49 protein-coding genes, 1 pseudogene and 1 riboswitch are annotated in these 46240 nt (G+C 41.8%); of the genes and pseudogenes, 37 read left to right on the forward strand and 13 right to left on the reverse strand.

All coding sequences use genetic code 11. The annotated features are described in order from the left end of the window. Positions 1 to 50: 50 nt before the first annotated feature. The 19 genes from RYO92_RS02425 to RYO92_RS02515 all read left to right on the forward strand — a co-directional run bounded on the left by RYO92_RS02425 (position 51) and on the right by RYO92_RS02515 (position 12539). A complete protein-coding gene (locus RYO92_RS02425) occupies positions 51 to 482 on the forward strand; it encodes a GNAT family N-acetyltransferase (protein ID WP_315369370.1) in 432 nt (143 codons plus the stop codon). Between the two features lie 59 nt (positions 483 to 541). After that, positions 542 to 619: riboswitch (Fluoride riboswitch) on the forward strand. 46 nt (positions 620 to 665) lie between these two features. Next, positions 666 to 1844 (forward strand): cation:proton antiporter, encoded by a 1179-nt coding sequence (locus tag RYO92_RS02430; RefSeq protein WP_314731837.1) that lies wholly within the window; start codon positions 666 to 668, stop codon positions 1842 to 1844. A 188-nt stretch (positions 1845 to 2032) separates the two neighbouring features. Then, positions 2033 to 2236, forward strand: a complete 204-nt coding sequence (locus tag RYO92_RS02435) for a CD1845 family protein (protein ID WP_442945609.1) — start codon at positions 2033 to 2035, stop codon at positions 2234 to 2236. A 27-nt stretch (positions 2237 to 2263) separates the two neighbouring features. Then, entirely contained in the window at positions 2264 to 2482 is a 219-nt protein-coding gene (locus RYO92_RS02440) for a primase-helicase zinc-binding domain-containing protein (protein WP_315369371.1), read from the forward strand. A 34-nt stretch (positions 2483 to 2516) separates the two neighbouring features. Next, positions 2517 to 3152 (forward strand): hypothetical protein, encoded by a 636-nt coding sequence (locus RYO92_RS02445; RefSeq protein WP_315369372.1) that lies wholly within the window; start codon positions 2517 to 2519, stop codon positions 3150 to 3152. Next, entirely contained in the window at positions 3139 to 3951 is an 813-nt protein-coding gene (locus RYO92_RS02450; protein WP_315369373.1) for a DUF6630 family protein, read from the forward strand. Before RYO92_RS02445 ends, RYO92_RS02450 begins: the two co-directional genes overlap by 14 nt. 33 nt (positions 3952 to 3984) lie before the next feature. Beyond that, positions 3985 to 4608 carry a DJ-1/PfpI family protein gene (locus RYO92_RS02455; RefSeq protein WP_315271664.1) on the forward strand — a complete coding sequence of 208 codons (624 nt, stop codon included), beginning with the start codon at positions 3985 to 3987 and terminating at the stop codon, positions 4606 to 4608. A 108-nt stretch (positions 4609 to 4716) separates the two neighbouring features. Next, positions 4717 to 5127, forward strand: a complete 411-nt coding sequence (locus tag RYO92_RS02460; protein ID WP_315271662.1) for a hypothetical protein — start codon at positions 4717 to 4719, stop codon at positions 5125 to 5127. A 98-nt stretch (positions 5128 to 5225) separates the two neighbouring features. Beyond that, positions 5226 to 6008 carry a CPBP family intramembrane glutamic endopeptidase gene (locus RYO92_RS02465; protein WP_315271661.1) on the forward strand — a complete coding sequence of 261 codons (783 nt, stop codon included), beginning with the start codon at positions 5226 to 5228 and terminating at the stop codon, positions 6006 to 6008. Between the two features lie 122 nt (positions 6009 to 6130). Beyond that, positions 6131 to 7129: a PDDEXK nuclease domain-containing protein gene (locus tag RYO92_RS02470; RefSeq protein ID WP_315369406.1), complete on the forward strand. Its 999-nt coding sequence runs from the start codon at positions 6131 to 6133 to the stop codon at positions 7127 to 7129. 17 nt (positions 7130 to 7146) lie between these two features. Beyond that, positions 7147 to 7560 (forward strand): DUF5301 domain-containing protein, encoded by a 414-nt coding sequence (locus tag RYO92_RS02475; RefSeq protein ID WP_315369374.1) that lies wholly within the window; start codon positions 7147 to 7149, stop codon positions 7558 to 7560. Between the two features lie 110 nt (positions 7561 to 7670). Beyond that, positions 7671 to 8054, forward strand: a complete 384-nt coding sequence (locus RYO92_RS02480; protein ID WP_315369375.1) for a hypothetical protein — start codon at positions 7671 to 7673, stop codon at positions 8052 to 8054. A gap of 18 nt (positions 8055 to 8072) precedes the next feature. Beyond that, complete coding sequence (locus RYO92_RS02485) at positions 8073 to 8618, forward strand: DUF1697 domain-containing protein (RefSeq protein WP_315369376.1); 546 nt, start codon at positions 8073 to 8075, stop codon at positions 8616 to 8618. A 259-nt stretch (positions 8619 to 8877) separates the two neighbouring features. Then, on the forward strand, positions 8878 to 9627 hold the full coding sequence (locus RYO92_RS02490; RefSeq protein WP_315369377.1) for a CPBP family intramembrane glutamic endopeptidase: 750 nt from the start codon (positions 8878 to 8880) through the stop codon (positions 9625 to 9627). 251 nt (positions 9628 to 9878) lie between these two features. Further along, positions 9879 to 10094 (forward strand): DUF3791 domain-containing protein, encoded by a 216-nt coding sequence (locus RYO92_RS02495; protein WP_314327771.1) that lies wholly within the window; start codon positions 9879 to 9881, stop codon positions 10092 to 10094. Then, a complete protein-coding gene (locus RYO92_RS02500; RefSeq protein WP_315369378.1) occupies positions 10091 to 10573 on the forward strand; it encodes a DUF3990 domain-containing protein in 483 nt (160 codons plus the stop codon). Before RYO92_RS02495 ends, RYO92_RS02500 begins: the two co-directional genes overlap by 4 nt. Continuing rightward, positions 10570 to 10785 (forward strand): hypothetical protein, encoded by a 216-nt coding sequence (locus RYO92_RS02505; protein ID WP_009429962.1) that lies wholly within the window; start codon positions 10570 to 10572, stop codon positions 10783 to 10785. The genes RYO92_RS02500 and RYO92_RS02505 overlap by 4 nt, the downstream gene beginning before the upstream one ends. Before the next feature lie 253 nt (positions 10786 to 11038). Next, positions 11039 to 11644, forward strand: a complete 606-nt coding sequence (locus RYO92_RS02510) for a type IV toxin-antitoxin system AbiEi family antitoxin domain-containing protein (protein ID WP_009427962.1) — start codon at positions 11039 to 11041, stop codon at positions 11642 to 11644. Then, positions 11637 to 12539 (forward strand): nucleotidyl transferase AbiEii/AbiGii toxin family protein, encoded by a 903-nt coding sequence (locus RYO92_RS02515; protein WP_315369379.1) that lies wholly within the window; start codon positions 11637 to 11639, stop codon positions 12537 to 12539. Before RYO92_RS02510 ends, RYO92_RS02515 begins: the two co-directional genes overlap by 8 nt. A 74-nt stretch (positions 12540 to 12613) precedes the next feature. Here RYO92_RS02515 and RYO92_RS02520 read toward each other — a convergent pair whose 3' ends face one another. Beyond that, the gene (locus RYO92_RS02520; protein WP_315369380.1) at positions 12614 to 12961 is read right to left on the reverse strand and encodes a winged helix-turn-helix transcriptional regulator; all 348 of its coding nucleotides are present in this window, start codon (positions 12959 to 12961) and stop codon (positions 12614 to 12616) included. A 242-nt stretch (positions 12962 to 13203) separates the two neighbouring features. Between RYO92_RS02520 and RYO92_RS02525 the strand changes: the two genes are divergently transcribed. Together RYO92_RS02525 and RYO92_RS02530 are read left to right on the forward strand one after the other, a co-directional pair. Beyond that, complete coding sequence (locus RYO92_RS02525; RefSeq protein ID WP_315369381.1) at positions 13204 to 13719, forward strand: nitroreductase family protein; 516 nt, start codon at positions 13204 to 13206, stop codon at positions 13717 to 13719. Between the two features lie 197 nt (positions 13720 to 13916). Next, entirely contained in the window at positions 13917 to 15149 is a 1233-nt protein-coding gene (locus RYO92_RS02530) for an ATP-binding protein (RefSeq protein WP_315369382.1), read from the forward strand. Positions 15150 to 15259: 110 nt separating this feature from the next. Here RYO92_RS02530 and RYO92_RS02535 read toward each other — a convergent pair whose 3' ends face one another. From RYO92_RS02535 to RYO92_RS02555, 5 genes are read right to left on the reverse strand one after another with little or no spacing between them, the layout of a single operon-like run. Then, complete coding sequence (locus RYO92_RS02535; RefSeq protein ID WP_315369383.1) at positions 15260 to 16969, reverse strand: ABC transporter ATP-binding protein; 1710 nt, start codon at positions 16967 to 16969, stop codon at positions 15260 to 15262. Beyond that, complete coding sequence (locus tag RYO92_RS02540) at positions 16966 to 18723, reverse strand: ABC transporter ATP-binding protein (RefSeq protein WP_315369407.1); 1758 nt, start codon at positions 18721 to 18723, stop codon at positions 16966 to 16968. The genes RYO92_RS02535 and RYO92_RS02540 overlap by 4 nt, the downstream gene beginning before the upstream one ends. Then, entirely contained in the window at positions 18716 to 20239 is a 1524-nt protein-coding gene (locus RYO92_RS02545) for an ABC transporter ATP-binding protein (RefSeq protein WP_315369384.1), read from the reverse strand. The genes RYO92_RS02540 and RYO92_RS02545 overlap by 8 nt, the downstream gene beginning before the upstream one ends. A gap of 3 nt (positions 20240 to 20242) precedes the next feature. After that, positions 20243 to 20971 carry an energy-coupling factor transporter transmembrane component T gene (locus RYO92_RS02550; protein WP_315369385.1) on the reverse strand — a complete coding sequence of 243 codons (729 nt, stop codon included), beginning with the start codon at positions 20969 to 20971 and terminating at the stop codon, positions 20243 to 20245. Further along, positions 20968 to 21579 (reverse strand): MptD family putative ECF transporter S component, encoded by a 612-nt coding sequence (locus tag RYO92_RS02555; protein WP_315369386.1) that lies wholly within the window; start codon positions 21577 to 21579, stop codon positions 20968 to 20970. The genes RYO92_RS02550 and RYO92_RS02555 overlap by 4 nt, the downstream gene beginning before the upstream one ends. A 184-nt stretch (positions 21580 to 21763) precedes the next feature. Between RYO92_RS02555 and RYO92_RS02560 the strand changes: the two genes are divergently transcribed. The 6 genes from RYO92_RS02560 (at position 21764) to RYO92_RS02585 (ending at position 26640) form a co-directional block, all read left to right on the forward strand. Further along, positions 21764 to 22726 carry a helix-turn-helix domain-containing protein gene (locus RYO92_RS02560; protein WP_315369387.1) on the forward strand — a complete coding sequence of 321 codons (963 nt, stop codon included), beginning with the start codon at positions 21764 to 21766 and terminating at the stop codon, positions 22724 to 22726. Positions 22727 to 23026: 300 nt separating this feature from the next. Continuing rightward, positions 23027 to 23542 carry a hypothetical protein gene (locus RYO92_RS02565; protein ID WP_315369388.1) on the forward strand — a complete coding sequence of 172 codons (516 nt, stop codon included), beginning with the start codon at positions 23027 to 23029 and terminating at the stop codon, positions 23540 to 23542. Positions 23543 to 23572: 30 nt separating this feature from the next. Beyond that, positions 23573 to 24571: a permease gene (locus RYO92_RS02570; protein ID WP_315369389.1), complete on the forward strand. Its 999-nt coding sequence runs from the start codon at positions 23573 to 23575 to the stop codon at positions 24569 to 24571. A 119-nt stretch (positions 24572 to 24690) separates the two neighbouring features. Then, positions 24691 to 25620: a CobW family GTP-binding protein gene (locus tag RYO92_RS02575; protein WP_315369390.1), complete on the forward strand. Its 930-nt coding sequence runs from the start codon at positions 24691 to 24693 to the stop codon at positions 25618 to 25620. A gap of 128 nt (positions 25621 to 25748) precedes the next feature. Then, a complete protein-coding gene (locus RYO92_RS02580) occupies positions 25749 to 25979 on the forward strand; it encodes a thioredoxin family protein (RefSeq protein ID WP_314828392.1) in 231 nt (76 codons plus the stop codon). A 211-nt stretch (positions 25980 to 26190) separates the two neighbouring features. Beyond that, the gene (locus RYO92_RS02585) at positions 26191 to 26640 is read left to right on the forward strand and encodes an Hsp20/alpha crystallin family protein (RefSeq protein WP_273155402.1); all 450 of its coding nucleotides are present in this window, start codon (positions 26191 to 26193) and stop codon (positions 26638 to 26640) included. 121 nt (positions 26641 to 26761) lie between these two features. Here the strand turns inward: RYO92_RS02585 and RYO92_RS02590 are convergent. Then, positions 26762 to 26995, reverse strand: a pseudogene (locus tag RYO92_RS02590) (methyl-accepting chemotaxis protein); the annotation flags it as partial. Between the two features lie 319 nt (positions 26996 to 27314). Here RYO92_RS02590 and RYO92_RS02595 point away from each other — a divergent pair. After that, positions 27315 to 29060, forward strand: a complete 1746-nt coding sequence (locus tag RYO92_RS02595; RefSeq protein ID WP_315369391.1) for a GGDEF domain-containing protein — start codon at positions 27315 to 27317, stop codon at positions 29058 to 29060. A 124-nt stretch (positions 29061 to 29184) separates the two neighbouring features. On the opposite strand, the gene RYO92_RS02600 is transcribed toward RYO92_RS02595, so the two are convergent. Then, a complete protein-coding gene (locus tag RYO92_RS02600) occupies positions 29185 to 30291 on the reverse strand; it encodes a peptidylprolyl isomerase (protein WP_007157217.1) in 1107 nt (368 codons plus the stop codon). A gap of 388 nt (positions 30292 to 30679) precedes the next feature. Here RYO92_RS02600 and RYO92_RS02605 point away from each other — a divergent pair, with 388 nt between their 5' ends. The 8 genes from RYO92_RS02605 to RYO92_RS02640 all read left to right on the forward strand — a co-directional run bounded on the left by RYO92_RS02605 (position 30680) and on the right by RYO92_RS02640 (position 38403). Next, positions 30680 to 33199, forward strand: a complete 2520-nt coding sequence (locus RYO92_RS02605) for a PEP/pyruvate-binding domain-containing protein (protein WP_315369392.1) — start codon at positions 30680 to 30682, stop codon at positions 33197 to 33199. Positions 33200 to 33269: 70 nt separating this feature from the next. Beyond that, the gene (locus RYO92_RS02610) at positions 33270 to 34352 is read left to right on the forward strand and encodes a hypothetical protein (RefSeq protein ID WP_315369393.1); all 1083 of its coding nucleotides are present in this window, start codon (positions 33270 to 33272) and stop codon (positions 34350 to 34352) included. Between the two features lie 6 nt (positions 34353 to 34358). Then, complete coding sequence (locus RYO92_RS02615) at positions 34359 to 34718, forward strand: diacylglycerol kinase (protein ID WP_315271632.1); 360 nt, start codon at positions 34359 to 34361, stop codon at positions 34716 to 34718. A gap of 9 nt (positions 34719 to 34727) precedes the next feature. Beyond that, on the forward strand, positions 34728 to 35318 hold the full coding sequence (locus RYO92_RS02620; protein ID WP_315369394.1) for a CDP-archaeol synthase: 591 nt from the start codon (positions 34728 to 34730) through the stop codon (positions 35316 to 35318). A gap of 63 nt (positions 35319 to 35381) precedes the next feature. After that, positions 35382 to 35984: a CDP-alcohol phosphatidyltransferase family protein gene (locus RYO92_RS02625; protein ID WP_315369395.1), complete on the forward strand. Its 603-nt coding sequence runs from the start codon at positions 35382 to 35384 to the stop codon at positions 35982 to 35984. 11 nt (positions 35985 to 35995) lie between these two features. Further along, positions 35996 to 37021 carry a phosphatidylserine decarboxylase gene (locus RYO92_RS02630; protein WP_315369396.1) on the forward strand — a complete coding sequence of 342 codons (1026 nt, stop codon included), beginning with the start codon at positions 35996 to 35998 and terminating at the stop codon, positions 37019 to 37021. After that, positions 37008 to 37973, forward strand: a complete 966-nt coding sequence (locus RYO92_RS02635; protein ID WP_315369397.1) for a UbiA family prenyltransferase — start codon at positions 37008 to 37010, stop codon at positions 37971 to 37973. Before RYO92_RS02630 ends, RYO92_RS02635 begins: the two co-directional genes overlap by 14 nt. Positions 37974 to 38091: 118 nt before the next feature. Further along, positions 38092 to 38403 (forward strand): hypothetical protein, encoded by a 312-nt coding sequence (locus RYO92_RS02640; protein WP_314967134.1) that lies wholly within the window; start codon positions 38092 to 38094, stop codon positions 38401 to 38403. A 110-nt stretch (positions 38404 to 38513) separates the two neighbouring features. Here RYO92_RS02640 and mprF read toward each other — a convergent pair whose 3' ends face one another. The 5 genes from mprF to citD form a co-directional block, all read right to left on the reverse strand. Then, positions 38514 to 41102: a bifunctional lysylphosphatidylglycerol flippase/synthetase MprF gene (mprF, locus tag RYO92_RS02645; RefSeq protein ID WP_315369398.1), complete on the reverse strand. Its 2589-nt coding sequence runs from the start codon at positions 41100 to 41102 to the stop codon at positions 38514 to 38516. Positions 41103 to 41248: 146 nt separating this feature from the next. After that, complete coding sequence (locus RYO92_RS02650; RefSeq protein ID WP_315369399.1) at positions 41249 to 41956, reverse strand: alpha/beta fold hydrolase; 708 nt, start codon at positions 41954 to 41956, stop codon at positions 41249 to 41251. Positions 41957 to 42021: 65 nt separating this feature from the next. Beyond that, the gene (citF, locus tag RYO92_RS02655; RefSeq protein WP_315369400.1) at positions 42022 to 43596 is read right to left on the reverse strand and encodes a citrate lyase subunit alpha; all 1575 of its coding nucleotides are present in this window, start codon (positions 43594 to 43596) and stop codon (positions 42022 to 42024) included. After that, the gene (locus tag RYO92_RS02660; protein WP_315369401.1) at positions 43589 to 44491 is read right to left on the reverse strand and encodes an aldolase/citrate lyase family protein; all 903 of its coding nucleotides are present in this window, start codon (positions 44489 to 44491) and stop codon (positions 43589 to 43591) included. Before RYO92_RS02660 ends, citF begins: the two co-directional genes overlap by 8 nt. After that, positions 44481 to 44786 (reverse strand): citrate lyase acyl carrier protein, encoded by a 306-nt coding sequence (gene citD / locus RYO92_RS02665; RefSeq protein ID WP_315369402.1) that lies wholly within the window; start codon positions 44784 to 44786, stop codon positions 44481 to 44483. The genes RYO92_RS02660 and citD overlap by 11 nt, the downstream gene beginning before the upstream one ends. Positions 44787 to 45035: 249 nt before the next feature. On the opposite strand from citD, the gene RYO92_RS02670 reads away from it, so the two are divergent. Further along, on the forward strand, positions 45036 to 46240 hold a 1205-nt coding region (locus tag RYO92_RS02670; protein ID WP_315369403.1), incomplete at its 3' end, for an enhanced serine sensitivity protein SseB C-terminal domain-containing protein.

A 46240-nucleotide genomic window follows, 5' to 3' on the forward strand; every position in this document is an offset into this window, starting at 1 on the left:
TACAAAATACAATATTAAAAAAAATGGGGGAAGAGGATGTCTCCGGGATTTTGAAACTGGAGAATAGCAATCCCCTGTACTTTGCGTATTGTCCACCAAAGCCATGTAGGGAAACGGTGTTGAATGATTTAAAGGCATTACCGGAGGGGAAAAGCCTTGAGGACAAATTCTATATCGGCTTTTTTGAAAATGACAGCTTAATTGCCATTATGGACTTTATTCTCTCCTTTCCGGAAGAAGATACGATTTTCATCGGCTTGTTTATGATGGACAGTAAAGAGTCCGGAAAAGGGAAAGGGAGCGCTATTATTGCAGAGGCTTTAACTACATGGAAAAGCGAAGGTTATACAAAAGTAAGGCTGGCCTATATGAAAGGAAATATGCAAAGCAGGAACTTTTGGAGAAAATGCGGTTTTACGGAGACGGGAGTGGAAAAAGAAAATGAGCATGGAATAGCGGTTATTATGGAAAAAATGTTGTGATGGATATGTTGTGATGGACATGTGCTCTTGTAATTTATGGTGAACTGTGGTATCATCCAAAAGTAAATGGGAATGAAGTTCTCCCAAAGTATTAAGTACTTAAACCGCTTATTAAAGCTGATGACTTCTGCGATTATCAACGCAGAAGCTGTCAGCTTTTTCTGCGTTTTAAGGAGGATTTTTATGTTATTCAGTATTTCACTTATTTTACTTCTGGGTATGTCTATGGGATGGATTTGCCAAAAGTGCAAGCTGCCTGGATTACTTGGTATGTTGGCCACAGGCATTGTATTAGGGCCATATGTCCTTAATCTTTTAGACGGTAGTATTCTTGGGGTATCAACAGAACTTAGAAAAATTGCACTCATTATTATTTTGACCAGAGCAGGACTTGGATTGGATTTATCCGGAATAAAGAAAATAGGAAGATCGGCAGTATTAATGTGTTTTGTCCCTGCTTCTTTTGAACTGCTGGGCATAGTTTTACTGGCGACAAAACTTATGGGCTTGAGTTTCTTGGAATCAGCAATTATGGGCTCTGTTCTTGCAGCTGTTTCGCCGGCAGTTGTTGTTCCCAGAATGGTTAAACTTATGGATGAGAGCTATGGAGTTAAGGAAGGAATCCCTCAGTTAATTCTGGCGGGGGCATCTGTGGATGATGTGTATGTGATTGTCTTGTTTTCAACTTTTGTTGGAATGATACAAGGAGAGGGAGTCTCTGCCTTAAGCTTTATAAAAATTCCCTTTTCTATACTTTTTGGCATTGTAATTGGATTATGTATAGGTTTTCTTTTAGCATATTTTTTTAAAAAGATTCATAGCAGAGATACTTCCAAAGTACTTGTTATCTTAAGTATTTCTTTTTTGCTTGTAGTAGTCGAGGATAAATTAAAATCAGCCATTCCCTTTTCTGCATTGATTGCCATAATGTTTATTGGCATTGGCTTACAGAGAAAAAGGGGAGAAGTAGCAAAAAGACTTTCCGCAAAATATGGGAAGCTCTGGGTTGTAGCAGAGGTTTTTCTGTTCGTACTTGTTGGAGCCACTGTCAACATAGGGTATCTGGGAAATGTAGGGATAAAAGCCTTTATTGTGATTATTGGCGCTTTGGCATTTAGAATGCTAGGTGTTTTTATTTGCCTGCTTGGAACGAGCATGAATAAAAGAGAAAAAATGTTTGTGATGATTGCATACACACCAAAGGCAACAGTTCAGGCGGCCATTGGTGGAGTACCTCTTGCATTAGGCTTAGCTTGTGGAAATGCAGTTCTTACTGTGGCAGTGCTGGCTATTGTTCTTACAGCTCCTCTTGGTGCATTCGCTATTGATTTATCCTATAAAAAGTTGTTAACTCAAAATTAATCCCATAAGGTAGGTGTCTTGGGACTATGAGGAGAAAATGCGGCTTTACGGAGACGGGAGTAGAAAAAGAAAATGAGCATGGAATAGCGGTCATTATGGAATGTAACTGCCTCCAATTCCCCGAGCTTCCTTTGAAGGAAAGAATCGAAGTCAGCTCATGACAATGTTAAAATGAAAATTAGTTATTTATGCTTGCAGAAGCGGCGTTGCTGTATATCGTTATGGTATTCTGCATATTTGGAGCATTAGCTTCTTTCGCTCAAGGAGAAATCGGAATAGGTATATCTGGATTGGTTATCGATTTCCTGTTTAGTCCTTATGGACTTCCTATGATAGGAGCAACAGTGATAGCGTTTATCGAATTGATAAATGATAGGATAAAAGAGGTGTAGACAAATTAGAATTTGAGGAACAGAATAATGATGAACATATATCAAGAACTTAATATGGCTAATAGGGATGAAGCAGTGATATTTTTGAAAAGTCTAATATGTGAAAAACCTCAACCATGTCCTAGATGTGGTGGAAAATTAGATTTTCTTCATAAAAAAGCGAAGAAAAGCAATTGTGATTGGATTTGTAAAGAATGCGGAAAAAGGTATGACACTATAAAAATACTTGAGCGAATAAACGAGTAATAACTTCCAGTTTGTAGGGAGGAGAGAAAACGGAATGGAATTATGGGAGCAGATTAAGAATAATACGGAACTTCATACTATGCTTATGCGAGAGTGTGACATTTGCTTTTACAAGCAGCTTCAGGAAATCCGGTTTATGGAGAATAATGAAAACTATTCTATGCAAGCTAAGGCGTTTGCACATGATGCAAGTGGCGGAGAATTTGTGTTGTTAGAGGATGAAAGTATTGGCTTTATCGGTAGTGAAGGAGAGGTGGGAAGAATTGCGGAAAGTCTTGCAGAGCTTCTGACCTTTTTAATTCACGCAGGAAATCTATTTGACTTTAACTGTAAGAAGATTTATCAAAGGGAAAGCTTGCTGAGAGACTTTTGCGAAGGCTATATGGCCAAAATTCGAGAAGATTATCATAAAGAACATAAGGACTGGGATAGGATTCGAGGGAAGTTAGCGGAAGAACTGTCACTTCCGTTTCATCCGGAGCATTTGCAGGATGTGGCAATGCAGTTTTATAAAGCAGCGATAAGAGAGCCTTCATTTTCCTGCAAATATATGGATGGTATGGAGGAATATACTTGTGATTCCATACTTTCCGATACGGTAGGGATGTGGGTGAAAGAGTTGACCGGAATGACGAAAGAGGAGATGGAAAACAATCATGAGCATCTATAATTGGATACAGAAAGTGTTCTTTGAGATTTATGAAGAATGGCACATGAAAGACCCGGCTTACGATAGAAATGGATTTCATATCAGCGGAATTGACAATGCACTAAAAGCGATGCATGACGGATATTATACTTATGCAGAGATAAGCCCGTCCTATGCCGTAAAAGGTTGTACGTTGATGAAAGCGGTAGTTGGGAAAAGCAAAGAGCTGGTCAATTTATATTTGAAAATAGAGGATAAAAAATATCTAATTTCCGACTTAAGCTACAGCGATGCCGTAAAGATTATGAGAGCGTTTGTAAAAAAGGAAGTTCTTCCCGATGAAAAGACTTATACGGAAGTGATAGGAAATGATGATGCAATTGTAAAATCCGCATTTGAAGACTTATCAAAGCTCCTGATGGCTGATCCTAAAACAGCGCAGCGTTTCCTGAAAAAGCACAAGCATGAAAGTATGGAAGATATGGATCATGCGTGGGAAGAGCTTTTTTTCGCGTTAGAGCGGAAAGGAAAGCTTATAGAACTGGATTGGAAAGTAAGGAAGGATAGCTTTATTCCTGCTGTGCGTAAATTAAGTGCCGGTCTAAATCTTGAGACGGATGAGAAAATACTGAATGATGAAGAGGATATTCCAAGGTGGGGAAAGATTCTGAATGCCCAGTGGACAGAATATGTTTTGTCTGCTATGGATATAGGAAGTGACAGCTATGCGATGATGGTTCTCAGCAAGGAAGACTTTGAAAAAGCAAGGGAGCTGGCGAAAGTGTTCTTGCATAGAATCGCAGTGATTGAAGAGATGTGAGAAGATTTTGAAAATGCACAAATAGGAGCGACTATGAAAAAAATATATATGTACGTATTGGATACAATGGCAGACTGGGAAAATGGATATCTGTTACAAGGACTAACATTACAAAAAATGGCAGGGAAATCTCAATATGAATTACAAACGGTTTCCGCTTCTAAAAAAGCGATTAAAACTTCCGGCGGGGTAACGATTGTGCCGGATATCACTATCGAGGAAATAGATGAAACAAAAGCCGGAGCTTTGTTGTTAATCGGAGCAGATACTTGGCAAGATCAATCTAATCAAAAAATCCTTGAACTGTCCAAGTCATTTCTTGAAAAGAATATATTGGTTGCTGCTATTTGCGGCGCTACTTTGGGATTAGCAAGTAAGGGTATTTTAAATTCATATCATCATACAAGTAATGCATTATTTTTCTTGAAAGAAAGTCCTAATTATCAGGGAGAAAAATATTATGAAGACAAAATAGCCGTTATGGATAGAAATTTAATTACGGCGAGCTCTGCAGGTTCACTACTTTGGGCAAGATATATACTTGAGAACTTAGAGTTATATTCCAAGGAAACAATCGAGGCATGGTATAATTATTTCTCGTTCGGAAAGGTCGATTATTTTGGAGAATTAATGAATTCATTTCATTTAAAGATGTAAAATGAGTAGACTTCGATATGTATAGAGCCTTGGTAGCTAATTTGATTATGGATATTGCGTAAGAAGTTAGAATAGAAAGTCTAAGAAAACCCTGAGGTGTAAAAAGATATGGAAACGCTAAACAGCATCATTCAAAAAATGGAAACCTGCATTCAAGATAATGACGATCTTGAAACCGTGATGATGGACTGCATGGAAGAAATTGAAGAAAACTATAATCAATTAGACTCCGTACAGCCCTTGCTCCGTCTGATGGAAAGGCATCCTTTGACAGATTTTGGAAGTCCCGGACCAATCGTCCATTTTGTGGAGAGATTTTATAAAAAAGGATATGAAGAAGAACTTCTTCTGTCAATAAAAAGAATGCCTACATTGCATACGGTTTGGATGCTAAATCGTCTTATCAATGGAACAGATCAGGCGGAAATCTATTTAGATATTCTGAACGGAATTTCTGAAAATGCATCCTGCGATAAGGAAATCAGAGAAGAGGCATTGCACTTCTTATCGATTCACTAAACTGTAATAGAAAAGGTGATAAATATTAACTTGGCAAAAATTTCAGCAAACGGTCAGATTACAGTGCCTGTAGAAGTGTGTTATGGAAGAAAGGTATAATGAATAATAAGTCGATAATGAAAGCATTTTTATTTCCAACATTGCTTCATATAACAGCAGTTGCAGTACTGGTTGGAATTCTAAAAGAAAAAGGATATGGATTAGGCTACCATTCTTTTTTGGGGATGGTTTTTATTATCATTGGAGGTGTGTCGTCTGCCTTTTGGGGCGTATTTTATCAAATTAAATACAATGGGAAAAAGCCTTTGCGTATAATAAAGGATTTTTTTAAGATAAAGCAGCCATTTAAAATCTATGCAATGGCAATTGTGTTTTTAATTATAGACTTTTGTTCTGTGGCAATAAGTAAGGGATTTAAAATTGAAAATGTATGGATTCCGATAGCTCTATTCTTTAAGGCCATTCTATTTGGTGGAATAGAAGAAATAGGATGGAGATATTCTTTTCAGTCCTGTTTAGAGAAAAAGCTTTCCTATATCGTTGCGACGATGATGACCTTTGTGTGCTGGGGAGTATGGCATTTTTTGTTCTTTTGTATTGATGGTAGCATTGTAACGGTTGATGTTCTTAATTTCTCGTTGGGACTATTCACAAACTGTTTCATACTATCGGCATTATTTGCCTATTCAAATAGTTTATGGATATGTGTAATGACACATGCACTAATGAATACATTATCTCAAATTACTTTCCAGGATAATGTAATTATAGGGAATGCATCCAAAGTAATATGTATAGTTGCTGCTATTTTGTTAGTTCATGCGACAAAGAAGGCAAAAAGTAGCTTAATGAAAGCTGACAATGCCTCTACAGTAGGCTGAGCGGTCCTGCTGCCAAAAGTTCAGCGATTTGATAAGGACTATATCAAGAGCAAGGATGCGAGAATCAACGCATTATTGTAAAAAACATGGATTATATTGAAAGTGAGGTGAAGCGAGTGTTAATGAATTCGTCGGAGTATATCTCCATTGTTGAGAAGATAAAGAGTGAAATTACGAGTGCGCAGTATCGGGCAGCTGTTCATGTAAACGAAGATATGTTGCTCCTATATTATGACATCGGTTGTGTCATTAATGAGCACAAAACTTGGGGAAACAAATTCATTGATAACCTTGCGTCCGATATTCGTATGGCGTTCCCGGAAAGCAAAGGTTACTCTGTTCGCAATCTAAAGTATATGGCAAAATTTGCTGCTCGTTTTTCAGATAGAGAATTTGTGCAAGAGGCACTTGCACAAATAACTTGGTATCATCATATTGCCTTGATGGATAAACTGAAGAGTGCAGATGAACATATATGGTATACGAAAGAAGCGGCAAAGAATGGCTGGTCTCGCAATGTGCTGGTGCATCAGATCGAAAGCGGACTATATCAGCGGCAGGTGCTGGTTGATAAGGTTTCTAATTTTGAGAGCCGCTTGCCATCACCGCAAAGTGAGTTGGCAGCGCAGACCATGAAAGATCCGTATGTGTTCGACTTTATCCCATTCCGTGAGGAGATGTTGGAAAGAGATATTGAGCAGGCGCTTGTTCGCGACGTTACTAAGCTTCTGCTGGAACTTGGAACAGGATTTGCATTTTTAGGCAATCAGTATCATCTTAATGTCGGGGGCGATGATTTTTATATTGACTTATTGTTTTATAATCTGAACCTGCGGTGTTATGTAGTTATCGAGTTGAAAGCAGGAGATTTCAAACCGGAATATGCCGGTCAGCTGAACTTTTACCTATCTGCAGTAGATGGAATCCTAAAGAAAGAGGAAGACAATCCGTCCATCGGCTTACTGCTCTGCAAAAGCAAGAATAATTTGGTTGCAGAATATTCCCTAAAGGACATTTCAAAGCCGATTGGTGTGAGTGAGTATAAAGTTACGAGCAGTCTTCCGAATGCCCTGGAAGAGCAGCTGCCGTCTGTTGAAGATATTCTAAAGAGAATTAAGTAAACTTGTGGAGAAAAAACATGAAAAAGTTTATGAGAATCACCTTAGCTGTTATTCTTATTTTTGCCTTAACAGCTTGCGGAGCGAAGAAGGAAATCAGCCTGCCGGAGGCAAAGGAAATAACAGAAATGGAAATTACGGAAAATCCTTCCGGAAATACTGTGAAAATCACGGAACAGGATGAAATAGCTAAAATCGTGAAGGACATCAAAGAAAATACTAAAGATACAGGAGGGGAAAGTTATCATGAACAGCCTGCAAACATTAAAAAATTTCTGGCTGTTAGCTTTTATTATAACAATACGGAAAGGAACTGGGAGGTCGTTTATCTATATGAAAATAGAAATAAGACCTATGCTGAACAACCCTATTCAGGGATTTGGAAGATCAAAAAAGAAGTATTTAAAGAGATTAGCGGTAAATTAAAGCAATAAAGGGACAATGTAAAAGGATTTTGACACACGCTATAAGTGATGTAAAAGCCATTTGCTGGACGACAGGGGGCATTTTCCCTACAATAAAAATGCCAGGGAGGTGCAGTAGCATGGAGCATAATATTAGAAACAAAATCATTATCATACTTTCTTATCTTCTGATTTGGGCACTTGCCATGATTGTGTTTTGGTTTTTTACAAGTGGAAGTGACGCTATGGGCTACAGCTTGATGTTCCTTTGGATTATTCTACCGGTAACAACATTTGTTGAGTCCGTGCTGATTGGGAAAAATGACTTTTGGGGAAAAGGAAAATGGGGATATACCCTTTTCTTTGGCCTAATGTATATGCTTGCTGAATATGGTACATTTAAAATGGCAAACAACATTGCCGTTAACAAGATCAATGCCCCGGATGGGGGGATGATTGTAGCAGGAGCGATAATCTCTCTAATTGGTATCTTGCTGGGGGCGTTGTGGAAGAAGAAACACTAAATTTAAGGAGGTAGCTTCTTGAGATATATCCTTTTCCTTCGAGGCATCAATGTGGGTGGGAAAAATAAAGTTTCTATGACGGATTTAAAAGCCTTATTGGATAATGCAGGTTTTGAAAATCTTGATTCCTATATCAACAGTGGCAATCTGTTTTTCAGTAGTGCTGAAAGTCGTGAGGCTTGTATCTTAAAGATAAGAAAAGTCTTAGAAACAAACTACGATTTTTCGATTCCCTTTGCTTTACTTACGAAAGAGGAGTATCTGGAAGAACAAGCGGAATTACCGGATTGGTGGGAAGAGGAGCTGGCAAGAAGAGATGTTTTGTTTTATTCCTGTGGTATGGATAAATCCGGAATTCTCCACTTTATAGAGAACTCTACATTTTACAATGAGAAAGTATTTGTCGGGAAACAGGCAGTATTTTGGGGGAAAATGGATGAGGCGGAATATCTAAAAACCACCTACCATAAAAAACTCATGAAGCAGGATTTCTACAAGCAAATTACGATTCGAAACGGAAATACCTTTGATAAGATTGCTGAAATTTTGAGGAGCTCAGAATGAAAACAATAAGAATGAGACTTTTCGGAAAACTTGAAAATGTCGTACCGGATTAGAGGTATTTGGAAATCAATATTTTGGGTTTTAGGGCCGGATATTATCCCGAATTTTCTTTATAGAAAGGCAATAAAATATGCTTAAAACTACACACTCCTCCGAGATACTTTCAGAGGATACTATATTACATAAACCAATTAAGAGTTGTGTGTTTATATTCCTTATCCTTCTTTTGGTACATGCTTTTGAAGCAATTGCACTTCGGATGGACCAAACGATTTTTGCAGAAAATTTTATTAACAAGATATTTGGTATCGTACTACTTTTCGTTCTTTTAAAACAATTACATTGGGATATAAGCACGATAGGATTTAAAAAGTACGGTTTAGTAAAAACAATTCTCAAAGGGTTCGCTCTTGCATTATTTTCTTTTTTTATTGCTTATACAATTGAATGTAGTATCTTGTACTTTCAGGAGAAAAAAATTTATTTAGGATTCTTTATTACGGGATTTTCCTTAACTGGAGTTGGTAGTATACAAACGGGTATTGGGTTTGTTTTTATAAATATTTTCTTTAATATCATTAATGTAATTATGGAAGAAGGTACCTTTCGTGGATTGTTTTATCAACTGATTAACACCAGATATTCATTGAAAACAGCTCTGTTTATTCAGGCTCTACTTTTTGGAATATGGCATATTGTAACGCCGCTCCACAATTGGATTGATGGAGAAATTAGTGGGATGGGATTCGTATCACTGAGTATAGGCTATATTATTCTGGCAGGAATGATGGGGGTAAAATGGGGATTATTATATCGGATGACAGGAAATCTCTATGCGGGCATGGCAGATCACTTTTTCAATAATTGCATTGCTACTAACTTGCTTCATGTTGTAAGCAATACAGGCATAGATGAGTATATGATTTTTCGTATTTTGATAGCTCAGATATTCTCTTTTGCTATTGTCGTATTTCTTTGGAAAGGACAGAAAATAGAAGGGCTGAAATAATTGTAATATTTTTTATCTTCCTTCAGTATTTAAAAAACATTGAACTTTAGGGAACTTCCTATTACTAATTAGTATAGAAAAGTTCCCTAAAGAAAAAGCTCTAAAAAAAGTTGTGGAAGTATTAAGAACAATGAAGTGAACAAAAAACGAAGTGTTCAAAACATCACTAAAGAATGTATACTAGATAGTATTATTCCGATAGTTTCTATGTTTTATTATCTTATTTTGTAAATTGATTTAAGGAGGGAATTTTGCGTTCGGAAATCTTTTCTTTTGTTATTTATATGATTCATGCTTGCGCAAACCGTTGGAGGAAGACGCCTGCACAGGTATATCTTGCTTTAAAACAGAGTGGCTGTCTTAATCATTACCTGGTTCCGAATTATGATATTTTACATACACAGAGTACTGATTTTGTTGTGAAAGATATTGAAGAATATCTTGCCCAAAAAGAGGTGATAGTATGATAGTATTTCATGGTTCAAATCAGCGTGTAGAAAATCCTGACGTAAAACATAGCCTTCGGAATTTGGATTTTGGTTCCGGATTTTATGTGACTACGGTAAAAGAACAGGCAGAGAAGTGGGCAAAACGTAGAGCGGACTTAGTGACAGGAAGTCCGATTATTAATAGCTATGAGCTTAGTTTGGATAAAACAGATTTTAATGTGAAAGATTTCGGAGAGGATTTGGACTCTTGGATTGATTTTGTGTGTAATTGTCGTGAGGGGAAAAAGGATTATTTGCAATTTGACATTATTATTGGAAAAGTTGCAAATGATAAAGTTTTTCGAGTGGTTGATATGTATCATCAAGGAATATGGGATAAAGAAAGAGCAATAAAGGAAATTCGTGTTTATCCCAATTATGATCAGATTGCTTTTATTTCTCAAAGATCAATTGATGAACTTTTAGAATTTGTTTTAGCAGAGGAGTTAACACCATGACAGAGGAAGCTTTAGAGCAGTTTTATCAAGAAAGTCTTGAAGAAAGATTGATACAAAATATTGCAAAAGAGTTGCATTTATCTTTAGAAGAGGCGATGGACTGTTATTATAAGAGTAGGCTGGCAGGCATGATTCAGGAGGGAAAGGAAGGAGTGCAGTATCTGGATTATAGGGCTTTAACTGCGCTTTTTATGGAAATGGAGAAGGTATAAATTTCATTTACAGTCCACAAATAAGCTATTTGCAGGCGGTAATTTTGGTGTGGAAGCAGCTCTTTCGGCGATTATTGGATATATTACGGTTGCTTTGATGATAGGGGTTTTAGTAAAGAAGGAATTTAAAAAATGCGCACACAGAATCTAAATATGTGCGTATTTTTTGATTATTTTGAGATTATGAGTATAATAAAAATCAGATACATAGAAGAATATTGTGTGTTTGATATTTTGCGAAGCAGGTATATTGATGGATATTCAAAATCAAGTTAAAAATATAATCATTCAACAAGGCGGAATAGCCAAATCGGTTGATTTTGTCGCTGCCGGTATTTCCGCTATTCAAGTAGTATCTTTGTGCAATGTGGGCTTTCTTGAACGTGTTCGTCATGGGTATTACAGTCTTGCCAACCATGATACCGTTTCAGAAGAGCAGATGCTTGCCAAACTTTTTCCAAAGGGAATTGTCTGTGTTGAATCGGCACTCTTTCATTACGGATACTGTGATTTTACTCCTCGTAGATGGTCGATTGCCGTTCCTCGCTCTATGTCACGAACAAAGCTCGGAGACAACATTCTTCGCTTGCAAGTATATTATGTTCAGCAGGACATTTATGAGCTTGGCAAAATATATGATACTTTTAACGGAGTAATGCTGGCAGTATATGACCGTGAACGAACGCTCTGTGACTGCTTCAAATATCGCGCAAGGCTTGATACGGAGACTTTTAACAAAGCACTCAATGCATATGCAAATGATCCGGGAAAAAATCTGCAGAATCTTTCGATATACGCAAAGAGCTTGCATGTGTATAAAAAAGTGACAGAATTAATGGAGGTGTTGCTGAATGGCTGATATTTCCACATCTGTGCTCGCACGACTCAAAAATAAAGCAGCTGAAAGCGGTAGAAGCTATCAGCTCTGCCTGCAACTCTTCTGTCAGGAGGAGTTTCTGCGCAGACTGGAAAAGTCCAAATATGCAGAAAACCTTGTATTAAAAGGTGGTCTGTTCATCTATTCCCTCACGGACTTTGATAGCCGCGTTACCGTTGATGTTGATTTCTTGCTCAGGAGGATACCAAACACACCGGAACAACTCAAGGCCATATTGGAAGAAATCATAGTGACAGACACCGGCAACGATTTCATTACCTTTGAAATCAAGAATGTGGCTCCCATTGCGGTGGCAAAGAAATATGCCGGAATCGGTGCTTCCCTTGTGGCGAAGATCAAGAATACGAAAACTCCTTTTAGTATAGACTTCGGTGTCGGTGATGTAATCGTTCCGAAGCAGGAAAAGAGAAAGATACCGACGCAACTTGACGATTTTAACGCCCCAATGGTCAACACATATTCTTTGGAAACCACGATTGCTGAAAAACTTGACGCTATCCTTTCTCTGATGGAATTCTCCAGCCGGATGAAGGACTATTATGATCTTTATTACCTCGCAAATAAGTTTGATTTCGATGGCGCAACGCTGACGAAAGCACTGAATAAGACCTTTAAAAATCGTGAGCATCACTTTACTGTGGAGCAGTTCGAGCAGATTATGACCTTCGGTAGAGACGACACTATGCAGAAAAAGTGGAAAGCCTTCTGTCGAAAGATTGATACAAAGACCGATGATTTTATTACGGTGCTGAAAACGATAAGAAAATTCTTGTCAGAGCCATACAATGCAGCCGTAGAGAATAAAGAATTTGTTGAAACTTGGACTGCTTCCAACGGAAAGTGGAATTCAAACTGACTTTTCGGGAATAGGAAAATGGGTGTTTACCCTTTTCTTTAGCGCAATGTATAAGGTGGTTGAATATAGCCGTTTTATTCTTCAAAGCTTCCGGCCATATACTTGCGTCCCCAGTCCCGCATGGAATGGATAATGTCTGTAAGGGTTTTTCCTCTTTCCGTAAGGGAATATTCGGTTTTGGGCGGAACCACAGGGTAGACTTTCCTATGGATTATTCCGTCATGTTCTAATTCCTTAAGCTGCTGTGTCAACATTTTGGCGGTGGCTTGAGGAATATATTTTTGTAGCTCATGATATCGCAAGGTTCCATCGTGGATGAGATGGCAGAGGATAATCATTTTGTACTTTCCGCCAATCTGAGAGAGCGTTGCCTCTACAGGACAATGAAACAATTTTTCTGAATTTGAATTTTTTTTTGTCATTTTTTTGCTCCAAATTCTTCCGGAAATTCGCAGAAAAAGTCAATAAAATCAAGACTTTATTATGGTTTACCAAAAGTAAGTATATTACTAAAAAGTGAGTATCTTACTAAAAAGTGCATTCTTGCTGGAAGTATACTAACTGTTTAAGATGGCAACGTCAAGTTGGTAAGAAAAAATGATATCCAACAGAGATGAACTCATAGAACAGAACAAAATATAGTAGGAAGAAAAGGGAGAAAATCATGGATTTTATAACACTGGCAAAGAGTCGTTACTCTGTTCGCAATTATAGCGAGAGGCAGATAGAAAAAGATAAGCTGGATAAGATTTTAGAGGCGGCGCATATCGCACCCAGTGCCAGAAACAAGCAGTCCGCCAGAATTTATGTTGTGCAAAGTACGGAAGGAATTGAAAAGCTTCGTTCTCTTACCAGATGTGTGTACAATGCGCCAACGATTCTGATGATTGGCTATGAGGAGTCCGAGCAATATCGGAATGAAATGGAAGAGGGAATTCTATCCGGTCAGCAGGATGCCTCCATTGTGGCTGATCATATGATGCTTGAGGCGGCGGAGCTGGGACTAGGCTCTGTATGGGTGGATGGGTTCCCAAATACCAAGACGGCAGAAGCATTTCATTTGCCAAAGTCTGTAAAGCTGGTATGCCTGATGCCTCTAGGCTATGCTGCGGATGACGCAATGCCGGCACCGATGCACGAGAAGTATAGACCTCTTGAAGAAATGGTGAAGATACTATAGTGAGGAACTCCAGCAGAAGGCTTGTGTATGAAAATGGAGTGATTTTTAGACATTCGGAAAATAATCTGAAAATATCTTAAACAAAACAAGACTTTATTCGGCGACTAATATAAAATGAGACTTTGGATTAGTCGCTTTACTTTTGCTATACTGTCGACTATAATAAAGTCAAACTTTAGATTAGTCGGAGGATAGGCATGGCATATATTCCAAGAGCTATTTCGGATATTTTAAAAAGCAGAGTAAAAAACAGCAAATGTACATTGATTGTAGGGGCAAGACAGGTGGGAAAATCCACACTGGTAAAGCGGGAATTCCCTGAATTTAACCGAAGTAATTTTGATGATCGCTTAACCAGAGTGCAGGCCAAAGAGGAGCCTAAGCTTTTCTTTTTGAACAATCCCTGTCCATTATTTATTGATGAGGTACAGAAGGAGTCTTCCATTTTGGAAGAGATTAAATTGAAGGTGGATGATTCTGATGAAAGAGGACAATTTATCCTATCCGGTTCTCAAAAGCTGGAATTGATGAAGGGGGTAAGCGAATCTTTGGCAGGAAGAGTATCGGTCTATGAGTTATCCGGTTTATCCTTACGGGAGCTTCATCAAATCCGTTTCAACCGTCCTTTTGTTCCCAAAGAAGAATATATCAAAGAACGGGAGAAGGAATTGAAAGACTATGACAATATTTGGGAAATCATTCATCGAGGTTCTTATCCGGAGCTTTATGATATAGAGAGGGACTGGCAGGAATTTTATTCCTCCTATGTTGCCACTTATTTGGAAAGAGATATCCATGAACTGATTGCTGCGGATAGTATTACGTTTACAAAATTTCTAACAGCAGTTGCGGCAAGAACAGGGGAAATGCTGAATTATAAAAACATTGCGGGAGATGTTGGCGTAAGTGAACCGACCATAAAAAACTGGATTTCTATTCTGGAAAGAACGGGAATCGTCTTTCTTTTACAGGCTTACAGTGCAGGTGCTTTAAACAGAGCAATCAAAACGCCGAAGCTTTATTTTCGGGATACGGGTCTTGCATGTTATTTGACCAGGTGGTTAACTGCGGATGCTTTGAAAAATTCAGCGGTTGCCGGAAACATCTTTGAAACCTTTGTGGTGTCGGAGATTTTAAAATCCTATTCCAATGCAGGAAAAGACTACCGCTTTAATATCTTCTACTATAGAGGAAAGGATAAGAATGCTTCCGGTGAAAATGAAATCGACTTAATCATTGAAGAGGATGGAATCTTGTATCCGGTGGAAATAAAAATGTCGGGCAATCCTAAGGCTTCCATGGGAGCTACAAATCAAGTACTGGATAAGATTCCGGATAGAAAAAGAGGCATGGGAATCATCCTATGTCTTATTGATAAAAAGACCTATCTTAGAGAAAATTTATTGGCTTTACCTATTCAGTATATCTAGTGGAGAGATTATCACGAGTGCCTCTACTGCTTTAGGGAACTTTTTACGAATAAGAAATATATAAAAGTTCCCTAAAGTATACGCCGGAAGAGTAAATTCAGTGCCCCCCTCTACGCGGTAATCGATTGTTCGGCGTTCCACATGGCAGTATATTTACCGCCCAATGCCAAAAGTTTTTCATGGGTTCCGGACTCCACTACTTTTCCACCGGACAGCACGAGAATCTGATCCGCGTTTTTTATAATAGACAGGGTGTGCGCAATCATCACAACGGTCTTGTTTTCTTGCAGAAGACTTACAATTGCCTGTTTTACAGCGAATTCATTTTCAATGTCCAAAGAGGCGGTTGCTTCATCGAGAAGCAGAATCGGGCTGTTTTTCAATATGGCCCGGGCAATAGAAAGCCGCTGCCGTTCACCGCCGGAAAGCAGATTTCCATTTTCACCGATAGGAGTATCATAGCCTTTTTCCATTTTGCGGATAAACGGGTCACAGTTCGCTTTTTGGCACGCCTTTTCAATTTCTTCATCGGTAGCGGAAGGCTTTGCATGGCGTATATTTTCCCGAACTGTATCATTAAACAGGAAGGTGTCCTGATCCACCATGGAGATGCTATCCAGCACATCTTCCGCATTGACATTTCGGATAGATTGTCCTCCGATGGCAATTTCTCCGCTTTCCGGCTCATAATACTTCGCAATCAAATTCAGAATTGTTGATTTGCCCGAGCCGGAGTCTCCCACGATTGCGGTTAGCTTGCAATCCGGGATGGAGAAGCGCATTTCTTTTAGAACCACTTCCCCCTGCACATAAGAAAAGGATACATCGTGAAAGGAGATGTCGTGCTCTTTGGGAGAAAAAACAGCTTGGCTTTTCGCTTCTTCCTTTTCCGCCAACACGTTTTGAATGTTTGTCTTAGAGAGCAGGAGATTCCTGTAACTGAACAGATCGACCGAAATCGCAGCGGTCAGCCGGGCGAAAACCATCGGCATCATGCAAAGAAACAGGAAAGTGATTGCGGGAATCTTCCCGGACTGCCAAGGGATGAATCCAATCCACATAATAAGCGGAACAGTCAGCCAATTGACAATGTTAAAAGCGAAATTAACAGGTATACCGTGTGCCTCATATTGATAACTGACGGCGCTGAATTTACGCAGGACATCTGTTGTATTTCTGTTTTTAACACCGCCCATTCCATAAGAACGGAAGGTCCGGATTCCGTCAATGTACTCGACGATTTGTCCTACAGCTTCCGCTGTAACGGAATTCTTCTCCTTGCCGTACTTTTCCACAATTCGAAACGACAGCAACATTTCCGGAACGAGGAGTAGAAGAGAAAACAGCAGGAGGATTGCGGCCGGAAAATAGAGAACACAGATCAAAGCAAGTACGATTACGGACAGCACCCCGTTTTTCACAAGGGAGGCAAGTTTGTGCGTCAGAATCTGCTCATAACTGTTTACATCTGCCGTCATGATATGGATATATTGTCCTTCCTGTTTCTCCGTAAAAGAGGATAGTGGAACTCTCCTTAGCTTATCGCCGAGACCGAGACGGATATTTTTAGAAACTTCGGCACCCCCGATTTGGCTCTGTGTATAGCCGGTGCTGTAAATAGCAAGCCGTATCAGGAAGATTACGCCGACGAGGCAGGATATACGGGTGATGCTCCTTATATCGGCAGACCCGTCGTACAGCATTTTCAGCACCGCGTAAAGGACAATGTAGTTACTTCCTGACAGCAGTCCTTCCAGAACAGTCAATAGCAGACCGAGGTAAAACCGGGGATTCTTATGGAAAAGATCATTGTCTCTCATCTTACGTCTCCTCCTTTCCCATAGCGGATATTTCTTGCCGCTTCATAGCTTTCCCAACTTTTCCGATAGGTTCTGTTTCGTAAAAGCAGTTCATCATGGGTTCCCATATCGGAAATCGTGTGATTTTCTACCACCAAAACCCTGTCACACATGCCGACTACACTAAGCCGATGTGCAATGATGATGACGGTTTTTCCTTTGCAGAGGTTCTTAATCGCCTTGTCAATCTCCATCTGGTTTTCAGGGTCTGCGGCACTTGTCGCTTCATCCAGGATGAGAATCGGCGCATTTTTTAAAATGGCCCTTGCGATGGCGATTCGTTGTTTTTCTCCACCTGAAAAGCGGGAACCATAACTTCCGACCTTTGTATCATATCCATCCGGAAGGGACATAATGAAATCGTCAATCTGTGCTTTTCTTGCAGCTTCCCGCACCTCCGTAAGAGATGCGTGCTTCCCCATACGGATATTGTCAAAGACGGAGTCACGGGTCAGAAAAGTCTTCTGAAAGACAAGAGAGATATGCTGAAGGAGCGTTTCATAGCGAATGCTTTTAACATTTTTCCCTCCGATCAAAACCTCTCCCTCGTCCACATCATGGAAACGGGCAATCAGTGCGGCAACTGTACTTTTCCCTGCTCCGGATGCGCCCACAACGGCAATCTTCTCGCCATCCCGGATGGACAGGTTGGCATTTTCCAGCACGTTTATTTTCCCGTCATAAGAAAAGCGCACGCCTTTTAGCGTGATATCATGGCTTTCGGGGAAATCGTCTCCCCCTTCAAAGGTAGGAAGCGCCAGTATTTCTTTGACTTTGCTCATGCCGCTAAATGCCTGTGCAAAATTCCCGGAAAGCTGTTGAAGCGGAAGCAGTTCCGTTAAATACAAGGAACCGATGTAGGAAAAGAGGAGAAATACACTTGCCGGGATGGAACCATGCAGGAAAAGTCTCCCGCCAAGAGGAACAAGGAGTAAAAGTCCGGACTCCAGAAGCAGGATAAACACGGCATATAGGGGAGCAGTCTTTTTCGCGATTTTGTTCCATGCTCTGTTTTCGTCGAGAATGGCTTCTCTGAATTTTTTAAAGGATTTGCTGCCCATCCGGTATGCTTTAATGAGACGCATACCGCGGACATATTCGACCATGACGGAATTGAAGTCGGTGAGAGAGGCGTTGGTCTCCGGTAATAGGGCAGACATTTTTTGAAACACTGCCATCATTACCGGGATATCCAAAAAGAGAGGAATCAGGGAAATCAGTGCCAGCGGGATGTTCACGGTCATGAGGTACATAAAAATCACGACAGGACCGGTGAGATAACTGACAAGCTCCGGAATGTTATGGGCAAGACATAACTCTAGCTTCTCAATGTTCTCATTCAAGACCGTTTTGATTTCGCCTGTGCTCCGTTCGCTAACGTATCCGAGCGGCACTTTCGCGAGCTGTTCTATAATCATGCAGCGCACGCGAAACAGCGCATTGTACGCCCCTTTGTGTGAGAGCACGCCGGACAGCCCCAAGAGAACCATGCGGAAAACAGTAGTGATACTTATGAGAACAATACAGTCCGTCAATCCTTTCCTTGTCAGTGTTCCAAGGAGGACGGCGTCCATCAGGTAATAAATGCCGACATACGGTCCGATCACAAACAGTCCGCTCAAGAAAGCACAGAAAACGGAGGCAAATAAGTACCATTTGTCGCTGCCTGCCCATGTAAGAAGTAATTTTATCGGCTTTTCCCGGTTCTTATGCAAAGCAATTCCCTCCCTTATTTCCACTCTTCTTTTCCTCCACGGCGGAAAAGAACAACTGCCTTATTTCTTCCTTATTCTCTGCACGGCATTGTAAATCGTAGTGTATTTTCCCATCGGAAAAAACAAGCATACGGCTGCATGTCCTGCAAAAAAATTCATAATCATGCGTCACAACAAATAGGATTTTCCCCTGTTCGGAGAGCTTACGGACAATTTTCGCGACCTTTTCCATGCTTTCATAATCGAGCCCGCTGGTAGGTTCGTCAAAGACAATCAGCTCTTTTTTGCAGATCTGTCCCACAGCGACGGCAAGTCTTTGCTTTTGCCCGCCGGAAAGGGTACCGGGATGCCGTTCGCTAAAGGGGGTTAGTTCCAGCGCAGCCATCGTTTCTGCGACGAAATCGGCACCCGGGTTCTTTATGCCAAAGGAGCATTCGGCCTTTACGCTTTCTGCAAAAAGTTCATAATTGACGTCCTGCATGACCATATAGGAGATTTTCTGCCGCGTCTTTTTTGAGATAATTCTACCATCCCGGAGAAACTCCCCTTTTATTTCTTCATGTAATCCGCAAAGAGCCCGTGAAAATGTTGTTTTCCCTGCGCCGTTTTTCCCGACAAGGGCAATTACCTCACCTTGTGAAAACTTTTCGTTGATATTTTCCAGCACAGTTTTTTTCTTGTAGAAAAGAGAAACGTTCTTCAGCTCCAGCCTTGTTTCTTGCGCTTTCTCTGCGGTGATTAAGGGTAGCTCTTTTCGTAAGTCCGTCGTTCGAAGACCCATACTTCGGCGTTCTTCGTCGGAAAGGGTCAGGAACTCTTTCGCTGAGCAATCCTTTTTTATTCTTCCCTCATTCAGAACAATAATCCGGTCAGCGATATCCATGAGATAATATAGCCTGTGCTCGACTATTAAAATGGTCTTTCCCTGAGACTTCAGCATTTTAAGATGAGAACATAAAGAAGCGACCGATTCCATATCCAGATTGGAGGATGGTTCATCCAAGAGATAAACAGAGGGGTTCATGGCATATACGGAGGCAAAAGCAATCTTCTGCTTTTCTCCCCCTGACAGAGAGAAAATATTTCTTCCGCGCAGATTTTCAATTTTCAAATCCTTTGTTGCGCTCGCCACTTTTTCTACAATCCGTTCTCTTGGGAATGCCCGGTTTTCCAAACCGAAAGCAATCTCACTGTCTGTGTCTACATTAAAAAACTGCGTTCTGGGATTCTGAAATACCGAGCCGACAAGAGATGCCGTTTCATATAGGGGCATTTCAGATACGTTTCGCCCGTCAAGCAGAACTTCCCCGCGAAGCTTCCCGGGATAAAAATGCGGAACAAGTCCATTTACGAGGCGTGTTATCGTGGTCTTTCCGCATCCGCTTTTTCCGGTGAGAAGGACGCATTCTCCGTCATGCACCGTCAAGTTGATATCCTGCAAATCCTCGGTTCTCTGTCCGGTTTTTTGCTCCCCGTGCGAGTCATACGAAAAAGATACATGCTGAAACGTAATCATAGGTTACACCAGCCTTTCCCGGATAAAACCCAAAATAAGGATGAATACTGCAAGAACTATGGCAACGAGGTCCCTCCCCCGGAACCGTATCGCAAGAAGGCAGGTACGGGGCTTTGGATTTTCTATCCCGCGTGTTACTGCGGCACAAGAGAGTTCTTCCGCTGTATTGGAAGCCGTCATCAATAAAGGAACATAAAGGCATTCCACCGTCATGGCCGGATTTTTAAGCAATCCGAATAAGGATGGCGTTACATCTCTAAGCCGCATAGCGTCTTTAATATACCCCCAGTCTTCACAAACTGTGGGAATATAGCGAAGCATGACCGCGAGCGGAATAAGCACTTTCTTCGGTATATGTGCTTTGTTCATCGCAGTCAGGAACTCGTTCACCTTCGTTGTGGAAAGAATAATGCTCGAAAGGAAAGCACAGGGGTAGACCGTATAAAACAAGCCGAGCCAAGAGGTGAACACGGTGTAAAGTACCCCTTTTTCAAGCGATCGAATCCATAGCGTTAATATATAGAAAGCGCCATAAAATGCCATGCAGAAAAGCGATCTGCGCACTTTCCCGCTTGCACAGCCGAATATGGTAATCGCAAAAACAAGCGCGCTCTCATACAGGAGAGAAGAGGCAATCGTCGCTGAAATCACGCATAGAATCAGCAGAACGATTTTTGTGCGGGGGTCAAATTGCAGGCCGAATCGGTTTTCTGTATATGTACTCCGCTTCATGCCGTGATTCCCGCTTTTGTAAAGTGTTTCTTTAACAGTTTACTACCAACAAAGCCGCTGAGAAGAGCGACGAAAACTGTGCCTGCCAGCATGGTCAGGAAAACCCGGTGGTTGACTGCTGATGTCATTCTGTCCAGATATTCCTCCGGTGTGCCTTTCTCCAACATCCGACTTACCCAGGCCTTGGGATTTAAGAAATAGGCAATATAAGAACCGGTTCCGCCGAGACAGAAAACAATATAGGATAGAATGTTGATTCTTATACTTTTATATCTTGCGGTCCATGCCAGAAGATCCGCTGCTGCGCTTCCGACCAGATATCCGATGGTCATGCCGATATGCATGCCGGTCGCATAGCAGAAAATTGCCATCAAGAGTCCTGCGATAAAGATTGGCCCGGTTTTTGGCACTTTTGCAATCAGTAAAAGATATACCGGTCCGGCAAGAAGCGATGCGCCCACCGGAAAATAAAAGGTCAAAGCCGGGAACATGGCAAAAGGGCCTCCGCTCAAGGAGATACATACAAAAATGATGGCAGAAAAAATGCCGACCGTAATGAGGTCCTTGATTGTAAGGTTTTGTTTCTTGATCTTTCTTTTGCTTGTCATAAGAGATGCCCTCCCTTTAACCGTACATATTGAAATGAAAGAGATGCTGTGGTAATACATTGTTAGATGTCGCTAATCGCAAAAACAGTATAAAAAATCAGGAGAAGCGAAACAATATAGTCGAGCGTTGTTTGCCTGAACTGTACGAAATGATGTCCGATATGTATGATTTTGAGGGGATTCTATGGAAGTCAACGAATTTTACAGAGAATGGCTTACCCGCAGCGGTTTTGTTGAATGTGAATCTACACAGAACTTTAGCCCTGCCGGAAAATTGTATCTCGCGCCAAAGGAGCTGGCTTGTGGATATTACTGGGTCTACGGAGAAAAGGATTTGTTTGATATTAAAATCCATGATTTCTATTTTTTTGAGGATCACTTTATTTCTCTTACTACGCCGGAGTGTTTGAGCATTACTTACTATGATTCCGTGTCCGGGGAGGAGTTGACCCCTTACCGCCGTTTAACTGCGGGATGTGTCAAAACCTTTCATGGAGGACATGCGCTTTATCAATCCATTATGCACAAGAATATTCTGATTCGTTCCGTGGGAATTGAAGTATTTCCCGCATATTATGAAAAATATCTGCGGGAAAGCTATCCGGATGACTACCTTCCTCCCAATGAGGCGTTCCGTCGCATCGGGCAGACGCTCGACTTCCCGGAGATGTCCCGACTTTTACGTCAAGTTTGGGAGTATAATGGAGAAGGCATACCGGCAAAGTTATTCTATGAAGCCAAGGTCGCGGAAGCGGTTTCTCTTGTTTATGAACACGGAAAGAAAAGCAAAAGCGAGTTATCTGCAAAAATATCCAAGCAGGACATGGATGCCTTAAGTAATGTTACCTCCTATATCCATGACCATTTTAACTCGGCGCTTCCGTTGGATACGCTCGCGCGAATCGCCTGTATGGGTACAACAAAGTTGAAGACCTCTTTTAAGCATGTCTATCAACGCACCATTTCGGAGTACATCCAAGAGCGACGTATGAGCCACGCGGAAATGCTTTTAGCCTCTACAGATCTTACAGTCGACCAGGTAGCTTCGGCTGTCGGGTATTCCAATGCCGGAAGATTTGCGGCAAACTTTAAAAACAATACAGGGATCTTTCCATCGGAATATCGTAAAATGGCACGTAGGAAATAAGGACAATATTTTCTATTTATACAATTTTTGCTATCCTAAAGCTTGCAGAAGTTATGTTTTCAGATTACCTAAACCGGTTAAACGAGGAGATATATGAAAAAAATCAGGAAAAGCATAAACATATGTATCGCTCTTGGCATCTTATTCGGGCTTATTCTTCTTTTTATTAAGCTACGGTTTCAGCTTAGTAAAGAAGAAACCATGCGCATCTACATTTCCTCGTCGATAGCAGTTCTACTCATCAGTGTTATCATAAACCTGTCCTATAATATCTTTTACGGAAGGAAAATTAACGCCCTAATGCCCTTACTCGCTGAAGCAAAGTATGATGAATATTTGGACAAGATAACAGCGATTCGAGATAAGGTAAAATCCAAGCATCTTAGGGCTATTGCGGAGCTGAATCGTACTGCGGCATTAACAGGGAAAAAAGAATATGCTACAGCAGTGGAAATGCTAAAGGAATTGGAGCCGAGGGTAAAGAAAATGCCTTCTGTAGAGATGGTGAGAAGGTTGAATCTATGCCTGAACTATTTTTATTTAAAGGACTACGAGGAAGCGGAGACTCTTTATCAAGATAGTGAAGCTCTTTTTGGAAAATACAAAGAGAATGCGTTCTATAAAAAGAACTTTACCATTCTGGATTTGTTTATGGATCTATGCTGCTATGGGAAAAAAGAGGGAGTGGCAGAGCGAATTCAGGAAGCAAGAAGGATGTATCTGGAAAAGCAATTACAAGAAGATTTTGAGTATTTGGAGGGGCTTTTGGAAGAAGGAAAGGAAAATCTGCAGGAAGACACCAAAAGTGATATATAGGGTAGAGGAAAAGGAGGTGCAAAAAACAGCATGATACAGTTTATACAAGAGGAAATTTTGAGAATGGACTGGCTAAGCCGACTCTTTCGGGAGGCTTTGGAACGCATGGGGATTGCTACGGAAAGTCGCATCGGAGGAAGTCTCCATTTCTTTCTCTATGATTGTGTGAAAATCACGGTTTACCTTTGCGTCTTGATATTTGCCATTTCCTATGTACAGAGCTTCTTTCCGCCGGAAAGGACAAAGCGGATTATGGGGCGTTTTCACGGTATCCATGCCAATATTATAGCGGCTCTTTTGGGAACGATTACTCCTTTTTGTTCTTGCTCCTCCATTCCGATTTTTATGGGGTTTACGGCAGCAGGAATTCCTCTTGGAGTCTCCTTTTCCTTTTTGATTTCCTCTCCCATGGTGGATTTGGGAAGTCTTGTGCTACTCACCGGTATTTTCGGTCTAAGAATTGCCTCTGTCTATGTGATATTGGGACTCTTGCTGGCGGTTCTAGGCGGCTTAGTGATAGAGCATTTGTCTTTGGAAAATGAGATAGAACCCATTCTTTTGCAGCTGCAACCCGTGGAGCAGGCGCTCCCTACCTTATCCCGGAAAGAGCGTCTTTCTTATGCTGCCGAGCAGGTGAAAACGACCTTTCGAAAGGTTTTCCCCTATATCCTTTTAGGGGTAGGCATCGGCTCTTTGATTCACAACTGGATTCCGGAGAACTGGATTATTTCTTTACTTGGGAAAGGGAATCCTGCCGGCGTGATTCTTGCAAGCTTGGTGGGAATCCCCATGTATGCGGATATTTTTGGAACGATACCGATTGCGGAATCCCTTCTTTTGAAGGGGGCGGAGCTGGGAACGGTGCTGGCCTTTATGATGGGGGTTACTACTCTTTCTCTTCCCTCTATGATTATGCTTAGGAAGGTCATTAAGCCGAAGCTCTTGGGGACTTTTATAGGAATATGCATCCTCGGCATTATTCTTATCGGATATATTTTTAATGCATTACAGGCGGTGCTTCTGTTATGATTTACAAGGAACATGCTTTCCTTTCGACTAAGCGGTATTGCCGGAGTGCACGCTATTTTGTGCTACCTTTTACTATCTTTTATATCTTGTACTACATTGTCCTCATTAGGAGATCATTTATGGAAAAGAAAAAATTATATGTCTTAACAGGTTTTTTGGGAGCCGGAAAAACCAGTCTTTTGCTACATATACTGGAAGAATTTTCCGATAAAAAGCTTGCCGTCATTCAAAACGAATTTGGGAAAACGGGAATTGACGGCAGTATTCTGGAAAAGAAGGAACTGACCATCAAGGAAATCAACAGAGGATCGATTTTCTGCTCCTGCCTGCAACTTTCCTTTGTGGAAGCTCTGTCAGAGATGAGCAAGGGAGATATGGAATACCTTTTTGTGGAAAGCTCCGGTCTTGCCGATCCTTCGAATATTCGGGACATTTTAAAGAGCGTAGAAGTTCTGGCCGGGGACGTCTATGATTTTCAGGGCGTAATCTGCCTGATTGACGGCGTGCATTTTCCAAAGCAGGTAAAGGATACGGAAACGGTAGACAGGCAATTAAAGCATTGTGATGTTGCCATCGTGAACAAGATGGATTTGATTTCCGAGGAACAATATAAGAAAGTACTTTCTTTGATTCGGGAAGTGAATCCCCATTGCCTGATTTTACATTGCGAAAATGGAAGAGCAGATCTTAGCTTTATTCGAAAAGGCTTTGAAAAGGGAAGCTGGGTAGATTCGGAAGAAAGCTTAAATACGGTGGATAATAAGCCGAAAACCATTTCTCTGGTCTGTGCGGAAAATGTTTCTAAAGAGCGTTTTCATCAATTTTTACAAGCAGTTTTACCGGACTGTTACCGAATCAAGGGCTTTTTCCTTTTGGACAATTGCTGGATGCAGGTGGATGTGGTGGAAGAACTAATCGACTATAAGCCATGTCCAACAAAGGATATTTCCGAGTTGGTATTTTTGTCGAAGGTTGGACCAAAGGTGATTCGAAGCGTTGATAAAGCTTGGAAAAACTATATGGACTCTCCTATGAAGCTAAAGAATTAAAAAGCGGAAAAACAGAAAAGAAACGTAGAAAAGAGACGTAGAGAAGATACCTAGAACAGAAATACTGATTAAAATTTAGGAATTGGAATGGCGAAAAAAGCGGAAAAGTGTTTTAGTGAGGAATGAATATGGAAATTAAGGTTATCGGTGCAGGCTGTAAAGAATGTGATACATTATATCAAAATGTAAAGGAAGCGGTAAAAGAGCTGGGGAAGGATGCTAAAATTGAAAAAGTAGAGGAGTTAATCGAGATTGTAAAGCTTGGGGTACTCAGTGCTCCTTCCCTCATGATTGACGGGAAACTGGTCGTAAGCGGGCGGGTTCCCGGAGTCGGAGAATTAAAAAAGCTATTGTCTTAAAGGAATCCTAATAGGACACAAATTTTTCACAACTGAATTAGCACTCAACACTTGACAGTGCTAACAACTTGAGTATAATCATAATCAAGCAGAGGAACAGAGAAGACCGCAAGGACTTTAAAGGTTCTCACGATGATGAAGATTCTTCCCCTTGCTGAAAAAAATGACAAGAGATTAGAAGTCAAAAGAAGAGTATAAGGAGGAAAAAGATATGTTAGCACCTAGCATTTTTGGAGAGAATTTATTTGATGATTGGTTTGATTTTCCAAGTTTTGGAGGTCTGGGTAGAGTAGAGAATAAGCTTTACGGAGACCGCAGTGGAAGATTGATGAAGACGGATGTTCATGAAAAGGACGGGCAGTACGATATGGATATCGACCTTCCGGGCTTTAAGAAAGAGGATATCAAGGTAGAGTTGCATGACGGCTATCTTCAGGTCAGTGCCGTGAAGGGCTTAAATGAAGAAGAGAAGGATGAGAAAGGTAAACTCATTCGTCAGGAGCGTTACTCCGGCTCTATGCAAAGAAGCTTTTATGTTGGTGACAGCATTAAGCAGGAAGATGTAAAAGCAAAGTTTGAACAGGGCGTTCTGAAGCTTTCCTTCCCTAAGGAAGGGGAGAAGAAACTTCCGGAGAAGCAGCCGATTATGATTGAAGGTTAAGGGCTGTAAAAAATCAAAATAAATAGATTTTCGGCAATATAGGTCTGAATGCGGGGTAGTCATAGCCCCAATTTCAGACCTATATTGCTTAGAAAATTATTTTAATTTTTTACAGTTCCTTTTATTCTTCATTCTTTAGCTGAAATTTGGATACCAGATCCTGCAATACATTGGCCTGTCCGGACAGCTCCTCGGAGGCTGCGGCAGACTGCTCCGCTGTTGCGGTATTGCTTTGTACCATAGAGGAAATCTGATCCAGTCCGGAGCTCAACTGTACAATGCCCCGGGCTTCATCCTCGGAGGCATCGGAGATTTTGGAAATAATATTTGTAATGCCTTCCGTTTTAGTTTTCACCAAATCCATAGGTACGAGCTCATTAGTCTTTTCGGTTCATTCGACAGATTTTCCTTTTTTTATAAATCAAAATAGAAAAGATTGTGCTATACTATTTTCATCTTTAGAAAGCGGCAAGAGAAGAGTTACTCGTATGAGGCAGAGGTTTATGCCTTCTCTTATATTTGACGATTAAGTATAGGTTACGGTGGACTTTTGTTAGTTTAGACCGAAGCTTTCGTGCTTATGAGACAGAAAGAAGATATGCATCTAAGGGCATAAACACGAAGGATATTTTTGTGAAAAACAGAGCATTCTATGTTGGATATTCGGAGCGGAGATGAGAAATAATTCCTTCATCAAAAAACATCAAACCGTCATTCTTTTGTTCCTCTCCATTTTGGTGGGGCTTCTTGTGATGCGCTATATTCTGAGTGATGTAGGACGAGTGCCGAAAAGTGATTATAAAATGCTGAAGAACATGAGCGTAGAAGTACAGCACGAGGATGGAAGTGTAGATAATTTTCAGAGCTATCTGTTTAATTTTTCTTCCCGAAAAGATCATATCACCATGCATCTGCCCTTGGAATCGGAATGGAAGGCGGAGTATCAGACGATAAATTTCTTTTTTTATAACAGTGTGGTGAAGGCCTACTACAAGGACCAGTTATTGGTGTCATACGGAGAAAATCTGAAAAGGCATATGATCGGACACCTGAAAATCAGCATACCGGTTCCTTTGGAGGCTTATGGGGATGAGATTCGGGTGGAAATCGATCCTCAGCTGGATATTTTGGAGGATAATTTTGATGTTCCGGTTTTGATGGCTAAAGGGACAGAGTTTTACTATCCGATGATTAGTCAGGAAACGACTTATCCTATTTTCGTAATGACCTTAATCGGCTCCTTTATCGGAATCGTCATTTTTGCTTTTTTCTTTAAGACTCATGTGTATGCCAGTGAAGGAATGTGGCTATTCTCCCTGGTTTTCGCCATTACCCTCTGGCACTTGGGGAATACCGGTCTGGCCTATTTGCTTTTCCCCAGAGAGGATTTAAGTGCGGTTTGCGAATATGTGGGTATGTATTTATTGTTGCCCACGGCTCCTTTATATGCCAGCTATGAAACCTCAAGGAAGGTGGTCAGGGAATATCTTAGAGTAGTCGGCAGCATTTTCTTGGCCTTCTTCTTGCTTTGCCTGATTCTTTATATTTTCCCTACGGGATTCCAGTATACCGGGCATCTCCGTCTGGTACAGACGGCACAGATTGTAATGGTATTTTCCTCTATGGCAAGCCTGCTTTTCCCCGGAAAAAAGATAAAGAACAATTCGGATTATATTTTGGGCTACGGCTTGGTGTTTGTGGCTGTATTCGGCATTTTAGAACAGGTTAGAATCATTTTGGCCGGCAGTATTACGGAGAAGTGGCCGGGATTCTTGCAAAGCTTTGTTACCACAGGCTTTTCAAAGATTCTGATTCTGCTTTTGATTATTGTTTTTATTACTTCCTATGTGTTTAAGGTTATTCTGATTGCCCAGGCCGGTATCGAAGAAAAGCATTTAAAATATCTGGCTTATACGGATCGGCTGACCGGTCTTGGAAACCGGCAGTATTTGCAGGATCAGCTGGAGGTTTTGGACCACAGTAAAAAGAAGGACTATGCCGCTATCTTTATGGATATCAACGACTTAAAGCTGACCAATGACCTTTATGGCCATGAGTCCGGAGATCGTTTGATTCAAATGGTGGCAGAGGCAATTCAGGATGCCATGGCAGAGGTGGAAGGCTTTTCCGGAAGAAACGGCGGTGATGAATTTGTCTGCATCGTCTTCCCCGCAAGTGCAGTGTTTGAAGTGGAAAATAAGATTAAAGAGTATTTGCGGAATACAAAGGAGAAACAGAATCCGCCCTTCCCTGTAAGTATTTCCATGGGAAGTGCCAGCTATCGGGAGGTTGCGGAGAAGCTCCCCATTGAAAAGAGAGAACATCTCACCGTGAGTCATGTGATTCGACAGGCGGACGGAAAGATGTACGATGATAAGTATAGAATGAAAAAGAGTAGAGATCAGGAGATTTCTTTTTAAACAAGGAGAAAAGGACTTTGAAAGAAGCTTTTGGGGATATCCCCCGGTTCTTCCAAAGTCCTTTTTGATATTAATGGATTTTAGCCGGTATCAGGGCTGACATTTGGAAAATGTCCGGCTCTGCTTAACGATATTTCTGGAAAGTAATATTCTGAATCAGGATGGGGTTGGATACAGGCGCATCATCTTGATTGGTTTCCTGAGAAGCAATCTTTTCTACTACGTCCATTCCTTCATAAACCTGTCCCAATACGGTGTAACGTCCGTCCAGCTCGGGAATTCCGCCCACTTCCTTGTACTTTGCCTTTACATTCTCCGGAAGAGATAAGAGCGGCAGAGCTGCTTCATTACGAATCTTACTGCACTGCACGATATAGAACTGATTTCCGTTGGTATGGGGACCGTTATTTCCTAAGCAAAGCGCTCCGTTAAAGTTGTGCAGCTCCATGTTTACTTCGTCAACGAAGAAACCGTTATAGCTGGACTTTGCCTCGTCTCCGGAACCATCCAAAGCACCGCCCTGAATCACGAAATCTTTGATGACTCTGGCAAATGGCGTGCCGTTGTAGAAGCCCTGCTTGGATAGGGTAATCCAGTTTTGTACGGCAATGGGAGCCTTCTCCGGGAAGAGACGCATCTTGATTACTCCCGCATCGGTGGTCATAATGCAAACTTCTTCGCCGCGTTTTGGCTTATCCAACTGATAAATCTTTACGTCGGATACATCCACGCCCTTATCCTTCCAAAGGATGCCTACTATCTTCCATTTGAGCCCCTGGGCATCTCCCAGTCTTGCCATTTTCAGAAGGACAGTGTGTTCCGTTACCTTGTTCTTTGCTTCGGTAGTCTGGAACTTTAATTCCATGATTCCTCGTAAATCATTGTACTCATCGGTTCCGTTTACCCGATGAAGCACCGGCATCTTGGTGTAGGTATAGCGGATGTCCTTCATACCCTCAAAAGTCCGGAAGTAGTTGCGAATAGCTTCCTTTTCTTCTTCTGAAATATCGGGAACAATGTAATCCTCAATACCCTTATGCTCCTTGATATCCTTGATGAATTCTTCAAAGCGTACCTTAAGTTCACTTTCATCCCAATGCCGGGACAGGAGCTGCCAGCTTTGTACTTCGTCATCATAGTTTTTGGCAAAACCTGTGACGGCGGTAAGGGATAGAGCGGTCAGCAATGCACAGCCGAATGCAAGAGCTGATTTCATGAATGATTTTCTCATAAAGCCTCCTTTCTGTCATGAGAACTTGTGCTGATTTACAATTGTTCTTTGTAAATCCGAATTTATATTTAGATAATAATACCAAAGAAAAGCTATTGTTTAAATACTTTTTAGAGGAAAAATAAATGTATACAGAATGGGGGAATGAAGCTATAGGAGCGGTATGGTTCAAAACCTACTAGGATAATATGGTTGCTATGAAACAGACTATGGAAATACAGTGGGCATGAAACAGACTATGAAAATACAGTGGGCATGAAACAGACCATGGAAAATTGTAGTGATGAAACTGACAGGGCAAATAGGGTGTGGCATTTCTTTAGAATTCAAGGTAAGATAAATTATTATATTTAGAGCAAAACAGCTGAAAAAATAAGTGGGAGAAATCATGAAGGCAAGGAATTTAGAAATTTTAAAAGAGCAGGGATTTCCGGTTCCGAGGTTCATCCTGGTTTCGGAAAATGAGGAAGTGACTCTTTCTTTTTCTGAGAAGGAATACTTTGCCGTTCGCTCCAATTTTTCTTCGGAGGACAGCGGAGAGCATTCCTTTGCCGGACAGTTTTTAACTCGCTTAAATGTAAAAAGGGAGAAGGTCAAGGAAGCGGTACAGGAGGTATTTGCCTCCTACGCCGGAAGTTTGGACTATAAAGAAAAGGCGAATAGAGGGAAGGCGGAATACGATTTAAAACAGCAGGGTAAAGCAGAACAGTATGAGGACACAGAACGTCAGGAGAACACAGAACGTCAGGGAAACGCAGAACGGCAGGAGGACACAGAACAGAAAAAAGCAGTATTATCGGGAGAAACGGTACTCATTCAGGAAATGCTGTTTCCGGAAAAGTCCGGTGTTCTGTTTACAAAAAATCCAAAAGGAATTCTTAGTGAAATGGTGGTGGTTCTTGGACAAGGTCTGGGCGATAAGGTGGTGGAGGATCAGGAAAATGTACTGACCTACCACTATTTTCCGGGGGAATGCCTGTACCAAGAGGGGCAAGGTACCGTTATAGGTTTGGATGAGGATGAGCTGAAAACTTTGTTTAGCCTTGGAGAAGAAATAGAACAGCTTTTTCAAAAGCCCATGGACATAGAATTTGCCATTGAAAAGGGCAAGATTTACATATTACAGGCCAGAGCAATCACCACCTTGGACATGCAACTTCCCGCTCGTATTTTGGACAACAGCAATATCTCCGAAAGCTTTCCGGGAATTTGTCTCCCTTTAAGCGAGAGCTTTGCCGGAGAAATGTATAGCGGGATTTTCACTTCTTTAGGAAGACGCTTTCTTGGAAAGAGAGTCTCTTCCTATGAGGCAGTTTTTCAACGCATGGTGGGGGGATTTTCCGGAAGAATGTATTATGAAATCTCCTCCTGGTACGATATTTTGCGCCTTCTTCCCTTTTCCGGGAAAATCATTCCGGTATGGCAGGGGATGCTGGGGGTATCCAACGAAGAAATATCCTTTTCCAAGAAGAAGCCGAGCTTCTTTTTAAAGTGCAGAATCGCCCTTTTATTTTGCTATTATTTTATAGTTTCCCAAAGGAAAATGAAGGAGCTGGACAAGTTTTTCCAAGAGCGCTATGTCTCCTATAGCAAAAGAGTGGAAGAGGAGGAAGAAGCTCAGGCACTATACCGGATTTTTTTGGAAATGAAGGAAGACCTCTTACGGGAGTGGGATATTACTTTGATGAATGATATGGTGTCCTTTATCAGCACCCATTTGTATGGGAAGAAAATGGCATTTTCCTTAGAAACCATGAAGCCGGTACGAGCGCTTTCCACCTTAAAGGCAGTAGCAAGAAAGCATGGCTTAGACAGCGAAGAATACCGCAAGGAAAAGAAAAGCTATATTTCTGCCTATGGAGACCGGATAGAGGGAGAGCTGAAGCTGGAAACCAGAACCTACAGAAGCAATGAAGAACTACTGGATCGGTGGATTTTGGATGCTTTAGAGACGGAAGAGACAGATAGGGCAGGGCTTCCGGAAGCGGGGCATAGCATTCAAAAAGCTTATGGGGAGAAAGACAGATTTGAGAAAGATAGCATAGAGATAGATTTCGCGGAGAAAGATTGCGAAGAGACGAGCCGTATGGAGAAGCCCTCCGAGCAGAAACAGCGAAAGTCCTTCCTCTATCGCCTTGCCGAATCTTCCTGCAACAACAGGGAGATTTCCCGCCTTCATCGCACAAGATGTTTTGGTCTTATGCGGCGGATTGTAGATAAAATCGGGGAGAAAACCATAGGCTTTGATGTGTACTATTTGAGACTTGATGAGTTGAAGGAATTTCTATTTTCCGGCAAAGATTTCTCCCTGAAAATTGCAAGAGAAAAGGAACTTCGGAAGGCCTACGAAAGGCTTCCTGTTTTGTCTCGGGTAAAGCTCCTGGGAAAGGTGGACAGAGACCCTATGGCAGGGGAGATTAGGGTTTTAAGTTATGAATCTTTCAAGGAAAAAGGGAATATAGAAGGTCAAATCGAAAAGCCCGGAAGAGATGGAATGCTTGGGAATACCGGACATATCAGACAAATGGAAAAAGCCGGAAAAAAAGATAAAGAAGCAGGGAATGCTAAGACAAGAGTTTTCTTTGGGAGAGGCGTTTCCAAGGGCATCTTCCGAGGAGAGGTTTTAAAGATTAAAAGCTTACAAGAGATAAGAGTAGCGGAGGCTAAGGGGAAAATTCTTTTAAGCTATTCTACAGACCCGGGCTGGTTCCCCTATTTGGATATGGCCTCAGGACTGATAACGGAGCGAGGCTCTCTTCTATCCCACAGCGCCATTCTCGCAAGAGAATTGGAAAAGCCTGCGGTGGTCAATATTCCGAAGATTATGGAAGAGCTGCAAAGCGGAGACATTGTGGAGATAGATGGGGATTTAGGCATTTGCAGTGTCATAAAACAAAAGGAAAAATAGGATTGCAAGACAAGTGAGAGGGGAAATCCGAAACTTTATTCTCCCACTTGTTTTAAAATAGAAAGGGAAAATGAAGAACTATCAAATCAAAGCGGTAAAGGAACAAGGGGAAAGGGAGCAATTTTTAAATCTTCCCGCTATGCTTTATAAAAAGTCCTGTCTTATGCAGGATAGGAAAATGGAGGAGGAGATACTTTCGGGAAGCCACATTTTAGTGCAAGGAAATTTTTGTTTTCTGCCCTTTCTTTGCGTGAGCCTAAAGGAGGGAAAAGAAAGCGTAGTAGGGCGGATTGCTTTAACGCTGTATGAAGATGAGGCCTACGGCTTTGCAGGATTCTATGAAAGTATAGAGGAAGAGGAAGTGGCCCTTTTACTTTTAGAAGCTTGTGAAATGGAAGCCAAAAAAGCGGGGAAGAAAGGCTTGAAAGGACCCATTGATCTTTCTTTTTTCGGAAGGTATCGCTTTGCTTTGGAAGAGAAAGTGCCCTATACTGGGGAACCTGCGAACAAAGCTTATTATCCTTATCTTTTTGAAAAAGCGGGCTTTCAGATTTGCGATACTTATGTTTCTCACTTTTATGATGCTTTGGAGCCTTCCTATGAGAATGCAAAGGCAAAGAAACGCTTGGAACATTTTCAGGAAAAGGGCTACCGATTTTTGCACCCTACAAAAGAGAACTTTGACCGATACCTTTCTGAAATCTATCCCCTTTTAATGGAACGTTATAAGGATTTCCAAGGCTTTCGGAATATTTCCCGAGAAAGCTTTGTAAGCCTTTACAGCTCTTTAAAGTATATTGTAGATGAAGAAATGGTCTTTTTGGCTTATGATAAGGAGGAGCTGAAGGGCTTTTTCCTCTGCCTTCCGGACTATGGAAATCTACTGCAAAAGCCTCTCAATCCAATTCTTCTTTTGCAAATCCTTTTCAAAAGAAGAAGGCCAAGCTGCTACATTCTTTTGTATTTGGCAGTGAAGAAAGGGGCAGAGGGGCTGGGGCTTGCCTTTTCCCAGTTGGCCGCGAAAGTGCTGAAAAGAAAAAAGGCCAAGTCTATTGCGGCACTGATTCAAAAAGGGAAGGCCAGCGAAGGCTATTTTCAGGATAAATGTGCGGGAAGTAGAGAGTATGTATTGTTAGTAAAGGAGTTTTTGTAAATTTCGATGAAGAACATCACATTTCGACAAAGTGTGCTATGCGCCATTAAGGGACTTTATTTCGGACTAAAGACGGAAAAGAACTATAAATATTATCTGGGGATTAACCTCGCTTTTTTTCTTTTGGATTTCTTTTATTTGCAGGTGGATTTGGCTACCTGGTATGCTGTGATTTTAAGCTCTGCCGGTGTGTACGGTATGGAGTGTGTCAATACGGCGGTGGAGCATCTGTCGGATTTTACCACTAAAGAACAGCACCCGGAGATTAAGGCGACTAAGGATCTGGCGGCTGCGGGAGTGCTTTGCTTCGGCATTGCTTTCTTCCTGATTCAGGGGATTGCCATAGGAAAATATTTTTTGGGGTAAATACTATTTATGCAGTGGATCATATCTTTATACATCACCATGTTTCCGGTGATTCTGGCAGGCGTTTTCAATATGCTATTTCTGAAAATTCCTTTTTTGAAAAGCCGTTGCGGACCTATTGACGGCGGAAAGAACTGGACAGACGGAAAACGGATTTTCGGGGACAGTAAAAGTATTTTGGGCTTTATTTTAATGACGGTTCTTGCAGGCATATTGGAAGTTTTTTGGGGCTTTCTTTTGCAGGGCTTAGGGCAAAATAAGCGAAGTCTTTTGTATCTGTATTTTGAAAATATGCCTGCCTTTAATTTTCTGATTGGCATGCTTTTCGGCTTTTTGTATATGCTCTTCGAACTGCCCAATAGCTTTATCAAAAGGAGACTTTCGGTTTCTGCGGCGGAGCAGGGAGACAGAAGACGAGGGCTTAAGCTGTTTTTCTTTATTTTGGATCAGATTGATTCCATGTTCGGGATTATGCTTTGCCTGGGCGTTTTGGTGCATCTGACACCTGCACAAACTGTATTTGCGATTTTTCTGGGCGGACTTACCCATGTTCTCGTGAATTGCCTGCTGATTCTTTTTAGGGTGAGGAAATATCTATAAATAGTTGCTGAAGTAGGAATAGTAGGCTAAGAATACATTGTTGCATTAGTTGAGGAAATATTGATGAAGAAAATTTTTTTAGGGGTCTATCATCCCAGTGTGCTTTTAACCTATCTTGGGCTTTCCATTTCTTTATACGGAGTTTTCTTTTCGAAAAGTTTCGCTTTTTCTTTGATTTTACTGATTTTAGCAGGGCTTTGCGATACCTTTGACGGCATGGTAGCCAATGCTTTTCAAAGAAATGATCTGGAAAAAGCCTTTGGGGTGCAAATTGATTCTTTATCGGATCTTATTTCCTTTGGTGTGTTTCCGGTACATATTTATCTTCAGTATTTTGCCAAATTCGGAGTCTTTTCTTTTCTGCTTTCAGTGCTATATCTTCTTTCCGTAGTGACCAGACTTGCCTATTTTAATGCCAGTGGAGGAGAAAAGAAGGATTATTTTACCGGCCTTGCGGTGACCTACGCTTCCTTTTTTATTCCTCTTTATGGATTATTCAGCATATATTTTTCCATAGAGAAAATTCTTCCGGGAGAGCTTTTGTATGTTTTACTGGCTTTTTTCTTCGTCTTTAACTTCAGAATGAAGAAACCGAGTCTGAAAATCCGAATCGGTCTTTTACTTTTGGCTGTTCTCTTTGTGATTTTGCTGGTGAGAAAGCTGTAGGGGAGAGGACTATGGGTAAAGAGCAAAAACAAAAAGAGCAAAACGCCCCTTCCATTATTGAGCGAAAAACAGGAAGGCTGATTCAAGAAGAGGAGTATGGGCAGAGGGCCATTTATTTTTTGTACCATCATTTTCTTGGGAGAGTTCTTCTTAAAATGATTTTTGCCCGCCCCTATTTTTCTTTTCTTCGGGGCTTGTATTATAACAGCTTTCTTTCTAAAAAAGATATTGCGCCTTTTGTGGAAAAATACGGACTTTCCAAAGAGCTTTTAAAGAAGAATTATCAAAGCTTTGGGGCTTTCTTTTCCAGAAAAGAAGCAGTTTATTTAAGAGAGGCCGGAAAAGAGAATACAAAGGAAAATGGAGAGGGATGGAAAGGGAAGATACAGGAAAAAAGGCATGAAAAAGGACAGGCAGGAAAGCGAGCTTTCTATGCCACCGCTTCCGGAAAGCTTCTGGCCTATAAAATAGACCAAGAAGGACAAATTATTTTCTCCGGCAGTGAAAACAATGGGGAATCTAATCTCCTTCCTTTGGAAATCAAGGGAAATTACTATTCAATCGAAAAAATTCTGAAGGCTCCCTGTCCGGAATTTTTGAAAGGCGGAACGCTATTGGTTTTTCGCCTTAGCCTGCCGGATTATCACCGCTACATTTTCCCGGCAAGGGGAAGGCTTTTAAGAACGAAAAAAATCAAGGGAAGGCTGGATAGTGTGCGTAAAGAGGCCGCCCACTTTAAAGCATTTTCCGAAAATAAAAGAGAAATCAGTCTTTTGGAGTTGGAAGGCATGGGAAAAATCCTCCATGTGGAAGTGGGGGCAATGCTGGTAGGGCATATTCATAATCATAGGGCAAATCAGCTTCCTTTTCGCTTTCAAGCAGGAGAGGAAAAGGGCTATTTTTCTCTGGGAGGCTCGACTATTGTGGAACTGCTCAATGATAAAATTGTGATTGATGAGGACCTTTTTGAGAATACGAATAAAGGCTTGGAAACGAAGCTGGAAATCGGGGAAAGGATAGGCTATGGAAAGGCTTAAACGATTAAATATTTACTTTAAGGAAATGTACCCCATAGTGCCAAGATTGGGACTGGGCGTAATGATTTTTCTGGAAATCTACTTTATTGTGCTCTTAAATCATGGTGTGGGAAAGGATACGCTTCTTTCGTTTCAGCCGGTGGAGGGGCAGTCGGCACTTTACAGCTTTTTTGTGCAACATGATATTTTGGGGATGCTGATTTGCAGTTTTACGGTTTTTAGCTTCTTGCTTTGGCTAAGAATTGCGGATGACTTTAAGGACTACGAGCTAGACAAACGGCTTTTTGCCTTTCGGCCTCTTCCCTCCGGAAGAGTTACAAAGACGGATTTACGGATATTTGCCACCATACTCATTTCCTTTACCCTGCTGATTAACTTCCTTTTTATGAAGAACTTTATCTTCTGCTTTATTCTTTACACCTATGGAAGCTTAATGGCGGTGTGGTTTTTCCAAAAGCATAAGATTGCAAAGTCCCTTCCTCTGGCTTTGGTTACCCATAATCCGGTACAGATTCTTCTTAATCTCTATGTGATTTCTTATACCATTATGAAATACAAATTGCCGGTTTGGGATATTACCAATTTCATGGCTGTGCTGACCTTGTATTTTCCGGCTCTTATCTGGGAGATTTCCCGGAAGATTCGGGCACCGGAGGAGGAAACGGAGTATGTGACCTATTCCAAGCTTTTCGGCTATAAAAAATGTATTCGCTTTGTCTTTATTTTAACCTGGGTAGACATTTGCACGAACTTCATCCTGGTATGGAGACTGAGCAGACTGTCCGTTTTGCTACTTTTCTTAAACGCTTTATGGTGCTCCTACTGCTTCTATGACTATGCAAAAAGTCCGGGGCGTTATCGCATTGTGTCCAAGGTGGAAAGATACACCTATATTCAGGAAAGCCTGATGATTCTAACGATAGTGGGATATTTGATTTTCGGAAGAATTTAGAATGTTGGTTTTGAGAAAATTTATAATAGCTGCCTTAAATCGGAGTATAATAGAGCGGTCAAGATATATTAAAGGTATAGAGTACAACACGATAGCTATAGAGTAAAAAGGAGATTTTATGGAATTACAGGATTTTACGGAAAAGGAACAGGAGCAAATTAAGCAGGGTTTATCGGAGGCGGTCATCAGCGATAAGGAAGCAGGAAAGAAAATTTTAGATTTGGTGCCGGAGGAATGGATCAAAAGGATTCCCTTCTTCGTAAGAGGTCATGCCACCACCAAGACCATTGAAAGAATTGCGAAGGAATATCCGGCATTATATGCAGTGGCTAAACAGGCGGGAGAGCTTCCGGAGAAGGAGAGAGAAGAGCTTCGAAAGATTATTACGGATATCTTTGAGGAGAAAATGAAGAAGCATAAGATTCAGTAAAAGAAAGAATATCTGAAATTGGGACAATAAAGAATACTTTATGCAATATAGGTCTGAATGCGGGGGAGTCTGAGCCCGCATTCAGACCTATATTGCTTAGAAAATGTTTTTTACAGCTCTTTTACTTTCCGGTTATCTATCTTAAAAATCGCCAGCAGATCAAAGAGCAGACTGCTGTCCTTCGGATAGGACAGGTATCTTGCCTCCCAAAGGGGCGAGAATTTTTCTTTGTATTTTCTTAGTCCCGAAAAGGAGTAGAAACGATTGGTAAAGGCATAAACCAGGAAGGCCAGTTTTTCTTGGAAAAAGCTATGCTCTTCCTGTCCCACGTTGGAGAGAGGCGCCATACCCAAATCAAAGTATTCCACGCCTTTTTCTTTAAAATACAGGAAAATCTCCACAAAGAGGTAGTCCATGATGCCGTTACTTTCCGTTCCCGGATTATAACGCATTAAATCAATGCTGGCTTCCTTTTCTCCGTTGCAAATAAGGAAGTTGGAGAAGGCCTGCACATGTCCCTCGGAATCCAATACGCAGGCAATGGGAGCCAGAGAGAGATAGCCTTTGTCAAAGAAGCCCAGAGAAAATCCCTTTTCCTGTCTTCCGGAAAGCCAGGCATCGGATATTTTTTCCAAATCCTGTAAAAAGGCATCGGAAAAGGGCGGGTATTGTACTTGAAAGGTATATCCTTTGTTTTCTATTTTGTTGACCGCGGCACGGAACTTCTTACCGGATTTTCCCACAAGATCAAAGTCGGAAAGAGGAACCTTTGCACTTTCTCCGAACTTCATAAATTCATAGCCATGGTTATGAAGGAGAAGGGTTAAATCCTGTCCTACCTCATAGAAGAGCGGAGTAAGGTTTTTTTCCTCCGCTTCCGCAGTAAAGGAAGAGATTGCAGCAGGAAAATATTTTTCTTCCCCGATGGGTTCTCCCATGATCACCGCTTTTCCGTCTTCTATGGCAAATTGAAAAACCACTTTATCCATGCCCTCTTCCTGATAATAGTACAGCAACTTATCTCCCAAGAAAGCCAAAGAAGCCCCTAAATTCGTATTGGGAAAGCTTTGCAAAAAGTTCTGAAAGCGTTCCTGATTGAATTTTTCTCCGAAGGAAAAATGTTTATCCCTCGCCAGTGCGCCCACGGCAATATAGCAAAGCGCAGGAATCAGAAAATAGGCGAAAAGATGAAGAAAGTAGTCTAAAAAGACCGTGAAAAAATGGGGCTTTGAGAAAGTGTGTATTTTATGCAGAACGCCCTTATGGAAAATCAGGAAGCCGAGACTGTCTTTTCCTGTATTTCCACTGGAAAGATATAAAAGAAAAAAGGTAAGTAAAAAACTTCCCACAATATAGGAAAAGTCCTTTAGCCGGTCTTCCATAGGATAGAAAAAGGCTTTTCTGGAAAGCTCTTTTCTTCGAAAAAAGAGAATCAGCAGAAACAACAGAAGGTAGAGACTACTGAAAAAAGAAGGGCTTCCCAGATTGATATAGAAAAGAGTCACAAGGCAAAGCAGAAGGGAAAAGGGCTTGGCAAAGGAGGCTTTTCTTTTTAAAAGTCTTCCCAAAAGGAAGAAAAGAGAACCCAGAAGAAAGCTTGGAAACTGCCAGAGTAGCTGCCCCCTTATGGGATCCATTTGTCCGATAAGAGGAATGCTATGGATTTCATCGGGAAGAATGGCGGTGGCCATCAGAAAAAAACCGAAGAAAGTTGCCATAAAGTGGCTGATGCCCTGTCCCAGTAGGGAGCTAAGCTTCTTCGGAAGACCATAAAATTTTTGATTAATCTGTCCTCCCATACTTTTGATAAAGAAAAGGAGACCGATGGCAAAGGGAATGATGTAATAAAAGATACGGAAAAGCAGCAGCCAGCTTGCCGCCTCATTTCGATTTACGGAAAAATGTAAAAGACCGCTCATCATCATTAAATCAAAGCTTCCGAGACTTCCGGGAATCATGGAGACGATACCGATGCAAATGGAGATAAAGAATAATGGCAAGGTGTTGGCAAGGGAAACGCTGTAGCCCAGTGTCCTTCCGCAGTAAAAGAAAAAGCAGGAAACAAAGCCCCAATCGAGGAGGGAAGTTGCGATTAAAGCCAGAATCTTTTTCTTAGATAGATTTCCAAAGTAGGACCAGTTTTTTCTGGTGGAAAGAAAAAGCAAGACCGGAAGAATCAGAGAAGCCAGAAGAAGGACAAAGCTGTAGGGTCTTAAAACGGCATTTTTCTGAACGAAAAACAAGAGCCCGAAGGATAGCAAGGAATAGAGGGAAAGCCCGGACATGAAATAAGGCATCACCTTGGAAATGCCCTGCATGGTTTCTTCGCCCTTATCCTCCTCCGTAAAATAGCTGTAACGCAGTCCCACGTCCACAAGGCCTGCAAAGCCGATCAGGTTGTTTAAGCTGTTGATGGTCCAGCTGCTTTCTATGAGCTTCCCCAAAGAAATCTTCTTTTTCAGCTCCTTACAAAGGATAAAGTCATAGAGCATCATCGGAGAAACGGAAAGGATTCCGAGAACAAGGAGACTTACAATTTGGAAAGGGGACAAGCCGCTCAATATGCTTTTTACCGCCTCCGGGGAAATGGTCTTTCCCATTTTAACAAGTTCCAAAAGCACCAAAATAGAAATGCTTAGGAAAAGAATGCTCTTTAGAACATTCTGCCATTTTTTAAAAAAAGAAATCAGCTTATTCAATTTTTCCTCCTTACTATGGAAACCGGAGTTTCTTTACTCTATACGAACTTTGTTTTGCAATTTTTACCTTACTTTATCAGCAACTTGTGCTGATAATCGATGCTTGTATTGTATAATCAGCATCTTGCTATTTGATTAAGGCAGTATCAAGGCTGTATGCCCTGCACCATTTTTTCTATCAGTTGGTTAAAATAGGCACTGTCTTTTTTAGGAATATTGTGTCCCTGTCCTTTTCTTTCCAGAAATTTGCCTTTTGGAAAAAGCTTTGCAATAGCCATACTGTGCTTTCGCTTAATCATATCCCTATCGCCCACCAAAACCACTACAGGGTAAGGCGCCTTTTGAAAAAGCTCCTTCGGCACATCCACATTTTCCCGTAAAAGGGGAGAAACCCTGGACTTCCGTTTAAAGGCGGGAAGAAAGAGGCCCAAAAAGCGGTAGAGCCATTCCTCCAGATAGCAGGCATAGCGGGGAAGGAACTTTAGACCGGAAAAGGAAATATTTCCGCTGTTTGCCAGAATACCGGCTACTCTCTCGCCGTGGCGACCGGCGTATTCCAGGGCGAGGTTTGCGCCGTCACTGTGCCCCACCAAAAGACATTTTCCTATGGAAAGGGAGGAAAGGAGCTCCTCCAGACTATCAGCAAGGTAAGCAAAGCTTGTTTCCCCCTGCAGTTCTCCGGATTTTCCATGCCCCAAACTATCTACAAAGAGAAGCTTAAAACTTTTCTCGAGAACCCTTTGCTTTGCAAAGTAGCCGCTTTGCAAATTATTTCCATGAAGAAAGACAATGGGGAAGCCTTCTCCCAGAATATCCACATGGATTCGTTCTCCGCTTTTACAATAAAATTCCATTTTGAACTCCCTTGGCATAAATTACATACTTGTTTTATAAGAATGGCACTTGGCTTTACTGGTTTTTATCTAGCGCTTAGTGTAAGTAGATTTTTATCCTTCCGCTTTCTTACAACGTCCATGATGCTGCCGTCTCTTGCTTCGATAATGGCAACTACCTTATCTTCGAATTCCAGCTTGGCCGGTTCACCACAGATCTTGTAGGCAATATCTCGTAATTCCTCAATACTCTTTATGGGAAGCTTAGCGGCTTTTGCAGCCTCCAAAAGCTCCGGACGCCGGGGATTAATGGCAATGCCATAGTCAGTAACAATCACATCCACAGTTTCCCCGGGGGTGGTAACGGTAGTCACATCATTTCGAATAGTGGGAATTCTTCCCTGTACCAAAGGCGTGATGACAATGGTGCATTTTGCACCGGCCGCCGTATCCGGATGTCCTCCCTGAGCCCCCATTAATTCTCCCTCGGAGCTCATCACCACATTGCAGTGAAAATGTACATCTGCCTCCAGTGTGCCTAAAATTACAAAGTCCAGTTTATTGACCACCGCGCCTTTACAGAAGGGATCGGCATATTCCTTTGTGCTGATGGAAAAATGCTTCGGATGGGAAATCAGATTCTCGATAGAAGGCAAATCAAAGTCCTGAGTATCCAAAAGGCAGGAAACCAAACCCTCATCCAATAAATCGCACATGGGTTTGGACATTCCTCCTGCACCAAAGCCCATATGAATGTTTTTCTCCCGCATTTTCTCCGAAAGACAAAGTGCCGTGGCACTGGCTGCACCGCCTATACCGGTTTGAAAGGTGAAGCCTTCCTTAAAATAGGGGGTAGCGGCAATGAACTTTGCACAGCTTTCCGCCATCATCAGTTTTCTTCTATCCGTCACGGGACGGGCGGCACCGGTAGCGATTTTTTCCGGATCTCCGATAGCATCCACCTTTAGCACATAGTCCACGTCAGTCATGCTGATATCTGCCGGAAAATTCGGAAAGGGAACAAGACAATCCGTTAAAACCACCACATACTCGGCATACTCCGCATCAATGGCAGAGTAGGAGAGCACACCGCAGTTGCTGTTTCCCCCTACTGCCCGGCAATTTCCGTATTCATCACAGCTTGGAGCCCCGATAAAAGCAATGTCGATTTTCGTTTCTCCCGTTTCGATGGCCCGAACTCTTCCGCCGTGGGAACGAAGAATAGCGATTCCCTGCAATTTACCCTCACTGATGGCTTCTCCGATTTTCCCCCGAACTCCGGAGCTTTCGATATGGGTTACGGTGCCGTCTTCTATCATGGGAACAAGCCCGTCCTGGGCTTTACTGAGGGAGCTGGCACAGATGGTAATGTTCTTAAAGCCCATATCATGAATAGCCTGCATCACCTGCATAGCCACCAGGTCTCCCTCCCGAAAATGATGGTGAAAGCTGATGGTCATGCCGTCATGGGCGTTGCATTTTCGCAAAACCTCCTGCAAATTACTCTCCAGCTTACTGCCCTCGCCACCGATACGTGCTCTTGCTCTTACTGCTGTCTTTTCATAAGAATAGCCGTCAAAATGTCTGCTTCCCTGAAATACCGTTTTCCCGGTTTCCGCTAAAACCGCATCCGGAATCTCTCTACCCACTGCATTAATCATTTTGCACCTCCTCCAAAACGCCGGCAGCCTTTGCCAGCGCAAGGGTTCTTTTTGCCCCGTCATAAAAGGCGATGTCTATCATTTTCCCATCTACGGTAAATACGCCGATGCCCTGACTTCGTTTCTCATCAATTTCCTGTACTACTTTTTCGGCAAAGGCAATTTCCTCCTCGCTTGGCGTATAAACAGCATGCACAACGGGAATCTGTCTCGGGTTTATAATGGACTTTCCGTCAAAGCCCATGGTGTGAATCAGCTCCACTTCCTTCCGGAAGCCTTCCATATCCTCCAGATTGGTATAGACGGTATCAAAGCACTGTATTCCTGCGGCTCTTGCGTGAATAATCATCAGTTGTCTTGCTCCGCTAAGCTCTACGCCGCTTCCACTGATTCCGGTATGTAAATCCTTGGTATAATCTCCTGCAGAAAGGGCTACCCCGAAAAGCCTGTCCGAGGCATGGCAAATTTCTTCCAAATGTACCACGCCCTTTGCAGACTCGATAGCCGCCATAAGAAGGGTGCTTCCGAGATCCACACCGGCTTCTTGCTCCGCCTTTGCTACCTCCGCTTCTACCGTAAGAATATCCTCCTTGGATTCCGTTTTCGGAATGCGAATGCTGTCACAGCCGGCAAATACGGCGCAGCGAATATCCTCCTTCCAAAAGGGAGTATCGATTCCGTTAATCCGCACCACTTTTTCTGCATTTTGATAATCTACTTTTTTTAAGGCATGAAAGAGAGTGAATCTTGCAGCATCCTTTTCTCCAAGGGCTACAGCATCCTCCAGATCGAAAATCAAGGAGTCCGCCCCGTAGATATAAGGATCCTTTAAAAGATTCGGTTTCTGTGCATTCAGAAACATCATGCTTCTTCGCAGGCGATTTTTATGATTCATAGAGCAGCTCCCCCCAAGGAATATTTTCCGTTTTATCCTGACTGCGGTAAACAGCGGCCTGTAATCTTGCCACAAGGATGTGGTCAAAGGCGCCCATGTCTTCGACCTCCACCAAGGCATCCTGAATGCCCATTTGTGTAAGGCAGTGATGAACCAAGGCAACCATCCTGTTTCCGTATTCGTAGAGCACCTTGGATTTAAGCTCCACTGTTCTGCCGCCGTTCCCTTTAGAAACAGTTACCAGGCAATCACATTTCTCCGTGGTGCCGGCGCTGGCTGTTTTTTGGATTTCCATAACGACTCCTTTCGACCCTATCATTCCCTTTTGGGATAGGCATTGTCCAAGTACTATACATCCTTTTGCAAGATTATGCTATTCTTCGCCGCATAGTATAGACCGATTAAAGAAAGAAGGGTGTGATTTTCTTGTGAAAAATGGTATTTGTTTGAAGTCTTGGTGACAAAGTTAAATAAGTAGATGGCAATGAGGTGATTTTGAGATAAAATGTTTTGCATAAAGCTAATATAGTTTCGGGAGGACAGAATGTTAGAAAATTTAAAGAATTTCTTTACTCGAAAAGATGAGTCTAAGTCTGAGAATCAAAGGAATAGTGAGAATGGGGTCGATCGAACCCGCTTTACTCTGATGGCAGAAAGCTATGCAGCCGTAGAGGGGGATTGTTTTTCTGTAGAAGGCCAACTCTTTGGCAATACTAAAGAAGGGGAGAAGGTTTATGCTCTGCATCGTGATGGAACGATTTCTCATCTAATGATTATAAAGATAGAGGAAATAGATGCATTAGCGGAACAGGCAGAACAAGAGGAAACCCAAGGGCAGAGAAGGGTAAAGCTCTTCTTCTCTCGAAAAGAAGCCCTTTCTCCGGACTGGCAATATGCAGTAATCACGGATATTCCCTATCAGATTGAAGCGAATGTGCATCAAGCGGTGGAAAATCCCTATCTTTTAGGCTTAAGTCGCGTGTTTTTTGAAAGGCAGGGAGAGGGAGAATTTCTGAATCTCTTTTTTAGAGAGCTGGTACGAAGTCATTACCTGGTGGCGATAGAGACAGACGGAAGCCTGCCAATGGGGGAAAAGGATGGCTCTGTAACCCTAAAGGCAGGGATGAAGCTCACCATCCCTCATGTAACGATGGATCAGGGAGAATCGGCCCTTCCGGTGTTTACGGATTGGTTTGCACTGGGCGCCATGGATCAGCAAATGGGGGCTATGAATCAGCAGATGGAGGCAGGATGGAAAAGAGAAACCATGATTGCCGGCTTCCCTCAAATTGTGTCCATGCTTACTAAGGGAGAGGGCTTTGTAATCAATCCCTATGGACCGCAGCTCTTCTATGTAAGCCCTACACTTATCCATAACTTGATGAGTTCACCGGGATACCAAAGTGAATTTGGGGAAGCGAAAGTACAGTCCGTGGAAGTGAAGAAAGATACGGAGGTTCTGCTGGGATATCCGGAGGAAAATGAAGAAGTGGAAGCCTTGCATAGGAGACTTATATCCTTTGCAAAGACACATTCCGAGATTGCAATGTTGGATATGCTTTTAAAGTCCGACCCGGATGGCACAAAGTCTTATCTGATTATTGTGGACATGCCGGAGGAGCATTGTCATGAATGCTTTAAGGAAATCTATGAAAGTTGTCGGGAGCTTTTGCACCGAGTCCCCTATATGGATTTTGTGACCTTGCAGAGAGGAGATTTTGCAAAGGGGGCAAGGACTGAGGAACCGCT

This window comes from Oribacterium sinus (assembly GCF_963553175.1).
GTDB lineage: Bacteria > Bacillota > Clostridia > Lachnospirales > Lachnospiraceae > Oribacterium > Oribacterium sinus_B.

Excerpts from the sequence above, each read along its gene's own strand:
- RYO92_RS02535 (WP_315369383.1), bottom strand. The coding sequence starts at position 16,969 with ATGAGAGACAATGATCTTTTCCATAAGAATCCCCGGTTTTACCTCGGT.
- RYO92_RS02650 (WP_315369399.1), bottom strand. The coding sequence starts at position 41,956 with ATGGAATTTTATTGTAAAAGCGGAGAACGAATCCATGTGGATATTCTG.
- RYO92_RS02475 (WP_315369374.1), top strand. The coding sequence starts at position 7,147 with ATGAAAAAGTTTATGAGAATCACCTTAGCTGTTATTCTTATTTTTGCC.
- RYO92_RS02625 (WP_315369395.1), top strand. The coding sequence starts at position 35,382 with ATGAAGAAAATTTTTTTAGGGGTCTATCATCCCAGTGTGCTTTTAACC.
- RYO92_RS02440 (WP_315369371.1), top strand. The coding sequence starts at position 2,264 with ATGATGAACATATATCAAGAACTTAATATGGCTAATAGGGATGAAGCA.
- RYO92_RS02610 (WP_315369393.1), top strand. The coding sequence starts at position 33,270 with ATGAAGAACTATCAAATCAAAGCGGTAAAGGAACAAGGGGAAAGGGAG.
- RYO92_RS02505 (WP_009429962.1), top strand. The coding sequence starts at position 10,570 with ATGACAGAGGAAGCTTTAGAGCAGTTTTATCAAGAAAGTCTTGAAGAA.
- RYO92_RS02515 (WP_315369379.1), top strand. The coding sequence starts at position 11,637 with ATGGCTGATATTTCCACATCTGTGCTCGCACGACTCAAAAATAAAGCA.
- RYO92_RS02545 (WP_315369384.1), bottom strand. The coding sequence starts at position 20,239 with ATGATTACGTTTCAGCATGTATCTTTTTCGTATGACTCGCACGGGGAG.
- RYO92_RS02435 (WP_442945609.1), top strand. The coding sequence starts at position 2,033 with ATGCTTGCAGAAGCGGCGTTGCTGTATATCGTTATGGTATTCTGCATA.
- RYO92_RS02635 (WP_315369397.1), top strand. The coding sequence starts at position 37,008 with ATGGAAAGGCTTAAACGATTAAATATTTACTTTAAGGAAATGTACCCC.
- RYO92_RS02465 (WP_315271661.1), top strand. The coding sequence starts at position 5,226 with ATGAATAATAAGTCGATAATGAAAGCATTTTTATTTCCAACATTGCTT.
- RYO92_RS02585 (WP_273155402.1), top strand. The coding sequence starts at position 26,191 with ATGTTAGCACCTAGCATTTTTGGAGAGAATTTATTTGATGATTGGTTT.
- RYO92_RS02510 (WP_009427962.1), top strand. The coding sequence starts at position 11,039 with ATGGATATTCAAAATCAAGTTAAAAATATAATCATTCAACAAGGCGGA.
- RYO92_RS02470 (WP_315369406.1), top strand. The coding sequence starts at position 6,131 with ATGAATTCGTCGGAGTATATCTCCATTGTTGAGAAGATAAAGAGTGAA.
- RYO92_RS02565 (WP_315369388.1), top strand. The coding sequence starts at position 23,027 with ATGCCCTTACTCGCTGAAGCAAAGTATGATGAATATTTGGACAAGATA.
- RYO92_RS02445 (WP_315369372.1), top strand. The coding sequence starts at position 2,517 with ATGGAATTATGGGAGCAGATTAAGAATAATACGGAACTTCATACTATG.
- RYO92_RS02500 (WP_315369378.1), top strand. The coding sequence starts at position 10,091 with ATGATAGTATTTCATGGTTCAAATCAGCGTGTAGAAAATCCTGACGTA.
- RYO92_RS02550 (WP_315369385.1), bottom strand. The coding sequence starts at position 20,971 with ATGAAGCGGAGTACATATACAGAAAACCGATTCGGCCTGCAATTTGAC.
- RYO92_RS02520 (WP_315369380.1), bottom strand. The coding sequence starts at position 12,961 with ATGACAAAAAAAAATTCAAATTCAGAAAAATTGTTTCATTGTCCTGTA.
- citF (WP_315369400.1), bottom strand. The coding sequence starts at position 43,596 with ATGATTAATGCAGTGGGTAGAGAGATTCCGGATGCGGTTTTAGCGGAA.
- RYO92_RS02530 (WP_315369382.1), top strand. The coding sequence starts at position 13,917 with ATGGCATATATTCCAAGAGCTATTTCGGATATTTTAAAAAGCAGAGTA.
- RYO92_RS02640 (WP_314967134.1), top strand. The coding sequence starts at position 38,092 with ATGGAATTACAGGATTTTACGGAAAAGGAACAGGAGCAAATTAAGCAG.
- RYO92_RS02570 (WP_315369389.1), top strand. The coding sequence starts at position 23,573 with ATGATACAGTTTATACAAGAGGAAATTTTGAGAATGGACTGGCTAAGC.
- RYO92_RS02490 (WP_315369377.1), top strand. The coding sequence starts at position 8,878 with ATGGACCAAACGATTTTTGCAGAAAATTTTATTAACAAGATATTTGGT.
- RYO92_RS02580 (WP_314828392.1), top strand. The coding sequence starts at position 25,749 with ATGGAAATTAAGGTTATCGGTGCAGGCTGTAAAGAATGTGATACATTA.
- RYO92_RS02450 (WP_315369373.1), top strand. The coding sequence starts at position 3,139 with ATGAGCATCTATAATTGGATACAGAAAGTGTTCTTTGAGATTTATGAA.
- RYO92_RS02575 (WP_315369390.1), top strand. The coding sequence starts at position 24,691 with ATGGAAAAGAAAAAATTATATGTCTTAACAGGTTTTTTGGGAGCCGGA.
- RYO92_RS02605 (WP_315369392.1), top strand. The coding sequence starts at position 30,680 with ATGAAGGCAAGGAATTTAGAAATTTTAAAAGAGCAGGGATTTCCGGTT.
- RYO92_RS02660 (WP_315369401.1), bottom strand. The coding sequence starts at position 44,491 with ATGAATCATAAAAATCGCCTGCGAAGAAGCATGATGTTTCTGAATGCA.
- RYO92_RS02480 (WP_315369375.1), top strand. The coding sequence starts at position 7,671 with ATGGAGCATAATATTAGAAACAAAATCATTATCATACTTTCTTATCTT.
- RYO92_RS02560 (WP_315369387.1), top strand. The coding sequence starts at position 21,764 with ATGGAAGTCAACGAATTTTACAGAGAATGGCTTACCCGCAGCGGTTTT.
- RYO92_RS02630 (WP_315369396.1), top strand. The coding sequence starts at position 35,996 with ATGGGTAAAGAGCAAAAACAAAAAGAGCAAAACGCCCCTTCCATTATT.
- RYO92_RS02595 (WP_315369391.1), top strand. The coding sequence starts at position 27,315 with ATGAGAAATAATTCCTTCATCAAAAAACATCAAACCGTCATTCTTTTG.
- citD (WP_315369402.1), bottom strand. The coding sequence starts at position 44,786 with ATGGAAATCCAAAAAACAGCCAGCGCCGGCACCACGGAGAAATGTGAT.
- RYO92_RS02525 (WP_315369381.1), top strand. The coding sequence starts at position 13,204 with ATGGATTTTATAACACTGGCAAAGAGTCGTTACTCTGTTCGCAATTAT.
- RYO92_RS02460 (WP_315271662.1), top strand. The coding sequence starts at position 4,717 with ATGGAAACGCTAAACAGCATCATTCAAAAAATGGAAACCTGCATTCAA.
- RYO92_RS02430 (WP_314731837.1), top strand. The coding sequence starts at position 666 with ATGTTATTCAGTATTTCACTTATTTTACTTCTGGGTATGTCTATGGGA.
- RYO92_RS02555 (WP_315369386.1), bottom strand. The coding sequence starts at position 21,579 with ATGACAAGCAAAAGAAAGATCAAGAAACAAAACCTTACAATCAAGGAC.
- RYO92_RS02455 (WP_315271664.1), top strand. The coding sequence starts at position 3,985 with ATGAAAAAAATATATATGTACGTATTGGATACAATGGCAGACTGGGAA.
- RYO92_RS02600 (WP_007157217.1), bottom strand. The coding sequence starts at position 30,291 with ATGAGAAAATCATTCATGAAATCAGCTCTTGCATTCGGCTGTGCATTG.
- RYO92_RS02620 (WP_315369394.1), top strand. The coding sequence starts at position 34,728 with ATGCAGTGGATCATATCTTTATACATCACCATGTTTCCGGTGATTCTG.
- RYO92_RS02615 (WP_315271632.1), top strand. The coding sequence starts at position 34,359 with ATGAAGAACATCACATTTCGACAAAGTGTGCTATGCGCCATTAAGGGA.